We start from the raw sequence: 57,671 nt of genomic DNA, 5'->3' as shown, positions 1-57,671 counted from the left end.
GTCAAGCATTTTTGGATCATTTACTCAACCTGAAGCCATTATATTTAGCATATATCTTTGTGGAAATATAAAACTTGCTATTATTACTCCTTCAGATTTTTCTAATGTTTTGTAAGGAATACCTAAACCAATTAAATATACAGGTCCAAAATAATAAATATTACCAATTACGAAAGCTGTTTCCAATTTTTTTACACTCAGACCAATCGCAAAAGCCATAGCATTTGATAAGAATACCAATAAAAAGAATCCAACTAAAAATATTTCTCAATTAACATGTTTTATAATTTCTCTTTGATCTTCAAATGCCATAGCTATTAAAATAAGTGATCCTGTAACTATAATGTTAACTATTTGATTAAATAAAATCATAGTTGAAAATACTAAGGTTTTAGATATTCTCGTGCTAAATAATCTTTGAAAAAAATCATGTCTTTGAAAATCGTGTATTGTTTTAATAAAATTAAATAAACAGTTTCTTATTGTACCAATACCAATTGCACTAGCTAAAATAAATGAATCATACACAATATTTTCGCCAGCGTTTTTAAAAGCTAATCAAACTACCATTGTAATAATTGTAATAAACCATCCAGAAAAAATTATAAATATGTCACCCTTGTAATTAGATCATTGAATACCAAATATTATTTTAAAAACTTTTCTTCTATTATATTTCATATTCATGACCCCTCTATTTTCTTTTCTCTATACGTTTAATAATTCTATTTTCTTGTTTCATTAACCTAATTTCTTCTTGAATATATTTTTTCTTTAACATACTTAATTTACTTATTTCTTTTTCACTTAAGTTTGCATTTTTTTCATTTACATAAACAAGTATATTGTTAGACTTAAATATTTTAATTAAAGTATTATCAAGATAATAAATAAAAAAACTTATTTTATCAAGAAACACAAATATTGATTTTTTATAAATTATGTCGTTACTTATTTTGGACATTTTTTTTCTCAACTTTTTAACATATTTAATAAGTTGAATTATCATCGATTTTAAAGTATCTATATTTTTTTTGTTTAAAGCTGATGTTGATACATAAATTAATTTTTCGTTTAACTCATTAATATAATAATTTATATTTTTTATTTCAACTACTTCTTTTTCATTTTCATACTGTTCATTAATTTCTAAAAACTTATTATATTTTTCTTTAAATAAATTATAGTGTACATCAAAATTTTGCAAAATAGGTTTAAAAATCGGATCAGGTTTTACAGAAACTTCTTTATTTTGTATTGCTTCCATTACTTTAAGAGAGTAAGATTCGAAATTTAAATTTACATCTCACTCATCTGTATAATCATCTGACATAATTAAACCAGTATCAAGAACTATTACCCTATTACATAAATAATGGAAGGTTGAATCATCAGGTGAAATAATTACAAAGGTTGCATTATTATTTTCTTTATATTTTTTTAAAAAGTTTAGTATTCTAACTTTAAAGTCAATACCAATTGTTGATGAAACCTCATCAAGAACTATCAATTCTGGTTTATGCATTATAGCTAAAGCTATAGAAAATAATTGTAGTCATGATGTATTACAACTACTTAATAATTGATTTCATCTAGAAGATATATCAAAAGTATTTATAACTTCATCTAGTCATTCTTTATCATTAATGTTGTATATTTCTTTATATAAGTTAAATATTTCTCTAATTTTAAAACCATCAGGTCAAGTTGTTTGTCTAAATTGAAAACCAATTGAAGAAAGAGCATCTTCCTGTGTAAAATTATATTCTAGAATTCCTCCAGTTGGTTTTATTTGGCCAGCAATAAGTCTACCTAAAATACTTTTACCTGATTGATTAGGTCCAATAACGCTTAAACCTTCACCTTTATATATTTTTAAATTTACTTTTTTAATTGCTCAAATTTTTTTATTAAAAACTTTTGAGACATTTTCTAATGTTACAAGCCAATCGTTATGTTCCATCTTTTCTTCCTCTTACTTTTTTTTCTTTACAAAATCAAAAACCATATTAGTATACTCTTCATTGTGTTCAATATAAGTTCTAATATGTTCCCCCTTTTCAAATATTTTGATTCTATCATTTTTAACAAAAACATTTCTTAAATCATAAATCTTTTCTGAATCTTTATAACTTGTAATTACATCTTCCTTAGAATGAATAAAGAAAATTGGAAATGATTTTTTACAAATAGACGAAGATTCAATAATTGATTTTTCTAGTACATCAATTTTATGTTTTTTGTTATAAATTTCTAAAAGTTTTTTGACAATACCTTCAGACATTTTATTATTTAAGATTTTAGCATAACTTGACAATAAAGTTTTTAAAACTTCACTTAAATGTAAAAAAGTTGAGTCTGATATCCCTAATTTTACTTTGTGTTTTTTATATTGATTAGAAAGAGAATATCTATTTAATACATGAGCTCCCATACTATAACCAATTAAAACAACTTTTTTTATTTTAAAATTTTTATTCAAGAAATCTAATGCATAATTTAAATCATTTTGTTCATGAACACCTAAAGTGATAGGTGATGGGTCAGAACCACCATGATTACGAAAATCAAATGCAAAAACATTGTATCCAAGTTTACTTAAAAAGAAACTAGATATGAAAGAAGATTCTTTTGATGAAGAATAACCGTGTAAAGCAACAATTCATTTTTTAGAATTTTTATTTTTATAGTATACTCCTTTGAGTTGTTTATCATCAAAAGTTTTAAAAGAAACTTCTTCTATTCTATCGTAATCAATATTTAAATTAAATCCATTTCCTATTTCTGATTGGACTGCTTCATCATAGAGTTTAATCAAATCTTTTGATTTAAATTTACTCAAATACTCTCTTGAATCGTTATTTTTTTTATTAATAATGTTAAATAAATTTTCAACTAAAAAATCCATAATTACCCCTTTAAATATAATTATATAAAAAAAACACCCTTAAATTAGAAAGTTCTAATAAAAGAATGCTTTATTTTAAACAATTGTTGTTTTCATTACTATTTTTTCACTCTGGACCATATCTACATGAATTTCAATCTTTATTCACTTCTTCTAAAGCGCTATTATATTTTTTCATAAACTCTTCTATTTGAGAACGGTTTAATAATTTTTTATTTTGATAAGCTTTATAGAATTTATATTGACCAGTACCAAAAGATTCATAAGATCTTGAAAATGGTTGTATATAATTTACAGTGTAATTAATTGGCATAGCTTTTGTATAAAGAGTTAACATAAAGAAGTTTTTATAAAAGTATTCATACTCTTGTTTTGCATAACCTTCATATCTTTTTGTAATATCTACTTCTTGATTATTTGCATCGTTTTGTTCTCTGAATTCTAACATTTTTTTAAGAATGTCAAATGAATCTGTAGTTTTTACTGCTTTATTTATATAATAATCTGTATTTGGTATTTTTTCATACTTATTATCATTTGCTTTATTTTCTGCAAATAATCTACCAACACCAGTATAACCTCTATAAGCTCCGTCTAATAATAAAGTTTCTAAGTATGTAGAAGGATCTTTATAATCAGGAGATCAACCACTAATAAATAGATCTGTTCTTCCTTCTTGACCAACACCTCTATAATCATCTGTTGATGTTGGAGTTCAAGTTTTTATGTAAATTGGGTTATTTTCAATATTGTTAAATGCTTTAACCATGAAATTAACATAAGGATTTAAAGAGTTGCTTGTTGTAGGACTAAGAGCAAAACTTAATTCAATTTTTCCATCACTTCTTGAAGAAGTAATATTATTTGTTTTTATATATTCATTTATTGAATTTAATAGCTCATCTTTATCTTTTTGGATCTCTAAATCTTTACTTTTGTTAAGTAGTGGATCGTTACCATCTTTTAAAGCATCTTTTTCTTTATTTGATGTTTTAGAGTTGAAGTAGTCAGAAACAAACTCTGTGTAATCTTTATTCTCTTGATTTGGATCTTGAGCAACAGAAAGTCCGGTATAAACGTTTCTTATCATTTTTGATGGTTTATTTTCTTCATCAATAGTTTTAGAAAAGTATCTTACCATTCTTGATCTATCTAAATTCGTTGATAAAAATGCACGAACATCAAATGATTGTAATAACTTTGTAGCATTAAGAGCACGTTTTTGTTCTTTCTCACCTCTAGAGGCATCACTCAAGTTTCTATTAAAATAGTTAAAGAATAAAACAAATGTACCGGCCATTTCAACAGATTTTGTTGAATATACACCTTCAAATTTTGGGTTTTCATATTTATCCCCAACATAATCAGTTCAACCTTTTAAATCATCAGCATTTAGATTAAAACCAGATATAGAACCTGATTCAAATAATGTTCTATTTCTTGATGAAGATGCTCCATCTAAGTAGTCAAACTCGATTCTTTTGATATTTACACCATCATGTAAAACATAATTTGGATTTGCTTCAAGAATCATTTTACCATTTGCATTAATTTGTTTAGGTAAATAAGCACCATTATAGGCAGTATCGGTAAAATTTTTAATATCACTTTTTGTTTCATCAAATATTGGAGAAAATACAGAATATGTTAGTAAACTTTCAAAAAACGGTGCTTTTTGTTTTAATTTAAATTTAACAGTACCTTTTTTATCATCAACAATTATTCCAAATTTTCCTTCATTAACATATCTATCAAAAACAGCATTAATTTCATTTTGAGTTACATTTTCATTAGTATCTATGAGTTTTTTAATTTCACTAAAAATTTCATCAGCACCAATTATAAAACTTGTATATAAACTAGACACATCTGAAGCGTTACTAGGTATTAAAGCATACTTAGCAGCTTTTAAAATATCTGAAGGTAATACTTCTCTAACTTTTTTTCCATCTCATGAAGTTCAATAGTTTTCTTTCCTAAATTTATACTCTCATTCACTAAAATCATCATTATGAATTCCAACATAATTATAAATTGCATCCTTTTTAGTAGCATTTTCAGCACCGTATTCACTTTCGGCCAAAGCTCCATAGATTCTACCATATTGATCTGTAGATAAAATTGTTTCAAAAGTATTTGATAAAACTATTGCATCTGTCGCTTGCATTGTGTGCGCAGTATTTCAACTAGATATATTATAATTGTATGTATCTCTATATACTTCAGGGTCTATTTCTCTGTTCATTAAATAATCCAAAGACATACCACAAGAAACAACAGAAGAAGAAATAATTGTAGAAATTGCTGCAATACTAAAAAAAGATAAAGTTTTTTTTAAAAAATTTGCCATTTAACTCATCTCCTTTGATTTCAGAGTGTTTTTTATATTTCTTATTTCTCTTTTGTTAGCTCATATGAAGTGACCTTTTTTTACCTCTTTAAAATAAGGAAGATCAAACAAATAATCATGATGTTCTTTTTCTGGATTATAGATTTTAAGTTCTGTTTCTCGTGATAAATCTGGTTCAGGAACAGGTATTGCTGATAGCAATGCTTTTGTATATGGATGAAGTGGATTATTAAACAATTCTTCTGCATTTGCAAGTTCCACGATTTGACCTCTATATATTACAGCAATTCTATCTGCAATGTGTCTAACAACTGATAAATCATGTGCAACAAATATGTAAGTAAGATCTAATTCAGCTTGAAATTTTTTAAATAAATTTAATACTTGTGCACGAATTGATACATCTAATGCTGAAATAGGTTCATCTGCAACAATAATTTTAGGTTTCATAACCAAACTTCTAGCAATACCAACCCTTTGTCTTTGACCCCCAGAAAATTCATGTGGGTACCTTGATAAATGTTCTGGAATTAATCCCACTGAAGTAATTGCTTTTAAGATTATGTTTTTTTTAACATCTTTTCATTTAACTTCATCAATAGTTATTGGGTTATTTGGATTTTCCTTATTGTAATCATTTAAATAAGCAAGTTTTGCTTCTTCGTTTTTGTATAAATGCTTAAAATTATCAAGACCTTCAGCTACTATTTCCTCAATTGCCATTCTATCATTTAATGAAGAACCAGGATCCTGGAATATCATTTGAACATTTCTTCTATATTCTCTTTTTTCAAACTTAGTTCTTTTTTTAAATAGATATGAACTTCTAACAATTTCATCAATTGATGGCATATCTAAAAAATCGATCAATTCAATAAAAGATTCCTCTTCTTCTTTTGAATAAACTTTTTCTATATTTTTTCAATTATGATAGTTTTCAATTAATTCTTCATCTTTTACAATACTGTTTTTTACTACTTTTTTGATTTGAATAAATTCTTTTTCTAATTCGTTTAATTTTTTTTGATCTACTTTTTTGCTTTCAATCATTTTCTTTAAGTCTTGCTCAAAAATTGTTTGTTTTAGGTTTTTCAATAAACCTAAACATTTATCATTTATAGTATTGGTTTTTTTTATTTCATTAATAATTTTAGTACATGCATTTAAATTAATGTTTTTGTCAATTCAAAAATCTGTTATAAAAGATTGTAATTTAATGTACTCTTTGTCATTTGGGTTAACATTTCGTTCTTTAAGTAAATCAAGTTGTTTGTTACACTCTTTTCAAAAATCAGATCTATCAATATATACTTTATTGTTATAAAAGTCTTTATACTTACTTCTTTTTTTAATTGGTGAAGACAATGCCAATAATTGTTTTTGCATTTCTTCAAATCACTTAATTTCATTCAAAAAACTTTTATGATTATTTACAATTAATAATCAATTTTCCATTATCAATGAAAACTTCATTTTAAACTGGTCTATTTCATTAATTGATTTCATTTCATTATAAATAGCTTGAATACTCTTATACATTGTATCAACATATTTTTTTAGTTTTAAAATAGCTTTTTTTGTTTCTTCTAATTTTGTCAAAATTGATTTTTCAAGTTTTAATGGTATATTTTCTTGATAATAACTTATGTTAGTTACAAATTTTATCATTCTGTCTTCTGACATTACAATTTTATTTATTAAATTTAAATCAGATAGTACAACATCTTTAATGTAACTAATTCTATTTTCATTTTTTAATTTTTTAAAATCCAAATCACTATAATTATTGGATTTTATTTTATTATATATTTCTTTTAATAGGCTTAATCTATTATTAATTTCAGCTGTAGTCAAGTTCATTCTTGCTTTCATAATTGAAATTGATTTTCCAATTTTTTTGTTTAAAACTTTAAGACTTGTTGGTTTTCCAGTAAGAATTTCACTATTAATATAAACAGTTCCATCTTTTAAAGGTTGTACTCCAACTATTGCTCTACCAATTGTTGTTTTACCACTTCCAGATTCACCAACTAACCCGAATATTTCTCCTTTGTAGACATCAAAATTAGCACCTTTAACAGCAGTGTTTTTTTTACCTTTGCTTTTAAATTCAATAACTAAGTCGCGTATATTTAATAATGTTTCATTATTATCAAGCATAATTTAGCCTACCTTTTCTACTTCTTTAATTCTACTTTTTAGATTTTTTAATACTTCGGGTTTTTCAATTTTCGGAGATCTTTTATCTAATAATCATGTTTTTGCAAAGTGTGTATCACTTATTTTAAACATAGGTGGTTCTTTAATATAGTCAATTTCTAAAGCATATTTATTTCTTGGAGCAAAAGCATCTCCTTTAATTACATTAAAAAGCGATGGAGGTGTTCCTTCAATTGAGAATAACTCTTCACCCTTTTTACCTAACTGAGGTAAAGATGATAATAGAGCTCAAGTATAAGGATGTGCTGAATTATTAAAAATATCTTTAACAGTACCAACTTCAACTATTTGACCAGCATACATTACGGCTACTCTGTCTGCAATTTTTGCAACAACTCCAAGATCATGAGTTATAAATATAACAGTAAATTTATATAATTTTTGAAGCTCTTTTATAAGTTCTAAAATTTGGGCTTGAATAGTTACATCTAATGCAGTTGTAGGTTCATCACAAATTAACACTTTTGGTTTACATGCAAGAGCAATCGCTATTACAACACGTTGTCTCATTCCACCTGAATATTTTCCTGGTATGTCTTTGTAACGTTTATTTGCATCTGGAATACCAACTTGTTCTAAAAGATTAATCGCTTCTTTTTTAGCTTCTCTTTTTGATAGTCCTTGTTGTTTTCTCAAAACTTCTGAAATTTGAAATCCCACAGATAAAAGCGGATTCAAAGATGTCATTGGATCTTGAAAAATTGTTGCAATTGTTTTACCCCTTAAGTTTCTCACTTCTTTAATTGCTTTAATTTTGTTAATAATTGAAACATTTTTTATTTTATCTCAGTCAAATAAAATATTATCAAAATGATCTTTATCAATATTATTACCAGCAACTATTTCTTTGCATATATCACGGAATTCTTGTTGAATTCTGTTTAATGAAATGTTAGAAGTAAAATAACTTATTAAGAAATTTTTGTTTTCTTCTCCAATATCAGGATTTTCATTATAAAGTTTAATAATATTAATAATTTTTGATACATCTTTTTTTTGTAGAATACTCAAAGGTTTTATTTTATTAATATTTATTTCGTTTATAATAATTTCTTCATATAGTTCATTAATTTCATTTTTTATCAGCGAACTATTATTAACTTTATTTAATAAAGACTTTATATTTTCTAAATTGTTAGATATTTTAGTATTTTTATTTTTCTTAGTAAATAAATTTTGGTTTATATTTTCAGAACTTGAGTTTGCCTTAGTTAATGCGTTATTTAATTTATTAATAATATCTGTTTTTTTATTTGATTTAATTGATTCTAATTCTTCAAATGTTTTAAGTTCTAATTTTAATTCTTCAATTTTATTTTTTAAAACTTCTTTAAAATTTTGATTATTTTCAGAATTAAAAACTTTTTCTAATTGGATAATCTTTTTTTCAACTTCAAAAGCTTTTTTATTTGAAAATGTTGGCATTAAATCATATAACTTTGATATTTTTTTATAACAATTTCCAATGTTTTTTTTACCAATTTTAATTACAGATTTAATAACTTCTTTTGAAATCAATGGACTTTGTAAATTAACAACATCAACAGGTTTTTTAAAATGGCTTTTTTCATCGTCCAACCTAGGTCTATAAACAATTGAACCATTACTAATTCATCCATTTGATTCAATCATGCCAGTAAAGGTTTTTGTTACGACTGATTTACCACTTCCAGATTCACCAACGATTGCTAAAATTTCTTGATCATAAACATCTAAATCAACATTTCTTATAGCAGTTAAAAATCTACCTCTTACTTGAAATTTAACTTCCATATTTCTTACTGATAAAATTCTTTCTTTTTTATCCATAATTAAATCCTATCTATGAGTTTTTGGGTCAAGTGAATCAGCAAATACCTTACCTGCTAAGAAAAATAACAATGAAATACCACCAACAAACACTACAGGGATTATCAATAAATGTGGGTAGACTTCTCAGTCAGAACCTAACAATAATTCATTTAATATTGACCCTAAAGAAGCTTGATCTAATGTGTTTGTAACAAATCCAAAATTATAATAGGCAAGCAGAGAATCAAGACCAATTGCAGTTGGAATTGCAAATGTTGAAGTTTGAATTATTATTGGTAGTATTTTTGGTAAAATATTTTTCTTTATTATTTTGTGGTTAGGAGTTCCTAAAACTCTTGATGCAATGTTATATTCAGCATTTCTTATTATAAGAATCTGAACTCTTATAATACTTGCCAGTGTTATTCAACTTGTTAATGATATTGCAAAAATAATAATTGGTAATGTTGAAATGCCTCCAAAAAGAAAAATTATAATTAATCAAAGTATTAAAGAAGGTATTAAAGTTAGAAACCTAGTTGTTTCAATAAATACAATATCTAATTTTCTATAATAACCTCAAATTGAACCAATTATAATACCAATAGATATTTGTACAGCTGCAACAATAAATGTAAAAATAAGCGTTGTTCTAGTACCAATTCACATTTTTAATCACAAATCTTCACCAAATCGGCCTAAACCAAAAATATGTTCTGCACTTGGTGGTGCGATATTAAAAGAAGGCGGATCAACAGGGACTGGTTCTTTACCAATACCAATTGATGAAGCCATTATAATAATAATTACAAGTAAGATAATTGAAACTAAAAATGTTTTTGATTTTAACACTCTTGAAAAAACTGATTTTCAATAACTATATGGTTTATTATTTATTTTTTCAGCTTCTTCAGTTTTACTACCAACTATTTTGAATAAACTTTTATCAATTAGTTCAAATTCATCCTGGGAATATAAATTTTGTTCCATTATAAATACCTCCTTCTATTTAGTAAGTTTAATTCTTGGGTCCATAATTGCAAGCAATAAATCCCCAGCTAAACTTGAAAACACTCCAGCTGAAGCTGAAACAAATATATAACCAAGCACAACATAAGTATCTTTATTAGACACACCATTTAGTATAAATTTACTCATTCCATCAATTGATCAATGTCTCTCAACAAGAATACTTGAACCAAATAAAGTAATTATAAATACTTCAGGAATTGTTTTAACTAATCTAATACTTGCATTTCTAAAGATATGAACATAGAAAACGTATCTTGAGCTTAATCCTTTAGATATAGCAAATTTTGTATAATCTGAGGTCATCTCATCTATTACATATCTTCTTGTATTAACAATAATGAGAGGCATTATCAAAAGCATTACCCCAATGACTGGTCATATTTTAGTACCTAAACCTGAATTTGAATAAGTACCATTAGCTGAAAAACCATATATTGACATTTTATATAATAAAGAAATTAAAACCAATGCAGGTATTGCTGTAATAACTAAGCTAAAACCATTAATTGCACTATCGGTAGCTTTATCTTTATTTTTCGCAGCTAAAATTCCTAAAGGAACCCCTAACAAGTATGATAATGTAACAGCTATACCCCCAACAGTAAATGATACTGGTATAGATTTTTTGAAAGCATCAATAACTGAAGTACCAGGAACACCACCACTAGCTTTATTCATGAATGCCCCTAAATAAAATCAAACTGTCTCTTTATCTCCAACAACTTCAGTACCTACAATTGAAGGATTTTTAATTATTTCTTTTGGTATTATTGGAGTAATATTTCTCAAGTAAATGAACAACTGTTGAAAAACGCTTCCATATGCTCCATATAATTTTTTCTTATTATTTAACAATCTAAAATAATCATCACTACCATATTCAATTCCCAATTTGTCTAAATTAACATCAGAAAGGTATGCTGAATCAGTAGTAACCGCACTTAGCATAATGAATATAATTGAAATAGCTATGTATAAAGTAATAAAAGCATATATTACCCGCTTAATAGAATAACTCAATAGAGGAGATTTTCCCATGAACTCCTTTAAATTGGTTCCTCTTTTTTTGAAGAAGTACTTAAATTTATCAAATTTTCCTTTTTTTGAATCAGATGTTTGATCCATCAAGTCAAGTTCTTCAAAAATTTTATCAACTTTTTCTTCGTTAATGAGATCTTGTTGATCTAATTTCATAATACATTCCTTCCCTTAAAATAAATTAAATTCACATAATTCATGATATTTATTGTAATATAAAGTTAAAAATTGGTATTTAAACCGCAACATAAAAATGTCATTATACATAAATTATATATAAACGGCATTTAACTCCTTAATGATAATAGCAAAGTAGACGTCAAAAATCAACAATACAATAAATTAAAAAAATAAAACAATTTCTTGTTTTATTTTTATCATTTTTTTCTTAAAAATGTTGGGAAGTCACCATCATCATCATCTGTATCTTCAATTTTTTGAGCAACTTGTTTTTGTTCTTGACCATTATCAACTCTATTTTCTTTTCAACGTTCCATACGATTGTTGATTTTGTTTCTATCTTCTTCTGCACGTTTTACAAATTCTGGTCTTTTATCTCCTGAATTAATAAAACTGGTTCTTTGATCATAAACTGTTTCAAGTTCTTCTGCTGTATCATCAGCATATTCTTCTTCATATTTTTCTCTTACTGGTGGTCTTTGTTTTTGTTTTGAACTTACATTTGGAGAAGATTGTCTACTTGATGTTTTTGGAGCGCTTCTTGGAGCCTCAATAGGTTCATATCCTTCATCAAATCCAGTTGCAATAACTGTTACTATTAATTCATCACCTAAATGTTCATTTATTGCAATACCAAAAATAAAGTTTACATCTTCACCACTTGCTTGTTGAACAATATCAACAGCATCATACGCATCATTAAGTGATACATTTTTACCGCCAGTTACGTTTATTATTGCGTCTTTAGCACCTCTAATTGAAGTTTCTAACAATGAAGAAGTAATAGCTTTATTTGCGGCTTCAATAGCTTTATCTTCTCCTGAACCAATACCAATTCCAAACAATGAGTTTCCTTTGCCTTTCATTACAGTTCTAACATCTGCAAAGTCAAGGTTAATTACGGCAGGAACTGCTATTAAATCAGTAATAGTTTGTACACCCTGTTTTAATATGTTATCAGCTTCTCTGAAAGAGTCTTTAACTGGAATTCCACCAATTATATCTAACAATCTATCATTAGAAATTGTAATTATTGAATCAACATATTTTCTAAGTTCATCAATACCTTTAACTGCAAAAGAGTTTCTTAATTTTCCTTCAAATCTAAAAGGTTTAGTTACTATTGCAATAACTAATGCACCTGATTCCATTGCAATTTTTGCTATTTCGGGAGCAGCACCAGTTCCAGTTCCTCCACCCATTCCAGCAGCAATAAAAATCAAGTCTGCACCTGTTAACGCTTTTCTAATTTCTTCTGCTGACTCAATAGCGGCTTGCTTACCAACATCTGGGTTTGCTCCAGCTCCAAGCCCTTTCGAAATTTCTTTACCTAAAATGATTTTATTAGGAACTATACTTGCAGAAAGAACTTGTGCATCTGTATTTGCAATAAAAAAATCTACTCCTTGTACATTGTCTTCAACCATTCTGTTTACAGCGTTACAACCACCGCCACCAACTCCTATTACCTTTATCCTAGCAGTTTGTTTAAAATCCATATTTAAAGCCATATTTTTCACCTTTACTATCTATTTTTTTGTTCGTTTTCTAAGAAACCATTGCCTATTTGTCCATTGTTATTTTTAAATGACGAATCATTTTGATAATGATTGTAATTTTGTCAACTATGATTATTTTGCACTAAATTATTGTTATTTTGTTGAAAATTTAAATTATTTTGTAAATTTTTTTGCATATGAACTCCATTATTAAATGGTCTAGTATTCATGTTATTTATGTTTCTATTTACAATTGATCTTTGAGCTTGATTCAAAGCTCTTGGATCAAGTGTACCCCTATTTAATTGGTTATAATCATGGTAATTAGGGTTAAGACTTGGACTTGGATATTTTATTCCCATATGGTTTTGCTTTTTAATGCAATCATTACTTGTTAATATTTCGCTAGAATTTTTGTTATTAATTCTTGACAACTTTATCATACCACAAATAGATGTTAACCAAATTTCACTAGCTCCGGTTACTAAAGAATAATAAACACTTGATATCGACTTAAATTTACTTCTTTGCAAAATTTTTTCAAATCCTGCAATTTCGGTCATTTTTCCAACATGATGTATTTTAAAATTTTTAGATTCTTTAAATTCTTTTTCTATACAACTATCAGCTTTATCAATTATCCAATTAATTTCTTCTAAAACCGCATTTTTAATTTGTTCAGCTGTCAACTCACTTAATCTTTTTTCACTATTAACATATTTTCGATAAATGGTTGAATCACTATTATTATTTGTTGAGAAATCAAGAAGCTTAAATATATATTTATTTGCAACTTCAAATTTTGAGTTAATTCTTTTTGATAGGCTGTCAATTATATTTTTTATTCCTGAATTTATACTTTCTTTTTTAACCAGAGCTTCTTTGCAAAAATAACCTATATCTACAGTGTTTCATCCTCAGTTAATAGTTACAAAATTTTCTTTAAAAGAAATTTCACTATTAATTTGTCTTGCTATTGAATAAACATCTGTTGAAAATATTAATTTTTCAACTTCTAGGTTTTTTAATAATTCAACAAAAGAATTATGTACTTTTTTGCTAACCGTATATATTTTAGCCATCATAGTAATGCTACTTACATTCGTCGCATTTAATGGAACTACACCTGTTTGAATTTGATTATTTAAATAAAATAGATAAGGTTTAATATTAATAACAACATTTCTATCATCGAAATTAATCCTATTTGCATCCCTATATAAATTATTGATGTGCTCATGTCTGACAATGTTTTCAGGGTGGTTTAGAAAAACGTTTGAAGTTGAGTCTTTTATTTGTAATGTTTTAGAAGGAAAAATTACAGACACTCTCTTAATTTTATCTCTAAAACTAATGTTATATGAGTTAATTAATTTTTTAAGTCTTTGACTAACTCTATTTACGTCAATTATTTCATCGTCTTCAGTCAATCAATTACCTTTTATTCGTTCTTTAAATATAACTTTTAATCCTCTATTATCTCGAAAAACTCCAACTGCAAATTTAATTTCATTTTGAGTTATTTCAATAACACCATAAACTTCTTTATACATTTTTCTCACCTACCTTTTTAATTGCTCATAGCTTTGCACTGTGACTTCTTTTATTATTTTCTAATTCAGATAAACTGGGCTTTATTGGTTTTTTTGTAATAATTTGAAATTCTTTATTTAAACTTATATTAATCGGCAACTTACTGTAAAACTTTTCATTTTCATCAAAAGTTAAATTATTAAAAACTTTTTTAACTACAGTTTCTTCTAAAGAGTGAAAAGTAATAATTACTAATGTACCACCTTTATTTAAAATATTCGCAGCTTGCATTAAAGAGTCTTCTAAAATTTCAATTTCTTTGTTCACAAATATTCTTATTGCTTGGAAAGTTTTCTTTGCAGGGTGTTTTTTTTGTTTTAATATCTTTTGTGGTAATGCAGATTTTATTATATCTACTAGTTCAAAAGTTGTTTCAATAGTCTTGTTTTCCCTATAAGAACATATCTTTGAAACAATATTATGTGCAAATTTTTCTTCTCCGTATTTATAAAGTATTGTTTTCAATTCATTTGCTGATAAATTATTAACAACTTCTCTTGCTGTTAATCCATTTCCTTCCAAATCCATTCTCATATCAAGTTTTGAGTCAAACCTATAACTAAAACCTCTATTTGGATCATCTAAATGAGGACTCGAAACTCCTAAGTCATAAATTAATCCATCTACTTTTTCAACTTTATTTAAAAATAATAGACTTTTTAGATTTACAAAATTTCCCTTTATAATAGTAAAATTACTTGAAATTAATTCAAGTATTTTTTTAGAATATTCAATTGCTTCGCTATCTTGGTCAATACAATAAAGATAACCTTTTTTAATTTTTTTTAATATTTCAGCACTATGGCCGCCTCTACCTAAAGTGCAATCAACATATATTCCATTTTCATTTATGTTTAACAATTCAATTGATTCGTCAAGTAAAACAGATATATGTTTATTTTTCATGTTATTTAACTCCGCCCAGTTTTTCGGCAGCTTCGACAAGCTGATTTTTAACTTCCTTGTCATAAGCCATAAATTTTTCTTTGTCTCATACTTCGATTCATTCACCAGCCCCGGTGATTTGAACCATTTTTTTAATACCTACTTCTTCAAGTAAATTTCCAGGTAGTTTTATTCTACCCGAATTATCAATTTGTACCTCATCAGTTTTTGAAAAAATAGATCTTATTACAGTACGAGCAGAAGAAAGTAGTGAGTTTTGTGCTTGCAAGTTTTTGTAATATTCTTGAAAATTATCAGATGATCTTATTTCAAGACATTGCCCATCAATACTTCTTGTTACGTAAACAACCGCCCCCAGTTTATTACGCATTTTTGAAGGTATAGTAAGTCTAAGTTTACTATCTAAATTGTGTTCAAAACTTCCAAATAGCATATTTCCCCCACTTTCTCCCACACAATATATATTATATACCACTTTATTGTAATTTCAAGGGATTTAACTACTTTTTTAGTGTAGTATTTGTCAATAACATATGATATTTTCCTTATATATAACAAATTAAAATTTCCCAAACTATAATTATTTTATTGGGATGTTTAAAATGAGGAGATATTTAAAAATGAATGAAAAAAAGGGAACGGAAATTATCAAAGACGTTATACATTAAAAAATAACAAAAGAGTCAGCTTCTATAAAGTTATGTCAAACAATTAGAAATGTAAATATATTAATTAATAAATATAAAAAAATTGATTACATAGCTTTTATTCATAAGAATACTGGCAGATTGTCTTGCAAAAGAATTAGCGATGATATTAGTCAAAAAATAATTAAATTATATAAAGATGAATTTTGTGACTATAATTACAAACACTTTCAAGAAAAGTTGCTAGAAAATTATAATATAAAAGTTTCGTATACATATTTACTTAGTTTATTAAAGGAAAATAACATGTATTCTCCAAGAATACATAGAGTAACTAAAAAAATAATTAAACAAGAAATAGCTACAGTTTAAAAAATCAAAATATAAAAAATATAGAAAAAAAAGAGTATTTAAATACTTTATTAAGTATTGAAAATAGTCATCCGATGCAACATAGAAAAACTGAGTTTGGAGAAAGGTTGCAAACAGATGCTTCTGTACATTACTGAATTAAAGAAGAAAAATGATATCTACATGGTTTTATTGATGATGCTACTGGCAAAATATCGGCTTTATATTTTGACACTGAAGAAACTCTTATGGGTTATTACAATATCACAAAGAAAGTTTTGCTTAACTATGGAATTCCTAAAGAAATATTGACAGACAAAAGAACGGTATTTTGAAGTCCAAAAGAAAAGGAGTCAGATCTACATTCTGACTCCTTAACACAATACGGATTTTTGTGTCACAACTTAGGAATAAAATTAACAACATCTAGCGTTCCAAAAACCAAAGGTCGTATTGAAAGGTTGTGAAATACACTTCAAGATCGCCTGCCAAAGGAACTTAAAGAAAATAATATATCAACTATAAACCAAGCTAATTTGTTTTTAGATGAATATATAGATAAATATAATTCACAGTTTTCCCTTCAAATAGAGAATATCACTAATTCTTTTAGATTTTTTGAAGAAACTAAAAATATAGATTTTTATTTATCTAGAAGATTTGAAAGAACAGTAAATAAGGGTTCAACTATAAAATACCAAAATAAGTACTATATTCCGCATTCAAATGGAGGACCAGTATTTTATAAAAATAAAACAAAGATAATGGTTGTTGAGATATTTGATGGAAAACTATATTCAAACTCATATAGCAAATGAATGCCTTTATTAGAAGTGTTACAAAATTCTACTTATAAAGAGGTGTATGAAGATAAAAACCCGGCTGAGATAAATAAAATTTAAGCCAATAAAAACAAGCAGTCCTTGAAAGTATACTAATTGAATATTTTATAAAAACTCAAAAAATAAAGTTTTAGAAAAAATTAATTTGTTATTGACAGGGATTTAACTACTTTTTTAGTGTAGTATTTTGTTCTCAAACGTTGCTATATTCTGCTCCAACTCCTTTAAAATTTGTTTATGACTCAAAAAAAATATGTTTGAGTTTGGATCTTTTAATAAATACTCATTATCTTTTAAAAATAATCCTACAAACATTTTGTAATAAAATTTAAATGACCTAAGTAGATTTATTGCTGTGACCGGATGGGACTTGTTAAGTATATTTGAAAAAGAATTTATATTTATATCCTCGCGAGAATAATCTATATCAATATCTTTAAATGAAAATGTAATTGTAAGCGGTATAATTTGGTTTACCAACTCGTTATATAATGTAAATTTCATATAAACCTCCATTATATATATCGACAGTTTTTTTTTTTTTTTTAAAAAAAAAACTTGCTTATTAAAATGCAAGTTTTAGTCTACTTTTTTTACTTCTTTATTTTTGTAATGTCCACATTCACGACAAACTCTATGTGGTCTTATCATACTACCACAATTTGAACATGAAATAATTGCAGAACTAGCCAACGCTAAATGACTTCTACGCTTATTTTTTGCAGCTTTACTGGTTTTTCTAAATGGTACAGCCATATTTTTCACCTCCGAATTAAAATTTGTAATCTTTAAGTTTTTTTCATCTTTCATCAATTTGATTTTCAGATTCTTTTTCATATTCATCTTCTGTTAGATAAATATAATTACTGCCAACATAAGAGATTTTACCATAATTATTTGTTAAATTTATAGGAATATTTAAAAGTATTTGGTCAATTGCATATTCTTTTATACTAAAATCTTCTTCAATTATTATATTATATTGATCGCTATTCTTTAAATCAAATGTATATTCTTCGTCTCAAACATATATTTGATCATTTAATCAAAAATTAGTTCCATCTCTTGAATCAATTGCATATATATCAGTTTTTATTTTTGCTTTTATAGATAATACAGTACTTATATCATCGAAATTTGCTTCGCCCAATATTGACAAATTTTTTAAAGATATTATTAAATCTCTATTTATTTCTATCTCTTCTTTTCAATTTTCATTAAATTTTATATTTTTTTGTAAATAAAAGTCTTTTTTTAACATTATTTAACCTCTATATTTATCTTATTGAAATTTAATAGTATTTTCTCAAAACTGTCGTTTATCTCAGCATCCGTTAATTGTTTTTCATCTGAGTTAAATTTCAAGCTAATAGTTACTGAGATGCAGTTATTTTTATTAAGTTCATCATCAACATATAAATCAATAAGGCTACAATCTACTAGATTTTTAATTTCCTTAGTTACTTTTGATATAATATCTGAATAAAAACTGTCTTTTTTAAGTATAAATGTAATATCCCTTGTAGAAGATTGATATTTTGAAATTGGTTTTATTATAATATTACTATTTTTATTTTTTTCTAAAGCACTTATGTCCAATTCACACACATAGGTTGTACTAAGTTTCAAAGATTGTTCGTATCTAGGGTTTAATTTAAAAATCACTCCTAATATATCATTTTTGTATAAAACTTTAAAACTTATAAATGGATGTATTTCATTATTTGGTTTTTTTAGCTCCACATAACTCAATTCTTTAGTACTTATATTATAAATAGAAATAATTGATTCAAAAATTCCTTTTATATAGAAAAATGTTGATTTAATTTCAAGATTATTCGCTTTATCTTTAATTATATTTCCAGAAATCAAAATACCTAAATGTTTCATTCTTAGTCCATCAGAATTATAAATGTCCGCAAATTCATAAAGACTTAATTCCTTAGACCCTTTTGTTGCGTTTAAACTTGCTATTTCAATTATTGAGTTAGATAAGTTTGTTCGATAAAACTCTTTAAATTTACTTAAAGGGGACATTACTTTTATTGGATTTAATATATTGAATAAATTTCAGTTTTTTAGGTTTTTTTCAGATATTAAAGAATAAGTTTTAATGTTGTTAAAACCCTTACCATAAAGATATGAATCCACTTTATTTTTAATATTTAAATTTAATTCTTTTTTTATTGGGTTGGCAATTATTTTGGGTGGTACAGATTTTATGTTATCATACCCATAAAGTCTAGCAATTTCCTCACAAATATCTGATTGATTTTCTATGTCTGTTCTATTTGAGTCAATTTTAAAAATAAGCATATCTTCTTCATGAGTAACTTCAAAATCCAAAGTTTTAAATAAGTTTATTATTTCAACAAATGTTAAATTTGTACCAAGTAAAGTGTTAATGTAATTTAATGAAACCTTTATTTTTTTACTATTCAATTCTGGGGTTACTACACTCACTATTCCTGAAGTTTTACTAAAAATATTGTAGTTATATAGTAAGTATAAAAGTCTTTTAGATGCAGGTCCAATCAAATTTTTTGATAAAGGTTTTGTAAATCTTTGAATTGAAGTGTTGTTAGCATTGAATTTTTTTTGCTGATTTCTCATAAAAACATTATTAAAAGATCCAAATATTGCTAATACTTTTTTTGTATTATTAGTAACAAGAAAATCTTCATTTATTTTTATTCCAACTATTCCTACTTCGTTATTTTCAGATAAAATTTGTAAACACTCTTTATCATCTAAAACTGTTTTTTTAATGGTTATATTTTTTGCTTTATCAGCATCTATCAATATAGGTGGCAAACCAGTTTCAATTGACACCATGTTCTGAATATTTTCAAAGAAATTATTTGATTTTTTAACTGAGTTAAATTTTAATCAGATATCATCATTTGAAAATAACTGATTACTGTATTTACCGTTAAATGAAACCACTTCTTTTAAATCTATTACCAAATAAGATAATGAGTCAATAATTTTGTCTGTATTATTATCTACTTTTAGAGTTACGTCATTAACTTTTTCGTCAATTTTAAATTCAAAGTTTTTTGAGTAATCTACAATTTCTTTATCAAAATAATTTGCAATTTCTTTTAATAATTGAAATGCAGCTAAAGCATCACTTCTATTTAAAGTTAAATCAACTTCTCAAACAGAGTCTAAAAAACCAATTTTTTCGAGTGCATTTTCAAAACCAATAAGTTTATAAGTTTCTTCTTTTGTATAAATTTTATATATACCTTCTAACTCTTCATCTATTTGAGATGATTCGTTTAAACCAATTTCAGTTAAAGAACAAATCATTCCTTCTGAAATTTTTCCCATAATTTCTTTTTTTGCTAATTTTTGGCCAGTAGATATTGTTTTACCTGGTTCAGCTCATATAACATAATCACCTTCGGCAATATTCTTTGCACCACAAACAACTGGGGTAACCAAATCTTCACCACTATCTATAAAACAAAAGTTTAACTTGGTATTTTCAATTGGTGTGACACTACCGACGTGAACAATTTTTAATTTGTCGTTTAATTTAGAATAATTTTTATATGATTCGACTTCAAAACCTAATGAATTTAAAGCATTAGTAATTTCTACATCTTTTACCCCTGTAAGATCAATAAATTTACTTAGTCAATTTCTTGTAATATACATTTAATACCTCTCTAGTTTCCAAAAAATGTGAATTGATCTAAAAATCTGACATCATTTTCATATAAGTCTCTTATATTTTTTAAGTTATATTTCAACATTGCGATTCTCTCAATTCCAACTCCAAATGCAAGGCCGGTAATTTCGTTTGGATCTAAACCATTTTGTATTAAAACATTTGGGTCTATCATACCAGAACCCAATATTTCAATAAATCCAGTATTTTTGCAAATCGAACAACCTTTACCACTACAATTTATACATTCTACATCTACTTCTGCTGATGGTTCAGTAAAAGGAAAAAAACTTGGTCTCATTCTAATTTTTGTATTTTCTGAAAATAACCTTTTGCATAAATGCTCTAAAATTCATTTAAGATTTGCAAAACTTATATCTTTACCAATTGCAAAAACATCCATTTGCATAAATTGATGTGAGTGTGTCGCATCATCATCATCTCTTCTATATACATTACCAAAACTCAAAACAGCCATATCTTTCAAATTATTTTTTGCACAATAAGTAAGCATTCTTGCAGTTATGTTTGTAGCATGGGTTCTCAAAACTGTTTTATCATCAATATAAAAAGTATCTTGCATATCTCTTGCAGGATGACCAATTGGCATATTTAATTTTTGAAAACAATATTCATCAGTTTCTATTTCATTTCCATCTATTAATTGATATCCTAATTCTTTAAAAATTTCACACACTTCATTAATAGCAATATTTAAAGGATGTATAGAACCTTGTTTTAAATTAATTCCAGGAAATGTTTGATCAATTTTTTCAACTTCAAGTTGTTTCTTTAAATCTATTAGGTCAAATTTTTCTTGTTGTTCTGTAATTAAAGAAATAATTGAGTTTTTAACTTCATTAGATTTATTACCAACTTCTTTTCTTTCTTCGTTACCAACCTTTTTAATATCTTTTAAAATATTATTTAATTCTGAATCTTTACCTAAATATTTTTTTTTGATAGATTCTAAATTACTTTTGCTAGAAACTTCTGAAATCTCTTTGTTAAATTCTTTTAATATATTATCTATTTTTTTTATCATATACTCACCTTAATTAAAATAATAACATTTATATTAAATAAATAGTTATTTTTAAATATAACCAAATTATTTTTATCTTTGCATTTAAATAAAAAAACCTGCTAATGCAGGTTTTTTTATTTAAACTGGCAACTTCCTATTTTCGCATTATACTATCTTCGGCGTAACTGAGCTTAACTTCTGTGTTCGGTATGGGAACAGGTGTGACCTCAGCACCATAATCACCAGATCTTGTGCTTGAGAGAGAAGTTATTTTAAAAAAATAACTAAATCATTCTCTCAAAACTGAGTATTAGATGTTATATATATCTATAAAGCAATTGTTTATAAGATTCTTTCTTTGAAAGTCCTCGATCTATTAGTATTGGTAAGCTTAACACGTCACCGTGCTTACACACCCAACCTATCAACCATGTGGTCTACATGGGATCTTACTTCTTAAAGAATGGGAAAATTCATCTTAAAGGAGGCTTCTCGCTTAGATGCCTTCAGCGATTATCCTTTCCGCACATAGCTACCCTGCTATGCCACTGGCGTGACAACAGGAGCACCAGAGGTGCGTCCATTCCGGTCCTCTCGTACTAGGAACAGCTCTCTTCAATTTTCCTACGCCCACAACAGATAGGGACCAAACTGTCTCACGACGTTCTGAACCCAGCTCACGTACCGCTTTAATGGGCGAACAGCCCAACCCTTGGAACCGACTACAGCTCCAGGATGCGATGAGCCGACATCGAGGTGCCAAACCTCCCCGTCGATGTGAACTCTTGGGGGAGATTAGCCTGTTATCCCCGGGGTAACTTTTATCCGTTGAGCGACGGCCCTTCCACACGGGACCGCCGGATCACTAAGTCCTGCTTTCGCATCTGTTCGACTTGTAAGTCTCGCAGTTAAGCACCCTTATACCTTTGCGCTCTGCGTACGATTTCCAACCGTACTGAGGGTACCTTTGAGCGCCTCCGTTACTCTTTAGGAGGCGACCGCCCCAGTCAAACTACCCACCAAACACTGTCCCTGACCTGGATAACAGGTCTAGGTTAGAATCTCAATATAACAAGGGTGGTATTCCAAGGATGACTCCACAGCCACTAGCGTGACCGCTTCAAAGTCTCCCACCTATCCTCTACATGTTACACCAAAATTCAATATTAAGTTATAGTAAAGCTCCACGGGGTCTTTCCGTCTAGTTGCGGGTAACCAGCATCTTCACTGGTACTAAAATTTCACCGAGTCTATAGCCGAGACAGCGAAGGGATCATTACACCTTTCGTGCGGGTCAGAACTTACCTGACAAGGAATTTCGCTACCTTAGGACCGTTATAGTTACGGCCGCCGTTCACCGGGGCTTCAATTCAATGCTTCACCGAAGCTAACATCTCCTCTTAACCTTCCGGCACTGGGCAGGTGTCACCCCCTATACTTCGTCTTGCGACTTTGCAGAGAGCTGTGTTTTTGCTAAACAGTTGCCCCTCCCTTTTCACTGCGGCTCACTAAAAGTGAGCACCCCTTCTCGCGAACTTACGGGGTCATTTTGCAGAGTTCCTTAGCTATAGTTATCTCGCTTGCCTTAGGATTCTCTCCTTGACCACGTGTGTTCGTTATCGGTACAGGCACCTAATAAATTAACGCTAGAAGCTTTTCTTGGAAGCGTGGAGTCATGGACTTCGCTACTTGCCGAAGCGTTCACTCCCCATCATACTTCAAGGTTATAGCACGCGGATTTGCCAACGTACACCTCTTTGTATTTAGACCGGCATAACCATCAGCCGGCATCCACTATCCTTCTCCGTCACTCCATCACTTTATTAGGTGGTACAGGAATATCAACCTGTTGTCCATCGACTACGCCTTTCGGCCTCGCCTTAGGTCCTGACTAACCCTGGGTGGACGAACCTTGCCCAGGAAACCTTGGTCAAACGGCATGGGAGATTCTCACTCCCAAACGTTACTCATGCCGGCATAATCACTTCTAACCGTTCCACTAATCCTCACGGTTTAACTTCATTACAGTTAGAACGCTCCCCTACCACTTACATTGCTGTAAATCCAAAACTTCGGTACTATGCTTAAGCCCCGGTACATTTTCGGCGCAGGAGCACTCGACTAGTGAGCTGTTACGCACTCTTTAAATGATGGCTGCTTCTGAGCCAACATCCTAGCTGTCTATGCACTCCCACATCCTTACACACTTAGCATAAATTTAGGGACCTTAGTTGTTGATCTGGGCTGTTTCCCTCACGAGCATGGACCTTATCACCCATGTTCTGACTGCCGAGTATGAAATTATGGCATTCGTAGTTTAATTGTAATCAGTACCCCTAGGTGGGGCCATCATACATTCAGAGCTCTACCTCCATAATCCTAACCTCGACGCTAGCCTTAAAGCTATATCGGGGAGAACTAGCTATCTCCAGGTTCGATTGGAATTTCACCCCTAGCCACAAGTCATCCGCGGTCATTTCAACGAACGTCGGTTCGGTCCTCCATTAGGTTTTACCCTAACTTCAACCTGCTCATGGCTAGATCACCTGGTTTCGTGTCTACGACATCATACTGAACGCCCTATTAAGGCTCGCTTTCACTGCGGCTCCGTGTATTCCACTTAACCTTGCATGATATCGTAACTCGCCGGCTCTTTCTACAAAAAGCACGCCATCACCCATTAACGGGCTCTGACTTCTTGTAAGCATATGGTTTCAGGTACTATTTCACTCCCCTCACGGGGTACTTTTCACCTTTCCCTCACGGTACTGGTTCACTATCGGTAAAATGGTAGTATTTAGGCTTACCCAGTGGTCTGGGTAGATTCCGACAGGGTTTCACGTGCCCCGCCGTACTCAGGATACTCTCTCGAGATTAGTGCATTTCGCATACGTGGGTATCACACTCTATGCCACTGTTTCCCAACAGTTTCTGCTATACACTAATTTTGTAACTCTAACAAGAGTCCTACAACCCCGGCCCGTAGACCGGTTTGGCCTGTTCCGCTTTCGCTCGCCGCTACTGACAGAATCACATTCGTTTTCTTTTCCTCTAGGTACTAAGATGTTTCAGTTCCCTAGGTTCCCTTCAATAACCTATGTATTCAGTTAGAGATGTTATGAGATTAATCATAACGGGTTTCCCCATTCGGACATCGACGGATCAAAACTTACTTCCAGTTCCCCGTCGCTTTTCGCAGGTAGTCACGTCCTTCATCGGCTCCATTTTCCAAGGCATTCACCATATGCCCTTACTATACTTTCTAAAGAAAAACCTTATTGCAAATATAGATAATCTATATAAAATTGAAATTTTAGTTTTCTTAGTAAAACTTTTTAAGTTACTATTACGTTTATATTGAAACGTAAGAAAAATAAAATTGTCTAATTCATCTAATATTCAGTTTTCAAAGAACGATTTCTTTTCAGAAATTGTCAAGTTTGTAAAAAAACTAAAACAATCTCTGAAAACTAGATAGAACCAAGATACAAGCCAAAAGCTGTCTATTAATATTCACTCAGCTTATATATATCTATGTATTACTCCATAGAAAGGAGGTGATCCATCCGCACGTTCCCGTACGGATACCTTGTTACGACTTCACCCTAATCGCTAATCCTACCTTGGTACGCTCTCTCCTTACGGTTAAGATACGTGCTTCTGGTATTACCAACTCTCATGGTGTGACGGGCGGTGTGTACAAGACCCGAGAACGTATTCACCGCGACGTTGCTGATTCGCGATTACTAGTGATTCCGGCTTCATGAAGTCGAGTTGCAGACTTCAATCCGAACTGAGACTGACTTTTTGAGATTAGCTCCCCCTCACAGGATTGCGACTCTTTGTATCAGCCATTGTAGCACGTGTGTAGCCCAGGACATAAGGGGCATGATGATTTGACGTCATCCCCACCTTCCTCTAGCTTACACTAGCAGTCTCGTTAAAGTGCTCAACTTAATGTTAGTAACTAACGATAGGGGTTGCGCTCGTTGCGGGACTTAACCCAACACCTCACGGCACGAGCTGACGACAACCATGCACCACCTGTCTCAATGTTGGCCTCCACTACATCTCTGTAGTTTTGCACTGGATGTCAAGCCCTGGTAAGGTTCTTCGCGTTGCTTCGAATTAAACCACATGCTCCACCACTTGTGCGGGTCCCCGTCAATTCCTTTGAGTTTCACTCTTGCGAGCATACTACTCAGGCGGAGTACTTAATGCGTTAGCTGCAGCACCGACAAATTGCCGACACTTAGTACTCAACGTTTACGGCGTGGACTACTAGGGTATCTAATCCTATTTGCTCCCCACGCTTTCGTGCCTCAGTGTCAATCACAGGCCAGTAGACCGCCTTCGCCACTGGTGTTCCTCCATATATCTACGCATTCCACCGCTACACATGGAATTCCATCTACCTCTCCTGTATTCTAGTTAGCCAGTTTTCAAGGCGGACCAGGGTTGAGCCCTGGGATTTAACCTCAAACTTAACTAACCACCTACGCACCCTATACGCCCAATAAATCCGGATAACGCTTGCCACCTATGTATTACCGCGGCTGCTGGCACATAGTTAGCCGTGGCTTTCTGGTAAGGTACCGTCAAACTAAAAGCATTTCCTCTTCTAGCATTTCTTCCCTTACAACAGAGCTTTACAATCCGAAGACCTTCATCACTCACGCGGCATTGCTTCATCAGGCTTTCGCCCATTGTGAAAAATTCCCTACTGCTGCCTCCCGTAGGAGTCTGGGCCGTATCTCAGTCCCAATGTGGCCGATCAACCTCTCAGTTCGGCTACGTATCATCGCCTAGGTGAGCCATTACCTCACCTACTAGCTAATACGCCGCATCCTCATCTCCTAGCGGTCCAAACGGACCTTTTAACACCTTCTGATGCCATAATGGTGTCGTATGCGGTATTAGCAGTCGTTTCCAACTGTTATCCCCCACTAAGAGGTAGATTAGATACGTGTTACTCACCCGTTCGCCACTGGGTGCAAGCACCCCGTTCGACTTGCATGTATTAGGCATGCCGCCAGCGTTCATCCTGAGCCAGGATCAAACTCTCATTTAAAAAATGTGAAATTTTGATTCATGGCTTATATCTCTTTTTTTTGTTGTTTACTCAAATAATTGAACAATTAATTGTACAAATAATTGGTTGTTCTATCTAGTTTTCAAAGATCGTTTCGTCACTAAAACAATGACAATTAAGAGAATATCACCTTTAATTTCATTAATCAATAGTTTTTATAAAATATTTTTATTTTTTTTAAATTTATTTAATATTTTGCATATTTATATAAAATATACCCATATATGTTTATATTTTAGTCTTATTTCTTATTATATGCTTAAAAATACACAAATAGAGGTATTTTTTTAAAAAAACTTATCCACATATCCACATTGGCAAAACTAAAATTTAGAATAATTTTAGTTTTTTTAAATTTGTAATAAAAAAACTTGTATAAAACTAGTTATTATTTATAAACAAAATTATAAAGATAAATCTTTTTTTGTAAAAATAAAATATGAAGATACATACAACCCAATAGATAAAAACAGCATTATCATATATTGTCCTAAAAAACTAGAAAGTTTGTTAGGATCAATGTTTGAATAATCAAATAAAGTGTTTATAGATAAATATTTCATTCATTCTAATGTTTTATCAGTAGTTGCAACAATTGATAATACTAATGATATTATTACTATCACTCCTATTATTGATAGTGTATGAACGCTTCTATTAAAATAACAACTTGATATAAATCCTATAGAACTAAATAATAAAAGCATTAAAAATAACCCTAAAAACTTAATTCCAAGTTTTAATATATCAAAAAATTCCTGTGCATTTATTCCATATATTAAAATTATTGTAATTATTCACTCTGCAAAAACTGCTATTAATATTAAACTAACTAGGCAAGCTAGTTTTGTAATTAAAATACTTCTTCTTGTTAGATTTGTATTTATTATGTTTGACATAGTCCTTTTTTCTAATTCGCCAGAAATTACAGAACCAGAAGTTACCACAATAAAAACAATTGGTAATAAATACCCTAAATTACCAAAAAACATCATATTTAATATTCTATCGAATTTAATTTTCATTGATAATTTCTCTTTTATCAACTCTAAACCACTAAGATTTTGGTCATAATTAAAACTTCCATTAAATTTCAATGTAATAAAGAAAGTTATCAACATTAATATCGGAATTATAGTTAAAAAAAGTCACAATGTAGACATTCTTTTATATGTTCTTTTTACAAATTCTAATTTTGCTTAATGTTTTGATGCTGGCTTAATATTATGTTCGAATTTATCAATATTTTCTTTAACAAGTGTAGAAACCTCATTTTCATAATATGTCATAAAATACTTTTCTAAGTCTAATGGGTGTTCTTTTAAAAATTCTACTTTTTGTTTTGATATAAATTCTAAAAAATTATTTACATTTTTGTTTTTTACATTAAAAATAAAAATGTTATCTTTAAAAGAATCGATTTTTCATAAATTAGATTCTATAGTTTCAACTTTCATATCTTTTATAAATTTTACTTCATAAGTTTTTTCATTATTATACTTTATATCTTCTATATCTATTAATGATACTATTTTACCTTTTTTAATTATTGCCACAGTATCACATGTTTTTTCAATCTCCGAAAAGATGTGTGATGACATTATTATTACTTTACCTTCATTTTTAGATTTTTTAACAAGAGCAATAAATTTTTCCTGCATTAGTGGGTCTAAACCGGTTGTGGGTTCATCAAGAATGATAATATCTGGATTATGCATTCAAGCGATAACAAGTGCAAGTTTTTGTTTTATACCTTTTGACATTTTTTTTATTTTTAAATTTGGATCAAATTCTCAATATAAAATATTTTGCTTAACTATTTCTCAATTTGTCATATTTCTTAATTTGAACACCATTTTTAATAAATTTAATCCTGTCATATGTTGGGGAAATGCAATTTCTCCTGGTACATATCCTATTATTATTTTTTGTGTATGGTCTTTATCATTTCATGAATCATAAGATATTATGTTTTCAATCTCATTTTCATTTCTTTTTTTTATTATAGAACTTCCAGAGTTAGGTTTAATGAATCCCATTAAAGATCTAATTGTAGTTGATTTTCCCGCTCCGTTAGGGCCCAAATAACCAAATACTCTACCAGGTTTTACAATAAAATTAATATTTTCAATTCCGTAACCTGATTTAAATTTTTTTTCTAAATTTTCAATTTTATTTATATTATTTTTCATATTTCCTCCTTTTTTTTAAAATAATAATATAAATTTATTTTTTGACTTTATCACCATATACGAATTTTATAAAATATATTTTCTTAGTTTTTTTATAATTTATAACTAAATCATTAATTAAAAATCTAGCTTTAATTTTAAATAAAAATAATTTGTAAAGAAAATAAAGTGTAAAATTATAAATAGTTTTTATTGAGTCTAGAAATAGATTTTTGATTTTAAAAATGTGGTTATAAAAATTTCTGATCTTTAAAAAATAATATGATAAATTGTAAGAAATTATATAAAGAACAAAGGTTGCAAATAAAATCAAAAAAAGCGTTGAATTTCATATCAAAAATTTTAAAAAATCATTTCTTCATTGGTTGCTCAAAAATAATTCGTTATTAAAAAAGGCTTTTTGTAAATTTAAGAAATATTCTAAAATTATAATAATTAACAAAATAAGTAATTCAGATTTATTGACTATTCTATTTTTAGACTTTGTAAATTCTTTTTTTAAAGTTTTTTTCAAAAAATATAGTATGGATAAAAATGAAAAAAATCTAATTATTAAGAAAAAAAATTAGAGTTAATCAAGTAACTCATAAATATATTAAAAAATAAGAAAAAATAATTATTAAAAATTAAAAATCTAATAAAAACAAAAAATATAAATATAAGTTTTTTTCTTAAATATTTATTTGTAGAAACATTTAATATCATTATTATTCTCCATTTTATTTAATTTTATATAAAAAAAATAAAAACAAACTTATAAAATAAAAAAATTCTTCTTTATTTAAACTTATAAATGGAAATTTATAAAATAAAAAAACCTTATTGAAATTGTCAATTAAAATTGACATTAAAAAGATACTTTCTCCATACGAATTTCGTATGGAGTTTTTTTATGTTTTAATGAAGGTCTAACATAATTATAAAACTCTATATAGTCTGAGATAATTTTATAAATATTTGAATGATGTAGTTCTTTTACTTTATATGTATATATACATTCATTTTTAAAAGTTCCAAAAAAAGACTCACAGGCACCATTATCTGGTGAATTTCCTCTTCGTGACATAGAAATATTTATATTATTAGTTTTACATAATCTTTCTCAAGTTTCATTTGTATATGGTGATCCTTGATCTGAGTGGATTATATTTGGTGCACCTCTTTTTTTAATGGCGCTTATTAAATTTGTATGACATAATTTATTATTAGGACTAACCGATAACTTTCAATCAATAATTTCTGAATTAAACAAATCCTTTATAACAGATAGATATACGTTTCCATTAATAGTTTTTATATAAGTTACATCTGTTACTCATTTTTCATTTATATTTTTAGATTTAAAGTTTCTATTTAGTAGATTTTCAAATCTTAATGGACCTGATTTATCATAGTTTGGAACTTTCTTTTTCTTTGCTGCTTTTAAACTCATTATTTTCATATATCTATAAACAACTCAAGGGTTTAATCTTTCTTTAAAGTATTTGTTTAAAAATAAAGTTATCATATTATAACCATATCTTTTTTTAAACAAGTAAAAAAGGCATCTTATCTTAATTGCTAAAATTCTATTATAATTTTTATACTTTGGTTTTCCGTTTTTAAGTCATTTTAAATATCCATACCTTGAAACTTTTAAATATAAACAAGATAATTTCAAAGAAAACATTCTTTTAACATTAAAAATGGCGAAGTACTTTTCCTTAGTTGTCTTCGCCAAATGCTTTTTTAAAGCTCTTTCCAGTTTCAAAGCCTCTCTTAATTCTTCAATGCTCATATCATCAGGTTCTTTAAAAATTCAATCATGAGATTTAAATTTTTTGATATTTCCTTTTGCTTGTGTTCCGCTACCTCATTAAAGAGCGCTTTCACCTTTAACTTTCACCTCTGATTTTCATCTTTTAATTGTGCTAGTACTAATATCAAACTTTAATGCCGCATTTAAAATACCAATTTTTTTTGATTCATTAATTATATAAAGTTTTTCGTTTTTTGTTCATTGTTTTGCCATATAAAAAGAACACCTTTCAATAAAATTTTAACAATAAAAGTACTTTTTTACTGTCAATTTTATTTTAGATGTTCATATTTATGCAATAAGAGTTTTAGTTTATAAATAATTAATAAATACTAATCATCTCAATCGATTGTTGATGTTTGTTTAGTTTCTTCATTAATTTTATCTACGCTATTTATTGAATCTGAGAATAAAGTCTTTTTAGGTGAAACTTGTTGGTTTTGGTTTATATTTTCCTTAAATTCCGATACCAACTCAGGTTTATTAACACTTTTGTGATTATATACATCTGTTGCTTGTTTTTTAAGAGCATCTCAAATTCTGTCTGAATCCCCTAAAAATATTTTTCCTTGATAATTTTCATCATAAAGTGGTTTTCTTCTATTTCTATTATCATTAACTTTTTTTGCTATGTTACCTATTGGACCTTCATATTTTTCACCTTTTGAAGATGTGAATCTTCTAGGAACAATAGTTTGTTTATATGGGTCTATTGGACCACTATAAACAAACTCATTGCTTGTAACAAATGTAGTTGGATTTAACTCTTCTGTAATTGTAGGATCTTCTGTGTAATCTTCTAATTCTTCTTGTTTAAAGGGTTCGTCAAAATCAACGTTATCTTCGGTGACTATAGTTTCGGTAATTTCATCCTCTACTTTTGGTGCATAATTCTCAACATCGTCTGGTATAACATTATTATGAAGGTTGTGTTTTAGTTCAGATAACTTATCTGAAATATTGAAAGTTTCTTCATTTGGTGTTGAAGTAAAACTTTCTTCAACCAAATTATCTTTATCTTTGTTTTGTAAATTTACAAACGGTGTTCTTTGTTCAACAACTGGTTGGACTTCATCTGCTTTTGAAACTTGACTTTGTACACTTTTATTTTGAGTTTTTTGTGTTTTGTTTTGATTTGAATTAAATGAATATACCATATACATAATAAAACAAATAGAACTTATAAAAAGAGATATCCCTATTAAAGCATAGTTAAAATTCATATTAAATAAAAGTTTAAAAATAATAGAATAATTTTCATCTAAAAATGTATAAAGCATTAAACCGTTAGCTATTGCAAGTAAAAACATTGCAACTGATCTCACAAAATTGAAAGCTCCTTCAACTTTTGAAAACAAAGAAACCAATCATAAAATAATATTTAATAATATTGTAGTAATTAAAAGCCATTGGAAAATTGTTGGTGAACTTGTACCATATTCGCTACTTTTAAAAATTACAAAATCAATAGCTGACTCTAAACCAATAGTTTTTATAAACAAAAATGATCCTAATAAACCCGCTAATAAACCAATAGGTAAAATTATATTAGTTATTAATTTAATTTTTTTCATTATTCAACCCCATTTGTGTTAACCCACATTAATTAAGTCTATTTTATCATATTTCATTTTAAAATCAAAACTAAAAACAAAATGTAATCTTATATGCTAATAATTAATAACTATTCCAGAATATCTAGTCATACTTAACAATGATTCTCTAACTCCTTGGACACCTTGACCAGAATCTTTAATACCTAGAAAAGGAAAACAATCTGGCCCTCTTTGTGATTTTCCATTTATATTTACTGTTCCTGCTTTTATTTTTTTTGCTACATTAATTGCGTTTGAAATATCACTACAAAAAACACTTGCTTGTAATCCAAATTCAGAATCATTAGCAATTTTTATCATTTCATTTAAATCATCAATTCTAATAATTGGCAATACTGGACCGAAAGGTTCTTCTCAGGCAACTCTCATGTCTAAAGTAACATTGTCTATCAAAGTTGGGTAGACCAAATTATTTTCAAATTTATTTCCACATAAAACTTTTGCTTTTTTTGACACAGAGTCATCAATTAACCCTTTTATAAAATCAGCAGATTTTTGATCAATAACTGGTGTTATTGCTTTATTTTCATATGGAGAACCTACAGTTAGACTCTCAATTTGAGATTTTAGCATTGGCACAAGTTTATCAGCAATTTTATTTGTTGTAATAACTCTTTTTATTGCTGTGCATCTTTGCCCTGAGTAGCCAAATGCACCGTCAACAATTTGTTTAGATCAATTCTCTAATTTACTATCATCTAAAACTAATGCCGGGTCTTTACCACCTAGTTCAAGAACCAAATCCTTTGTACTTGCTTTTTCTTTTATATTTTTTCCAATTGGAACACTTCCTGTAAAAGATATCATATCAATTTCTTTATTTGAAGTAATTATATCTCCAATTTCTCGACCTCTTCCTGTAACAACATTAAATATTCCTTTTGGGAATTTTGCTTCAATAGATAATTTCCCAATATATGCACCAACTAAACTTCCTGCAGTAGCAGGTTTAAAAACTACGGTATTACCCATTACAAGAGCTGGTATGATTTTTGCAAGCGCTAAATTAAATGGATAATTAAATGGCGAAATCGCTAAAACAACACCTTTAGCAACTCTTGAAAAAATTCCTATTTTATTTTTTGCGCCAATTCCTTCACCAGTTAAGGCTAGTGGCTCCATTCTTTTTGCTTCTTCCAAAGTATATTCAATTAGTTCAATAGTTCTTTCAACTTCTGTTAAAGATTCTTTTAGATTTTTTGATATCTCACTTGTCATTATTTTTGCTATTTCATTTTTATTTTTTTCAATCAGATTCTTAAAATCATTCATTAATTTAATTCTTGTAATTAAATCAACATTTTCTCAATTTTCTTGTGCGTTTCTTGCAAACATAAATGCTTTCTCAATATCTTCAGGTTTTAAAGCTGTTACTTTACCTGCAACTTCGTTATTATATGGGTCATAAATTTCAAGCCAATTGCCATTATCTATAAATTCACCATTTATTAATGCTTTATAATTAATCATTTTATTTACCTCAAATCATTCTTTTGATAGTATAGTTCTTTCATAATAATCGAACCTGCTACCGCAACATTTAAACTTTCAACATCTTTTTCCATTTTAATTATAATATTTTTATCAAAATATTTAACTAAATTATCTTTTATGCCACTTCCTTCATTTCCAAGAACTAAGGCATATTTTTTATGGGAGTCATTTTTATTGTTATTTTTTTCATTATTATTGTTATTGTTATTTTTTAAATAACTACCAACAATAAAATATCCTTTATTTTTTAAATTTATTATATCTTTTTCAATATCATTTGAAGAAATTAGATTTAATTGAAAATGGTTAGATTGTGTAGCCCTTAATACTTTTTCATTATAAAAAGATACTGAATTATCCGAAGAAATAATATTTTTAAAACCAAAAGCAGAAGCTGACCTTAATATTGTCCCCATGTTACCAGGATTCTGTACATCATCTAATACTAAGCAATCAAAGTTGGATTCCAAATTAGAATTTTCTATACCGCAAACTGCAAATACCCCTTGATGATTAATTAATGATGTAATTTTTTTAGCAATATTATCATTTATTAATATTAATTCTTTAAAATTTTTATATTTATCTAAATATTTTTTATCTGAAATTAATATTAATTCGGCTTTTTTCAAATAAACTGCTAAATCAATCATTTTTTCACCTTCAATTAAATATTGACTATTTTTTTTAATATTTACAGATTTTTTTAATAGTACAATTTTTTTAATTAACTCATTAGTAGTAGAGTCGATTTTCTTCATTTACTCTGTATATGAAAAACCAATTTCATATAATTTATTTTCGGGTTTTTCATACTCCTTTCCTTTATATTTTGGATTTTTTGTTGGATAACCGTATATATTCACAGCTTTTCTAGGTTTATCAATCATTTTTGCTTGCAACGCAATAAGCGGGGACACCCTTTCACCTTTTGCTCTTTTTTGTTTTGCTTCATCCATTAAATCTTCATAATCTTTTTTATTTTGATTTTTTACACAAATTCTAACTTTATTTTTACTATATCAATCAACAATTTTTTTATATTCTTCATATGTAAATTTTTTTGGCTCATCAGAAGTTACAAACCTATTTTTATCTTTTATTCAATCTACCACAAAATCTCTTCAATAAATGTTTCCGGTTCTTCCAGAAGTTGCTAAATTTTTTGCTTTTGAAATCGCATCTTCAATATAATCATATCCATAGCCAATGAAAGCACCACCAACTCAAAGATTTGTAAACCTTACCTTTGAAGGGTCAAATAATTCATCAAAGCAAACTGTGACTACTCAAAATCTTTTATCAATATTATTTTTATAAATTTCAAAACCAAATTTAGATTCTTTTAAAACAACTCCTGTTTTTGAAGATTTAATAACCTTTTCTTTAAATTCAGATTTAATTATTTTTATTTCATTCTCAGTTAGATTTAAGCGATGATCTTCTCTTAAGGTACGCATTTTAGTTCTTGTATCTTGATGTAATAATTTATTGCTTACAGACCCTCTATTTCTAAGATGATTTACAATATTTAATTCTGAGTTTGGATCAGGCATTACAACCTTCGATTTGTTATCATCACTGTCCGTTTTCTCTTCAAGAGCCTTATTTGCTTTTTGTTTTAAACTATTTATTAAACTTTTTGCAGATGAAATATTTTTAAATAAATCTGCATTGTCTTTATCGTTTAAGTCAATATCTTTTTCTACTACATTAATTTTTGAATCGTTTTTTAATTCATCACTACCAATTTTAGTAGTTTCATATGACATAGAGCCAGTTAATTCAATTGTTTGCAAATTATTGTCATAATTAAAGTCATCTTTATTAAGTGAAGGCATTTTTGGATCACTTGGGTCCTTAGGCTTATATTTATATATTTCTTTTTTTGATGTATCCATAAATACCTCCTTATTTTCTAGTAATTGTTGTCTTGTCTTTTAAAGTTTGTTTCATTTTTTTTATTATATGAATTCAAAACATCATCAGATGAAAAATCTAATATATTCATACAATTCATAAAAGTATTTAATAATGAAGAATAGTTTTTATGACTTCTAAAACCTTGAAAACTCATAATTGATTTATACATTTCTATGCTTCAATAATTAATATCTTTTTTATCTCAAGCATTATATTTGTAATTTGAAAAGTTAAAAACAATGTCATTTCCAATACTTATAATAAAATGTAAAGAGTCAACAAATTCTTCTAAAACAATACTTTTATCACTTGATGGTTTATTAGATCAATATTTAAAAGCTCTACACTCATTAATAAATTCTGAAATTTCTACAATAAGTGCAATAATCTTGTTATTATCAATTTCTTCATTCAATGATAGTTTTTTTGAAGTCATAATGTATTCATCTAATTCTTCTTGTTTTTTACTTAAATATAATAAATCTTTTATTTCTAACATAATTACCTCTTAATATGATTTTAAATAAAAAAAGCAATAATAATTGCTTTTTTTAAAATCCTGGTTTTTTTAATAACTTAAACATGTTTTTTTTATAAACTTCTACTCCGGGTTGATCAAATGGATTTATATCTAAAAGATAACCACTAATTGCACAAGATCTCATAAACCAATAAATTGAATAACCGAACATCTCAGCATCCATCTTATCAAATTCTAAAATTATATTTGGAACTTGACCTGTATTAACGTGAGCTTCAATAACCCCCTTTAAAGCGGTTTGGTTAATTTCATGAAAAGATTTGCTTGTAAGATAATTTAATCCATCTAAATCTTCATCATCTTTTGGAACGTTTAAATCATAACTTGGTTTTTTAACATCAATAATTGTTTCAAACAAAACATTTTTTGTTCCATCTTGAATGAATTGGCCTAAAGAGTGTAAGTCTGTTGAAAATATACAACTTGAAGGAAGTAAACCTTTATTATCTTTACCTTCTGATTCCCCAAATAGTTGTTTTCATCATTCTGTGTACATTTGCATTTGCATTTCATAACTTACTAAAACTTCAGTTTTATAATCATATTTTGTATTTAACAAATATCTTGCAACAGCATATTTATATGCTTCATTATTAATATCTTTCAAATCCTTAAAAGCTTTTTGAGAACCTTTCATTAGTAAGTCTGTGTCAACACCTGCTACCATTAAAGGAAATAAACCTACCGGTGTAAAAACTGAAAATCTACCACCAATATCATCTGGTATTACAAATGTTTCATATCCTTCATTTAATGACAATTTCTTCAATGCACCTTTAGATTTATCTGTAACTGCAACTATTCTTTTTTTAGCAATTTCCTTACCTTTTTTTTCAATTAGTTTTTTTTGAAAAACTCTAAATGAAATTCCAGGTTCAGTAGTTGTACCTGATTTTGATGCATTAACAATTGCAAACTCTTTGTTTTCTACATAGTCAAGAACTTGCTTAATATAACTTGAAGAAATTGTATTACCAACATATATTAATTGGACTTTATCATTTGGTAATAATCCTCTTATCATATTATCTGCAGCTCTTGTTCCAAGATAACTTCCACCAATTCCTACAACAAGCAATACATCAATATCTTTTCTAAGTCGAGAAGCAATTTGTTTCATTTTTGAATATTCTTCTTTATCGTAGTCATTTGGTCAATTAATTCAACCTAAAAAATCTGAACCTAATCCTTTTTTATCTATAAGTTTATTTTCTAAATCTTTTAAAATGCTTTTATCAAAGTCTAAAATTTCTTTTTCAAATCCAAGAAAAGTTAAGTTAGTTTTTATCATTTATTTCTCCTATATTTTTAATTTATATAACTATTTTACGCTCTTTTTAAGATTATCAAACCCATTTGTTGTCTCTTTTATTTTTGAATTTTCAATTTTTAATAATTCTGGTCTTATTGATTTGTAACTTAGCTTCACCTGATTTTTATCCTTTGAAAAGTCAATTACTTCTACTTCGTATTCTTTTCCAGTTTCTAAAAACTCAGAAATACTTTTTACATAAAAATCTGATATTTCTGAAATATGAATCAATCCTTTAATTGTTTCATCATTATCAATTATTTCGCAAAATGCTCCATAATTAACAATTGCTGTTACTTTAGCAATAATTTTTTGTCCTTTTTCTACCATTTTGTTGCTCTCCTAACAATAAAATTATAAACTTAAATTATATTAATTTTACTTACAAATAATATTTTTTTTAAAAATTGGGGGTTGCATTGGAAAATAATATAGAAAAAAAACTTATAGAAGTACTAGATCAACTTAAAGTATATATAAATCAAGATGGTGGAGACATGGAGTTTGTTGCATTAAAGGACAAAATTGTATATATTAGATTAAAAGGTAACTGCGTTGGTTGTGGACTAACTGATATTACCTTTAAAGAAGGAGTAGAATCGATATTAATTGAAGAATTCCCTTATGATATTGAGGGAGTAGAAATTGTATTATAATTTTTATAAGAGAAAGGATTTAAAATATGGATACATCTACAAAAATAGCTCTTGCGTCTTGTATATTTATAGGATCAAATACAATAATCACATTTTTAACACTTGTAATTCTTCCTGTATTTGTAAAAAAATATAATGACAAAAAACAAAGAACGGATGCTGGTGAAAGAGAATTAATTGATGCTTTTGATAAATACTTTTCAGATGAATATTCAAAAAATAATCTTGAATGATATATAGCCGAGGTTAGATCAATAATATTAAAATTTCAAGTATCTCACATAAAATGTCTAAATTGTAAAAGAAGTTATAAAACTGATGAATATATGGATTATTTTGTCAGTGCAAAGAAAAAACTACCTGAAGTTAATAACTTCTCATTAAAATCTTCAAAATTAATGTGAAAAAACGAAATGTCAGTTATATATTGTAAAAAATGTGATGGCGCTAAAAAAGTTGTTGAAAATTTATAAAATAGAAATTTATATAAAAAATTTAATATATAAAAAAACCATACATTTTTTGTATGGTTTTTTAACCCACAGATCCCTCCATATCCATTTTAATTAATTGGTTTAGTTCAACTGCATATTCAAGTGGTAATTCCTTTGTAAAAGGTTCTAAGAAGCCCATAACTATGATTTCTAATGCTTGTTGCTCACTCAAACCTCTAGACATTAAATAAAACAATTGTTCTTCACTAACTTTAGATACTGTTGCTTCATGCTCAATTTGAGATTTATTATTATGAACCTTATTTTGTGGAATTGTGTCTGAATGAGATTGATTATCTAAAATTAGAGTATCACACTCAACTCTAGCTTTTGAATTTATCGCATTTGGTCCAATATAAGCAAGCCCTCTATAATTTGCAGTACCTCCTTGGAACGTTATTGATTTAGAGATTATTTTAGATTTTGTTTCCTTACCTAAATGTATCATTTTACTTCCCGCATCTTGATAGACACCTTTTTTTGCAACAGCAATAGATATAGTATCGCCTTGAGATCTATCACCCTTTAATATACATGAAGGATATTTCATATTTATTTTAGAACCAATGTTTCCATCAATCCATTCCATTCTTCCATCTTCTTCAACTAAACTTCTTTTTGTAACAAGATTTAGTACGTTGTCGCTTCAATTTTGTACGGTTGTGTATCTAACTTTAGACCTTTTACCAATGAATATTTCAACAATGGCAGCATGTAAATTGTTTTTTGAATAAATTGGTGCTGTACAACCTTCTATGTAATGTAATTCAGCATCATCTTCAACAACTATCAAAGTTCTTTCAAACTGTCCTGATAATTGATAGTTAATTCTAAAATATGCTTGCAATGGTTTTGAAAGTTTTATTCCACTTGGAACATAAATAAAAGTTCCTCCGCTTCATACTGCAGAATTAAGAGCAGCATACTTATTATCATTATTTTTAACAATCATTCCAAAATATTTTTTAAAAATTTCCGGATATTTTCTAAGTGCTGTATCACAGTCAGTAAAAATAACTCCTTGTTTTTCTAATTCTTTATTTAAATTTTCATAAACTGGTTTTGCATCTCATTGTGCATTTATACCTAATAAAAATTCTTTTTCGGCTTCTGGTATTCCTAATCTTTCAAAAGTTTTTTTAATATTTGTCGGGACATCATCTCAATCATTTGAAATTTTATTGTCCCCTTCTGTGTAGTAATAATAATCATCAAAATTTATAAAATTTAGGTCGGGACCAAAATTAGGTTGAGGAAAGTCATTAAATATTTTTAAACTTTTAAGTCTATAATCAAGCATCCATTCTGGCTCATTTTTATGTCTTGAAATTTGTTTGATTATTTCTTCGTTTATACCCTTTTCCACTTTAAAAGAAGAAACTTCTCCTTCGTTAAAACCGTATTTATAATTTGAAATTTCTTTAATTTCTTTTTCTTGTTTCAATTTTTTCATACTTAAACCTCATTTAATATAATTTTTTTAAATCCATCAGCTGCCAATAAAGCGCAATTAATTCTATTTCCTTGCTTATAAATATCTGAAAATACAATTAATTCATCTAGAATGTTTTCATCACATTCTCCTGTTGTTATTAATTTGTGATAATTTTCTAAATATTTTAATGCTTCTTTTTTATTTTTATTTTTTAAACCATTACATAAAATATCTGAAGCTGCTGTTGCAATAGCACAAGCATTACCATCAAACCTTGAATCTTCAATACAATCTAAATCAAATAACAATTGAACATTAATTTCATCACTACAAGTAGGTGAATCTTGTAATTTTATTATTGCTTCTTTATTATTTAATAAGTTTTTATTTTCAGGTGCTGTATAATGTTCCATAATTATTTGTCTTAACATAATTTTATCGTTTTTATCAATCATATATCTCCTTATATAATTTCATCAATTCAACTATCTGAATCATTTAAAGCTAAAACAAAATTATCAATATCTTCTTTTGTGTTATAAATTGAGAAACTTGCTCTAATAGTAGAATTTGTATTCAGTAATTTGTTTACAAGCCTTGAACAATGCTTTCCAACCCTTACTGATATGTTGTACTTCTTATTTAAAAATGAACCAAAGTCTTGAGCATTTACATTTTTTAAATTGAAAACTAGTATGGGTTCATCATTATCAATATTATAAAAATCAAACTTTTTATATAAATTAGCATTCACTTTACTTCTCAAATATCTTTTCAATTCTTTTGAATGATTAATAATATTATCAATGCCAATTTTATTAATTATGTCCAAACATTTATTAAAAGCATAGATTGCACTTAGATTAAGTGTACCACTTTCAAATTTATCTGGAATATTCGCTAATCTATAATCATTTCTGGTTATATCAATATTATTACCCCCACCATAAACAATTGGGTTCATTAAATTCAATATTTCTTCTTTTGCTCATAAAACTCCTAAACCAAAAGGACCAAACATTTTATGAGTCGAAAAAGCAACACAGTCAACTCCTCATTTAGATACATCAATTTTATTATGAATTACTGATTGAGCTAAATCTAAAATAACAATTATATTTTTATTAAAGCTTTTTATTATTTTAATAATATTTTCAACGTTATTTCTAATTCCGATGGTATTTGAATTTAATGCAAAACTAACTACTTTTACGTTTTTGTTAAGTGTTTTGATTAATTCAGATTCGTCTATTGAAAAATCTTCATTTAATTTTAAATAATTTATTTTAAGATTAAGTTCTTTAGAAAGAACTATTCATGGCAAAAGATTAGAAGCATGCTCAAGTTCAGTTAATAATATTTCATCTGCAGAATTGAATACATTTTTAATTCCAAAAACAATTTGATTTAAAGAATATGTCGTACCACTTGTAAAAATAATTTCTTTTTCACTTGGTGCATTAATAAAATTTTTTATTTTTAATCTTGTTTCTTTTAACATTTCATTTGATAAATACGCATTTTTAAATAAGTTATTATGTGTATTAGCAGCATAAATTAAATCATATTCTGATTGTGCTTTTATTACTTCATCGAATTTAATTGAAGTAGCGGCAGAGTCAAAATAAATTTCCTTTTGGTTATTTTTAAAATAAGTAAAATAACTTTTGTAGTTCATTAAATCATTTCCTTTAAAATACTTGATAGCATATTTTTCTGATCATCACTAATCATAGTATTAATTATTGGTTCAAAATAACCATTAATAATTAATTGGTGCGCGGTTTTTTCATCTAGACCTCTTGATTTTAAATAAAATATTTGATCTGGGTCTAACATACCAATTGCATTTGCATGACTTGCTATTATATCATTTTCATCTATTAGTAAAACTGGGTCTGAATTTGCACTGGCTTTTTCATCTAATAAAAGCAATCTTAACTCTTGATGCGCTTCTGATCCTGATGATCCCTTTATAATATTGCTTGAACACCTTATGAAACCCTTAGAAGTGTCTTTTAAAACATAATAAACTTTTACATTAGAATAAGTATTTCTATATTTATGTTCAATATTTAATACAGAAATTTTATTAAGGTTTTTATTAGCTATTGTTGAACTATAATATTCAACACCAGAGTTTTCTCCATTTAAGTTAACCACGATATTTTCATCAGAATTATAATTAGTTACATTTGCAATATAAAGATCGATGAATGAATTATTATTTAAATTAAAAATAATTTTATATTTTGAATTTTCTTCATTATCTGAATTATAAAAAATAATAGTAACATTAGTTTTCACAGCATCATTTATGTTAAAAGTAATATCGCTATTTAAGTTTTTTATGAAAAGTAAATAATTTGTGTCTTCATTTAATTCTATGTTACTAGGTATATCATCATTTAAATTAATAATTTTTGTATTTTCTATATTATTTAGAACTTTCATTATTTAATTCCTTAATTCAAGAATAACCCTGACTATTTACTTTCTCCACTAATTCATCATTTCCACTTATTACAATTTTGCCATTAATAATCACATGAGCATGGGTTGGTATAACTTTTTTAAAAAATCTGTCGTAATGAGATACCAACACTAAAGCGCTTTCACTTAAATCTATTGAGTTTAAGTTTTTTGCAACCACTTCTAAAGCATCAACATCAAGACCAGAATCAATTTCATCAATTAAACTAAAAATTGGTTTCAATAGTTTTAACTGAAGTATTTCATTTTTCTTTTTCTCTCCTCCACTGAAACCATCATTAACAAATCTTTTCAACAAATGCAGGTCAAAATCAAGTTCTTCAGCTTGACTTTTAATGTCTTTGTATATTTCTTGAAGTTTCATTTTTTTCTCGCTGTGAGCATTTACAATATACTTTAAAAACTCTAAGTTAGTAACTCCTGGAATAACTTGTGGGTTTTGCATAGCTAAAAATAAGCCTAATTTACTTCTTTCATCAACTGACAAATCTAAGATAGATTCACCATCTACTAAAATATCTCCTGATGTAATTTCGTATTTTGGATGCCCCATGATTGACATTAATAATGTAGATTTACCATTACCATTTGGCCCCATTAAAGCATGGATTTCTCCTGATTTTACTGTTAAATTTATTCCTTTAAGAATTTCTTTATCTTCTATTTTTACAAATAAATTTTTTACTTCTAATTTATGCATATTTACTTCCTTTGTATTATTAATTATATTTAAATAGTAAAAAAAATAAACAATTATATTTAAATAATTAAATTTAAATAATATAATATTTAGTCATTTTTTTTATTATAATAATCTTGATAAAAAATTCAAGGAGTGAATAATTTGAAAAAATTACTGACACTGTTAACAAGTGTTTCGTTAGTAGCAACTACTTCACAAATAGTAGTTGCATGTACTTCTAAATATGACCAAAGTGATGCCGATGGTAATTCAATTTTGGTCCATTTTTTAGAAAAATTAGATGGTAAAGCAGAAATTGGTGCTAATGATATTTTAGATAAACTAATTAATGTTTCATCAGGAGTAAAAAATAGAGAAAAATTCTCTATAGATTTACTTAAAATGATTAATTTGTCTTTATTAGCAAATGCAGAATCAAATTATAGTGAAGGTTCAGATAAAAAAGCTGAGTATAACTTAAACAAAGAACACCCTTACTATATAAATGGTTTAGAAAAAATATTAGTAGATAGATGAAAAACTTTATCAGCTGATGTTGACAGACAAATTCAAAATGAAAAAGACAAATATAAAAATGATTATGCTGGAAAATGAGAAAACGAATGAAATAGTATGCTTGTAAATAAATTTAGTGTTTATCAAAAAGACACTAAAGATATGGATAGAGACTTTTTAGAAAAAAAATACAAAGCAGACATATTAATGAATGATTCAAGTAACAATGTTTCAAAAATATTAATAGATATTTTATTAAACACAGATCAACAAGGTGTTACTTGAGTTTCTAGAACAACAGTTCAAGAAAAATATCGTAACTTAAAAGCTGCTGGGGATGATGAAAATAAAGTTAACTCAATATTGGCTTCTGATCAAAAAATGTTGAATCAAATATACAACTCAAGTAGAAAATCAAGCGATGAATGAACTGCTTCAAAATATGGATTTGAATTTAAAGATTGAAAAGAAGTTCAAAATGAAGTTAAAAAAGTTGAAGACATTAAAACAGATGTGCCTTTAGATTTAACTAACTTCACAGTTACCGATGCTGCTTCAAGAAAAGGCTTTATAAGTAATTCACAAAGATTTTTCATGGATAAATGATACACAAATCAAGCTCCCCTTGCTTTAAGCGAGATAACTATCCCTTTTGCAGATGAACATAAATTTGAAGACGGAATTTCATTAAAAAGTTTTGAAAGTACAACATATGATAAATATCAAAAAGATATTATAAAGTTATTAAAATCTTTACAAAATAGTAATCAAGAAACTATTGAATTAAAGGCTGATAACGATACTTCTAATTCAACTTGAAGAAAAATAATGTCTGAAGGTTCTCTTTCAAATACAATTAATGGGAAAGCTACTGTTAAAAAATATGATAAATTATTAACACTTTCAAATAGTTCTGATTTTACACAAGATATTAGAACAGCTGTTTACGATTATGTTCTTAACAAAAATGCAAAAGAGAAAAACTTTGCAGAGTTAAAAGCATTGAAACTTGACGAAAATGACGTAAAAACTTTAGGTACTGCAATTGAGAATATATCAAGAAAAAGTGGTTCAGACTCTAGCAAATTTTATGGTGAATTAAATGATGGACGTCTATTATTAATTGACACATCAGGATTACATATTATAAATATTGACGGGTATAACTATTTATCAAATGATACAGAACCAAAAGATTTAGAAACAAATAAAGGAATCGAAAGCGGAACAATAAATAACAATACTCGTAAAGAGTTGGAAGCATTTAAAGATTTTCATAAACTAACAAATAATGAAAAAATTGCATATATCCAATCTGGAATTGATGATACAAAATACTATGATAAATTAAATACACATATTAATAACAATTATTTAAAATATCTTGCAAATACTTCTTTAATAAAAGGTATTGATGGAGCCGCTACTTCATTTGATTTAATGGAAGAAGTAAAAGAATGAGTTAAAGTAGAATCTTCAACTGATATTTCAAAATATAGTTGATCATCTTCTATCTTTGATTATTTCAAAATTATCAGCACTAATAATCCAAAACAAGAAGATTTCGTTAAACAATTTGTTGTATTTAACTCAGAAGATGAAGTTGGAAAATCATTAGAGAATAGATTTAATACTATGTTAAATACTTTACAATCTATAATCGATTCAGCTCCACCAAACGCTTTTATTAATGAATTCAATAAAAGAAATGAAGAAATCTTGAAGCAATCAGATAAATCAGATTACCCAAAAAAAACAATAAAAAACGATCAAGTTTTTAATGATAATTTGAAATCAATTGCTAATAAAGTATTTTGAAAACCTGGTGATAAAAAAGCAGAAAAGGTCAAAATGGTTAGTTTTTCACTAAAAAATGATTTTGTGAATAATTATTTTAATAACATGGGTAAAGTGATTAGAGGTGATGAATAATGAAAAAATTAATAGGTTTATTAGCAACTTTTAGTATTATCGCTTCTTCATCATCTATAGTTGTTTCTTGTGATAAAGATAATTCTTGGGATGTTAGACCAGATAAAGCTAGATTAAATCCTGACCTTGCTAAAAAACTTCTTGCAAGTATCTCAGGCGATGCTGCTATTGCGAATATGGATTTTGGGGCATTCTTTAGCTCAGATCAAGTTACAAAAATTGTTGTAAATATGATAAATGAATTAATATCAGTTCAATATTCATTTGATTCATCAAATAAAATGATTAGTGATCTTGGTTGACAACAAAAATGAGAAAAAGATGATAAAGGCGGTTTAGAAGAAAGTTTTAAAAATTCTTACGAATCTAACACTCGTTCTATTGCTCAAGATAATTTATTCTTAGAATATACAAAAGCTTTAAGTAATAATGAAAATTTTGATTTTAATACTCAAGCAAAATATTTATATGATTTAAACATTGTAAATGAAACAACTGTTGAGTTAATAGATGGTTCAACTGTAAAAATTAATCCAATCGATAAGGAAAATAAATACGAAAATGTAGTTTTCTTTAAAAGTCAAAATCGTGAAAATAAAGACGAAAAATTTAAAGTTTGAAAATATTCAGGTGAAAAAATAAAAAATTATGATGATCAAGATCAAGTATCACATATGCCAAATATTATTGACTTAACTGACGAGTATTCAGCAGAAAGTTCAGGTACAAAAACTGAATTTGCTTTAGATAAAGATGGTAAGGAAAAAATTAGTGCAAAAACTGCATTATATTTAAGATTCCAACAATACTTTGAATCAAAATTACTTGAAGATATTAATGAAAATCTTTTAACAAAATCATTTTTAGATGCAAATATGTTTAAAGTTAAGCAAAACGATAGTGAAAAAGGAATTTATTTAAATACTGCATCACCTATTTTTTCAAAAACTCAATCTTGAAGTAATAATACTAATGAAAAGTTGAAAACAAATGTTAAAATGGTTTGATCTGTTAAGTATGATAATACAAAAAAAGATCTAAACTTGGAAACTGAATTAAAAAGTAAGTTAAAAGATTTAATTGATTTAGCAACAGGTGAATTAAAGTCTGATAAAAGTATTAAAGATATTATAAAAGAACTTAACAATCTTAATGCAGGTCCATCTTCAAAAGCAGATTACACTCCATATAAAGACGATAAGACTTCATATGATCCATATTTCGGTCAAGGTGGATTTAAAGGGTTTACAATATATAACAATGGTACTTCAATTGGTGATTCACCAATTTCTGGGGCAAATTTTGAAACTGCAATTAAAGATTGAAATCATGGACCTGGTGTAGTATTTAAAAGTCCGGAAAAATATTCATTTACTGATAAAGATAATGGTAACTTAGAAGAAATAGTAATTGTTTTACCAGTTTATATGGTAGAGTTACTAGGTGGTTCAAGTAATGACACTAAGGACATTTATAAATATAAAGGTAAAGGTTCAGAAGACGAAAAAACAATTAGTCTTGGTAAATCATCAAGTAATAATGATGAGTTTAAAGAAATATGAAATAGAGATATTAATAAATCATTGCACTCAAAAGATATCCAGGAACTAATTAATTCTGAAAATGATAAATCAGGTGTTAAAAGAAATTCAATATTAAATCAATTAAAATATTTAGTATCTAAAGATTCAGTCTCAACTGAATTAGCTAAAACTTCACTTTATTCATTATATCTTGATAAAGATTTAGTTTATTATGCAGGTCTATATAATGAAATTGGTAAATATATTAAAACAGAAGATGATAAGGACGACTAAAAAAAACCTATTTATTTGAACATCTAAAATAAAATCGACAGTAAAAAAGTACTTTTATTGTTAAAATTTTATTGAAAGGTGTTCTTTTTATATGGCAAAACAATGAACAAAAAATGAAAAACTTAATATAATTAATGAATCAAAAAAAAATGGTATTTTAAATGCGGCATTAAAGTTTGATATTAGTACTAGCACAATTAAAAGATGAAAATCAGAGGTAAAAGTTAAAGGTGAAGGCGCTCTTGAATGAGGTAGCGGAAACCAGGCAAAAGGAAATATTAAAAAATTTAAATCTCATGATTGAATTTTTAAAGAACCTGATGATATGTGCATTGAAGATTTAAGAGAAACTTTGAAACTGGAGAGCTTTAAAAAAGCATTTACTGAAGACAACTAAGGAAAAGTACTTCGCCATTTTTAATGTTAAAAAAATGTTTTCTTTGAAATTATCTTGTTTATATTTAAAAATTTCAAGGTATGAATATTTAAAATGACTCAAAAATGGAAAACCAAAATATAAAAATTATAATAAAATTTTAGCAATTAAGATAAGATGTCTTTTTTACTTGTTTAAAAAAAGATATGGCTATAATATGATAACTTTGTTTTTAAACAAATACTTTAAAAAAAGTTTAAAACCTTGAGTTGTTTATAGATATATGAAAATAATGAGTTTAAAAGCAGTGAAGAAAAAGAAAGTTCCAAACTATGATAAATCAGGTCCATTAAGATTTGAAAATTTACTAAATAGAAACTTTAAATCTAAAAACATAAATGAAAAATGAGTAACAGATGTAACTTACATAAAAAGTATTAATGGAAATGTATATTTATCTGTTATAAAGGATTTGTTCAATTCAGAAATTATTGATTGAAAGTTATCAGTTAGTTCTAATAATATATTATGTCATACAAATTTAATTAGCGCTATTAAAAAAAGAGGTGCACCAAAGATAATCCACTCAGATCAAGGATCACCATATACAAATGAAACTTGAGAAAGATTATGTAAAAATAATAATATAAATATTTCTATGTCAAGAAGAGGAAACTCCCCAGATAATGGTGCGTGTGAGTCTTTTTTTGGGACTTTTAAAAATGAATGTATATATACATATAAAGTAAAAGAACTACATTATTCAAATATTTATAAAATTATCTCACACTATATAGAGTTTTATAATTATGTTAGACCTTCTCTAAAGCATAAAAAAACTCCATACGAAATTTGTATGGAGAAAGTATCTTTTTAATGTTAATTTTAATTGACAATTTCAATTAGTTTTTTTTATTATAAAATAAATCTTGAGGTGAACAAATATGGATCAAAGCTGTATATTTTGTAAGATTGCAAATAAAGAAATTAACTCTAACATAATTTATGAAAATGAATACACAGTATGTTTTTTAGACTTATCTCCAAACTCAGAAGGTCATTGTTTAGTTATTCCTAAAAAACACTATGACGATTTCGAAAGTACAGATATTAGTTTAATATATGAAGTTATGAAGACAAAAAAAGAGGCTATAAAAATATTAAATAAATCTTTAAAACCAAAAGGATATAATTATGTATCAAATCAAGGCGTAGAAGCATTTCAAACTGTATTTCATTACCATGAGCACATAATTCCAAAATATGTTAAATCTGATGGATATACATTTAAAATTAATAAAAACACAGATGATTTACCTGTATCTGAAATATATAAAAAAATATCTGAATTTAAGGAAAATTAGTTTTTTTTAGGTTTTTCAAAATGCCTTAAAAAACTTCTTCCATCTTCAGATAATATTCTTGGTGTTCAATTACTATTGGACACTTTTTTTAACTCTTCATTAACTCTATATAACCGAGCATCTAAACTATCTAATGTTGATATAATTATGCTTTCTATCAGTAACGGCTCAATCGGTGATCCAAATTCATTTTTTCCATGACTTGATAATATAACATGTTGCAACTTAATTGTGTCTTCAGATTCAATTTTCAAACTTTTTGCTTTATCAAATACAAAATTACTTCCTATTGATATATGTCCTAGTAATTTTCCTTTTGAAGTATACTCACTCGCATTTTTTCCCTCTAGTTCAATTACTTTACCAATATCATGCAAAATAGCCCCACAATAAACTAAATCTCAATCAATTTCAATAAATGAATATACTTTTTTTAGAGCCATTGCAGCTTCTAAAATTGAACTACTGTGTCAAAATAATCCACCAACGACGTTATGATGAATACTTACGGCTGCTGGATAGTTTTTAAAATCTTCTTCATACTCTTTTAATAAACTTATTGTAATATTTTTATAGTTATCATTTTTTAAAGACTCTATAAAATTTAATAATTCTTTAAATTTTTGGTCTATATTTAAAGGAGCATTAATTGAGAACATATCGTGAGAGATTTTATAATCATCAAATTCTTCTTCTTGAATAATAACATAGTTATTTATTTTTAATTGTAATTGGTGTCTATAACTATTTATATTCGCTTCTATTTTAACAATAGAACCAGCTTTCAAATTTAATATATCATCATCAGAGACATTTCATAATCTGGCTTCTATTCTACCTGTTTTATCAATTAGGTGAACTATTAAGTAATTGAGACCATTGTTTCCAGTTGATAAAACAACTCTTTCAATTCTTGCTGTTAAATTTACACTTTTTGCTTCTAAATTTAAATCACTTATCATAAATGCTCCTTATTTTAATTAAATTAAATAACCTGGGTTTTCTATTAAATTTGTTAAAACATCAATAAACTTTAAAGTTTTATCTATACTTACGAACTTGTTGTTATATGAAATATTTAAATTTAAATTATTATACATAGTTCCATCATTATTAATAAGTTGATTAATATTATTTAATGAGATTGAAAAAATAGATTCATCATATATATTAAAACTTGATATAACATTTCTATATTCTATAAAATCGTATATAACAAAATCGGTTTTTTTATAGCTTAAATTAGAGTTATTAAATATATTTTGAATATCAAAAATATTTAAATTGTAATTAATATGACTAAATGTTTTTTTAAAAAAATCTGTATTTGTTTTTTTGATTATTGTTATATTTTTTTCATCTTTATTTTCATAAAAATTTAAACTATCCAATGACATTGCTAACGCTTTTATTAGAAGAGTTGAAGTTTTAATTTCTATGTTTTTTTCAAATGAAGGTTTATAAAGAATGTCTTGAAGATTCAATAATTGATTTATATTTAAAGATAGATTAATTGATGAATTTGTATTTAAAAATTCTACTTTTTCTGATTGCAAATTGTCTTTTTTAATATTTATTTCTTTTTCTTTATATAATGACCCATTAATTTCAGAGTTTGTTTTTTTGTCTTGATTAAAATCATTTAAAGTGCTAAGGTCTTTTTCGACTTTAGTATCAATTATATCTTTTTTTTCAAAGTAATTATTTTTTTCATTTATAGAATTACTTAAACGTTTGCTATCCAATAAATCATTAAATTTTTCTTTTTCTTTTTCTAAATCTTTTTTGATTTCTTCTTTAATAATATTTTCTTGATTAAATTTTGGAATAAATGTTTTTGTTTCTTCCTTAAAAACATTATTTTCCATTTCCAATGAAGTATTATTTGTAAAAAAACTTAATTCCTGAGTGATTGAGTCGTTTATCTGAACTAGATTTTTATTAAGTAGATCATGTTCTTTTTTACTTACGTTTATTTCTGTTCTTGGTAATGTATGATTATTAAAAATTATTTTATCATTTAAGTTATTAGGAGCGATTTGAGTTTCTTGATCTAGTTTTTTTTCTAATGAATCAACTATTGGGTCTGACTCAACATTATCAAAATTATCAAAATAATTAAATTCATCAAGACCTTCTCTTAAAGTATCGTTTATATTATTAGGTTCTTTAGTAAGTTCTAAAAGTTCATTGTGTGTAACAACTTCAAAAAGTGTATCATTACAAGATACAATAAGCGAATCAATTATATATACATTTTTGATAACTCCATCAATTGGTGATATTACATTAACTTTTTCTAATTGAGTTGAAATTGTTGTTAAAACATCACCAACTTTAACTGGCTGCCCTTCTTTAACAAAAACTTCATCAACTATGCCTTTTAAATTTTTGTTATTATTAAAAAATATACGTTCCATTATTATTTCGCCCCTTTTATTAATACTTCATATAAGTATTTTACACTATTATTATAGAGTTTTAAAACAAAAAACCTATTTAAGTATTAATAAAAAGAATATTCATGAGTATTTATTTTTTAATTAAATTATTTATTGTTTCTTTATTAATCGGTTGTTCTCAGGAGTTATTTTTTCTAGCAAGTCTACCAATGTGTACAAAACCTGATATTTTTTTTATGCTACTAAAGTTATCCTTCGTTACTCCTCCACCTACTAAAATTATGGTTTTTAAATCTAGTTTTTTTAACTTATTTAAAATATCAATACCATTTGCAAGATCTAAACCTCCCGATGTTAAAACTGATGTGACATTTAATTTATTTAATATTTTATAACTTTTGACAAAATTATTAACTTCATCAAAAGCTTTATGAAAAGTTATTTCTTTATTACCTTTTGCTTTAATAACTTTTTTTAAAAATTTAATATCAATTTTATTTTTTTTAGTTAATGCACCAAAAACAATACCGTTTGCTTTTGTTTGTTTTATAAAACTAATGTCTTCTAATATTTGTTTTTTTTCTTGTTTAGAATAAACAAAATTTTCATGCGTTCTTCTAACAATTACATTTATAGGTAATTTAGATAATTCAGTTGCTTGTTTTATTAAATCAAAATCTGGCGTTAAGCCTCCAACTAATAAGTCTTTACAAAGTTCAATTCTATTTGCACTAGTATTATTAATATCTTTAACGTCTTCTAAATCTTTTGCAATTACTTCTAGATACATTATAAATATCTTTCTAAAATTCTAACTTTATCTAATCTTTCTCAACTAAATTCTTTTTTACCAAAATGTCCATATTTACTTGTTCTAAAGTAAACCGGTTTTTTTAAATCTAATGAGTCAATAATTGATTGAACTCTAAAATCAAAAGTTTCTTCAATTGCTTTGTAAATTATTGCATACGGAACTTTATTTGTTCCAAAAGCTTCGACAAAAATTGATATTGGCTTAGATACTCCGATTGCATAACTTAATTGGATTTCTAATTGGTCCGCCAGACCTGCAGCTACAACATTTTTAGCTACATATCTCGCCATATAAGCAGCACTTCTGTCAACTTTTGATGGATCCTTCCCCGAAAATGCTCCACCACCATGTCTAGAATAACCACCATATGTATCAACAATTATTTTACGTCCTGTTAGTCCTGTGTCGCTTTTAGGACCACCAATAACAAATCTACCAGTTGGGTTAATCAAAACTTTAAAATCTGTATTTAGATTATGTTTTTTTGCAATAACATTCATTATATTTTCTTTGATAAAATTTTTAAATTCTTTTTCATCATAGTTTTCATCATGCTGAATAGACATCAATATTGTATCAATTCTTGGGTTTTTTAAATTTTCATAATCCATTGTAACTTGTGATTTCATATCAGGCTGAGCAAATTTAAATTCATTCAACTTTCTTAGTTTTGAAGCAAGATGAACTAAATCGTGAGCTAATTGAATTGCACAAGGCATATAATTTGAAGTTTCATTTGTTGCATAACCAAACATAATTCCTTGGTCTCCTGCACCCATATCTTCTTTATCAACACCAATTGAAATATCTTTTGATTGTTGATTAATTTTAATAACTATTTCACAATTTTCAGGATCAATACCTGTTTCACCATTTTTGTAACCTACTCTTTTTAATACAAATTTGGCAATTTCTTTGTAATCTACTTTAGCAGATGAAGATATTTCTCCTCCTATAACTAAATAATTATCTGTAACAAAAACTTCACATGCAACTTTTGAATTAGAGTCTTGTTCAAGACAAGCATCTAATATTGCATCTGATATTTGATCGCACAGTTTATCTGGATGTCCTTCTGAAACTGATTCACTAGTAAAAAATTTTTTCATATTATCTCCTTATTTTATAAATAGCATAATAATAATATCAAAAACTATATATTATTTATTATTGTTTTGAAAATTTCTATATTATTTTTTTCATAAAAAACATAATGTTTTTTAGAACTCAATTTATCAATTTTTAGGTCTTTTAACTTTTCATCATTAAATATATTAATAAATGTATTTTTTTTAACAAAAATATCAATACCCGGTAGTAAAAATACGTATTTTTTAACATTTTTTACTATGTTTTTTTTAATTTTTGAATTAATTTTTCTTATTTGTAATAAGTTTTTCATTTTTTTATGTGATACAAAATCGATATCAATAATATTATTATCATCAATTTTTGAAACACAATCTTCAATATATATTTTTTGTTTTATTTGTATATTAGTAGAAATTAATGAGGCCATTAAAATCTTAAATATAACTTTGAAACTTTTATGTATTATCTGATTTAAATGCATTGAAACAAAAATAATTTTTTTTATTCTTTTGTTATCACTAAAATAAGACGCTAAGTTTGACCCAAAACCTTCCCCTACTAAAAATATTTCCTTATCTGAATATTTTGTAGATATATAAACTATAATTTCTTCTAAATCTAATAAATGACTTCCCATATTTAAGTTTTTATAAAACTTATTTTCGCCACTTCCTCTTTGATCATATGAAATTACAGAAACATCACTATTATTTTTTCTTACATATTCTTCAAAATTTTTAAAACTTTTTCTGGAAAGTCCATAATCATGAACACATATTAATATTTTTTTTGAAACAGGTAATATTTCACCTAGCCATCTCAATTCATAGTTATCACTTGTTATAAAAAACTTTTTCTTAATTAGTTCATTTTTAACAATTCTTTTATGCTTTTTTGTTAGTTTTTTAGATATTAAGTATCTAATAATAATTAAAAGTAAAATAAATAAAACAATTCCAATAATTATTCATATTAAGAATTTATTCATATTAATAACAAAAATCCTCTCATAAAATTAAAATAATAGTTACAATAATAACTATTATTTAGGTTATCCCCCTCTTGAAAGGTCTAAGGCGTAGACATCAAATTGTCCCATGAATCAAAATGCAAATATTACATTTTGTCTTCTTATAATAAATTCATCATTCCCCATTACGTTAATTGCTTCATAAATTAAATTACCGGCATCTTGTTCTAAATTGATTCTCATTCTTTCAAAATCATAAATAGTTGATCTACCATACATTTCATTTTTTCTTTCGAATTCGACCTCAGTAAGAACTCTTTGATAAGTATCAAGATACTTGTGATTGTTTCTAAGTCTTTGCTCAATACCTTTACAAATATTTTTGATTTCTTTATCTAATGCGAATAGAGCTTCATGTAAATTTCTTAATTTATCATGTCTTTTCATTGTATGTCCTCCATTCAATCTAATTGAATTAATTATACCAAATTACTACTTATTTACAATTGAAAGACTTAATTATATTTTTAATTATTTTTACTTAAAAATATAATTAATATTCATTAATCCTTGATATATTAATAACTTTATTGTTTGTATCATCTATTTTAATTATAACAGCTGATATTTTTGCAGGTTTAGTTGAAGGCACAAATTTAGTTTGAAGACCTAGTTTTTCTTTAATAATCACTTCTTCTGGATTTACACCAATTACAGAATCAAAAGATCCAGTCATACCAACATCAGTTATGTAAGCAGTTCCATTAGGCATTATTCTTTCATCTGCAGTTTGAATATGAGTGTGAGTTCCTAATATTGCTGTAACTTTACCATCATAATTAAATGCAAACGCTAATTTTTCAGCAGATGCTTCTGCATGAAAATCTACAATATGTATGTTTGAAGTATCTTTAAAAATTATTTCATCAAAAGCTTCATACGGATTATTTACATTATCCATAAAAACTTGTCCCATTAAATTTGTTACTCTTATTTCTTTATCTTTAAATTTAAAAATGTTAGTGCCCAAACCTGGAAGGCTTTTATTCATATTCAGAGGTCTTAGAAGGTCTTTTGAGTTAGAAATATATTCTAATGTTTCTTTTTGTTTAAAAATGTGATTTCCACTTGTAATAACATTTATTTTTAACTGTTTTAAAAAATTATAATGATTTTTATTAATCCCTTTTCCGTGGCTAATATTTTCGCCATTTGCAATTATAAAATCAATTTGATGCTTTTTAACTATAATATTTAATTTGTTTGATAATACATCACGTCCAGGTGAACTAAAAATGTCACCAATAAATAAAATGTTCATTATATTTCTTTTTCAATACTTTCTATAAAGTCATCTTTTGATATTTTTTCCTTTTTAAATTTTTCAATTTCATTTTTAATATATTTAGTTTTATTTACAAATTTAAGTTTTTCTTCTAAATCTTTTAAATAAGAAATCGTTTTGCTTATGCTATCATGAATTGCACTCTTTGAAACGCCTATTTCTTCAGCTATTTCTTGCAATGAATAATTTTCAAAAAAGTACAGCTCAAAATACTGTCTTTGTTTTTCTGTTAACAAGTTTTTATAATAATCATAAAATTCAGATATTAATAAATTTTTTTCAAAATCCATATTACTCATCTTCATCATCTTCCATAAAATCAGCAGTTAGATCATATATGTAATCATCCACACTAAATTTTTTCAAATCATCAACCTTTTCTCCAACACCAATTAATTTAACAGGTATATTAAGTATATCCTTAATAGCCAACGCTATTCCACCTTTACTAGTACCATCCATTTTAGTTAATACAATTCCAGATACATCGGTTGCTTCTGAAAATGATTTTGCTTGATTTACACCATTTTGACCAGTTTGCGCATCAATAACCAATAACCTTTCGTGGGGACCATCTTTAATTGACTTTTGAATAATTTTTGTAATTTTTTCTAACTCCCTCATAAGATGTTCTTTATTTTGAAGTCTACCCGCTGTGTCAACTAGTAATAAATCATAATTTTTATCTACTGCAATTTTAATTGAGTCAAAAACAACACTTGCAGGATCTTTTGAGTTATTGGGTGGTTTAACTAAATCAACGTTCTCAAGTCTATTTTTACATCATTGCTCTAATTGCTCAACAGCACCAGCTCTAAATGTATCTCCTGCTGCAATTAATACTTTTTTTCCTTGCTTACTATAATAATTTGCAATTTTAGCAATGCTAGTTGTTTTACCAACACCATTTACTCCAACAATTAAAAAAATATTTAATCTATTATCTTGAAAATTTAATTCTGATTTAACTTTTCCAGATCCAATATAAGCTTTATATATTTCTTCGGCTAAAATTTCTTTTATATCATTAAAATTATGTTTAGGTTTTACTTTTCTTTGCACATTATTTGATATCTCTAAAACCATTTTCATGCCCATATCAGTTTTTATTAAAATATTTTCAAGTTCATCATAAAAATCACTATTTACAACTTTATATTTTTTGGTTAATTTTTTGATATCAGTTGAAAATGTAAGTGTATTTTTATGCTCTTTTTTATGTTTTTTTTCTTGTTTCTTTAAAGATCTTCGC

At 27.0% G+C, this 57,671-nt stretch carries 49 protein-coding genes, 3 rRNA genes and 1 pseudogene (2 of these 53 running past the window's edge); 8 read left to right on the top strand and 45 right to left on the bottom strand.

Annotated elements, in window-relative coordinates; translation table 4 throughout:
- The 12 genes from SLITO_RS01430 to mraZ all read right to left on the bottom strand — a co-directional run.
- On the bottom strand, positions 1-681 hold the 5' portion of the coding sequence (locus tag SLITO_RS01430; RefSeq protein ID WP_075058012.1) for an ABC transporter permease. Its footprint begins 300 nt before the window's first position; only the first 681 of its 981 coding nucleotides appear in the window; its start codon is at positions 679-681; the stop codon falls past the left edge of the window.
- Positions 682-694: 13 nt separating this feature from the next.
- The gene (locus tag SLITO_RS01425) at positions 695-1,963 is read right to left on the bottom strand and encodes an ATP-binding cassette domain-containing protein (RefSeq protein ID WP_075058011.1); all 1,269 of its coding nucleotides are present in this window, start codon (positions 1,961-1,963) and stop codon (positions 695-697) included.
- A gap of 12 nt (positions 1,964-1,975) precedes the next feature.
- Complete coding sequence (locus SLITO_RS01420) at positions 1,976-2,908, bottom strand: alpha/beta hydrolase (RefSeq protein WP_075058010.1); 933 nt, start codon at positions 2,906-2,908, stop codon at positions 1,976-1,978.
- A 70-nt stretch (positions 2,909-2,978) separates the two neighbouring features.
- On the bottom strand, positions 2,979-5,258 hold the full coding sequence (locus SLITO_RS01415; protein WP_075058009.1) for an ABC transporter substrate-binding protein: 2,280 nt from the start codon (positions 5,256-5,258) through the stop codon (positions 2,979-2,981).
- Positions 5,259-7,418, bottom strand: a complete 2,160-nt coding sequence (oppF, locus tag SLITO_RS01410; RefSeq protein ID WP_075058008.1) for an oligopeptide ABC transporter ATP-binding protein OppF — start codon at positions 7,416-7,418, stop codon at positions 5,259-5,261.
- A 3-nt stretch (positions 7,419-7,421) separates the two neighbouring features.
- Positions 7,422-9,287 (bottom strand): oligopeptide/dipeptide ABC transporter ATP-binding protein, encoded by a 1,866-nt coding sequence (locus SLITO_RS06205; RefSeq protein WP_075058007.1) that lies wholly within the window; start codon positions 9,285-9,287, stop codon positions 7,422-7,424.
- Positions 9,288-9,296: 9 nt separating this feature from the next.
- Complete coding sequence (gene oppC, locus SLITO_RS01400; protein WP_075058006.1) at positions 9,297-10,259, bottom strand: oligopeptide ABC transporter permease OppC; 963 nt, start codon at positions 10,257-10,259, stop codon at positions 9,297-9,299.
- Positions 10,260-10,274: 15 nt separating this feature from the next.
- Positions 10,275-11,495 (bottom strand): oligopeptide ABC transporter permease OppB, encoded by a 1,221-nt coding sequence (gene oppB / locus SLITO_RS01395; RefSeq protein WP_075058005.1) that lies wholly within the window; start codon positions 11,493-11,495, stop codon positions 10,275-10,277.
- Positions 11,496-11,713: 218 nt separating this feature from the next.
- A complete protein-coding gene (gene ftsZ, locus SLITO_RS01390) occupies positions 11,714-13,030 on the bottom strand; it encodes a cell division protein FtsZ (protein WP_235443371.1) in 1,317 nt (438 codons plus the stop codon).
- Between the two features lie 14 nt (positions 13,031-13,044).
- On the bottom strand, positions 13,045-14,571 hold the full coding sequence (locus SLITO_RS01385; protein ID WP_075058004.1) for a hypothetical protein: 1,527 nt from the start codon (positions 14,569-14,571) through the stop codon (positions 13,045-13,047).
- Positions 14,564-15,517, bottom strand: coding sequence for a 16S rRNA (cytosine(1402)-N(4))-methyltransferase RsmH (gene rsmH / locus SLITO_RS01380; RefSeq protein ID WP_075058003.1), 954 nt, complete (start codon positions 15,515-15,517; stop codon positions 14,564-14,566). Before rsmH ends, SLITO_RS01385 begins: the two co-directional genes overlap by 8 nt.
- Before the next feature lies 1 nt (position 15,518).
- Positions 15,519-15,950, bottom strand: a complete 432-nt coding sequence (mraZ, locus tag SLITO_RS01375; RefSeq protein WP_075058002.1) for a division/cell wall cluster transcriptional repressor MraZ — start codon at positions 15,948-15,950, stop codon at positions 15,519-15,521.
- Between the two features lie 238 nt (positions 15,951-16,188).
- Between mraZ and SLITO_RS06300 the strand changes: the two are divergent.
- Positions 16,189-17,523: pseudogene (locus tag SLITO_RS06300) on the top strand (ISNCY family transposase).
- An 8-nt stretch (positions 17,524-17,531) separates the two neighbouring features.
- Here the strand turns inward: SLITO_RS06300 and SLITO_RS01360 are convergent.
- From SLITO_RS01360 to SLITO_RS01270, 19 genes are all read right to left on the bottom strand, one after another.
- Positions 17,532-17,861 (bottom strand): hypothetical protein, encoded by a 330-nt coding sequence (locus SLITO_RS01360; RefSeq protein WP_075057999.1) that lies wholly within the window; start codon positions 17,859-17,861, stop codon positions 17,532-17,534.
- Positions 17,862-17,936: 75 nt separating this feature from the next.
- The gene (rpmF, locus tag SLITO_RS01355; RefSeq protein WP_075058816.1) at positions 17,937-18,113 is read right to left on the bottom strand and encodes a 50S ribosomal protein L32; all 177 of its coding nucleotides are present in this window, start codon (positions 18,111-18,113) and stop codon (positions 17,937-17,939) included.
- Positions 18,114-18,129: 16 nt separating this feature from the next.
- The gene (locus SLITO_RS01350; protein WP_075057998.1) at positions 18,130-18,618 is read right to left on the bottom strand and encodes a DUF177 domain-containing protein; all 489 of its coding nucleotides are present in this window, start codon (positions 18,616-18,618) and stop codon (positions 18,130-18,132) included.
- Positions 18,618-21,023, bottom strand: coding sequence for a phenylalanine--tRNA ligase subunit beta (gene pheT, locus SLITO_RS01345; protein ID WP_075057997.1), 2,406 nt, complete (start codon positions 21,021-21,023; stop codon positions 18,618-18,620). The genes SLITO_RS01350 and pheT overlap by 1 nt, the downstream gene beginning before the upstream one ends.
- Positions 21,024-21,034: 11 nt before the next feature.
- Entirely contained in the window at positions 21,035-22,081 is a 1,047-nt protein-coding gene (pheS, locus tag SLITO_RS01340) for a phenylalanine--tRNA ligase subunit alpha (protein ID WP_075057996.1), read from the bottom strand.
- 123 nt (positions 22,082-22,204) lie between these two features.
- Positions 22,205-22,310: ribosomal RNA gene (rrf, locus tag SLITO_RS01335) — 5S ribosomal RNA — on the bottom strand.
- A 108-nt stretch (positions 22,311-22,418) separates the two neighbouring features.
- A 23S ribosomal RNA gene (locus tag SLITO_RS01330) occupies positions 22,419-25,329 on the bottom strand.
- Positions 25,330-25,613: 284 nt separating this feature from the next.
- A 16S ribosomal RNA gene (locus SLITO_RS01325) occupies positions 25,614-27,134 on the bottom strand.
- Together the 16S, 23S and 5S rRNA genes form the textbook arrangement of a ribosomal RNA operon.
- Positions 27,135-27,559: 425 nt before the next feature.
- Entirely contained in the window at positions 27,560-28,318 is a 759-nt protein-coding gene (locus tag SLITO_RS01320; protein ID WP_144416392.1) for an ABC transporter permease subunit, read from the bottom strand.
- A 36-nt stretch (positions 28,319-28,354) separates the two neighbouring features.
- On the bottom strand, positions 28,355-29,347 hold the full coding sequence (locus SLITO_RS01315) for an ABC transporter ATP-binding protein (RefSeq protein WP_075057994.1): 993 nt from the start codon (positions 29,345-29,347) through the stop codon (positions 28,355-28,357).
- 847 nt (positions 29,348-30,194) lie between these two features.
- The gene (locus SLITO_RS01305) at positions 30,195-31,124 is read right to left on the bottom strand and encodes an IS3 family transposase (protein ID WP_075057992.1); all 930 of its coding nucleotides are present in this window, start codon (positions 31,122-31,124) and stop codon (positions 30,195-30,197) included.
- Between the two features lie 78 nt (positions 31,125-31,202).
- Positions 31,203-31,358 carry a hypothetical protein gene (locus SLITO_RS05955; RefSeq protein ID WP_158500615.1) on the bottom strand — a complete coding sequence of 52 codons (156 nt, stop codon included), beginning with the start codon at positions 31,356-31,358 and terminating at the stop codon, positions 31,203-31,205.
- Positions 31,359-31,477: 119 nt separating this feature from the next.
- Positions 31,478-32,719, bottom strand: a complete 1,242-nt coding sequence (locus tag SLITO_RS01300) for a hypothetical protein (RefSeq protein WP_075057991.1) — start codon at positions 32,717-32,719, stop codon at positions 31,478-31,480.
- A 96-nt stretch (positions 32,720-32,815) separates the two neighbouring features.
- Positions 32,816-34,231, bottom strand: coding sequence for an NADP-dependent glyceraldehyde-3-phosphate dehydrogenase (locus SLITO_RS01295; RefSeq protein WP_075057990.1), 1,416 nt, complete (start codon positions 34,229-34,231; stop codon positions 32,816-32,818).
- Positions 34,232-34,236: 5 nt separating this feature from the next.
- Positions 34,237-35,016, bottom strand: coding sequence for a TrmH family RNA methyltransferase (locus SLITO_RS01290; protein ID WP_075057989.1), 780 nt, complete (start codon positions 35,014-35,016; stop codon positions 34,237-34,239).
- Positions 35,017-36,156, bottom strand: coding sequence for a hypothetical protein (locus SLITO_RS01285; protein ID WP_075057988.1), 1,140 nt, complete (start codon positions 36,154-36,156; stop codon positions 35,017-35,019).
- A 17-nt stretch (positions 36,157-36,173) separates the two neighbouring features.
- Positions 36,174-36,677 carry a dUTP diphosphatase gene (locus tag SLITO_RS01280; RefSeq protein WP_075057987.1) on the bottom strand — a complete coding sequence of 168 codons (504 nt, stop codon included), beginning with the start codon at positions 36,675-36,677 and terminating at the stop codon, positions 36,174-36,176.
- A 52-nt stretch (positions 36,678-36,729) separates the two neighbouring features.
- A complete protein-coding gene (locus tag SLITO_RS01275; RefSeq protein ID WP_075057986.1) occupies positions 36,730-38,010 on the bottom strand; it encodes a glucose-6-phosphate isomerase in 1,281 nt (426 codons plus the stop codon).
- A 30-nt stretch (positions 38,011-38,040) separates the two neighbouring features.
- Positions 38,041-38,361 (bottom strand): S1 RNA-binding domain-containing protein, encoded by a 321-nt coding sequence (locus tag SLITO_RS01270; protein ID WP_075057985.1) that lies wholly within the window; start codon positions 38,359-38,361, stop codon positions 38,041-38,043.
- An 89-nt stretch (positions 38,362-38,450) separates the two neighbouring features.
- On the opposite strand from SLITO_RS01270, the gene SLITO_RS01265 reads away from it, so the two are divergent.
- Positions 38,451-38,687, top strand: a complete 237-nt coding sequence (locus SLITO_RS01265) for a NifU family protein (protein ID WP_075057984.1) — start codon at positions 38,451-38,453, stop codon at positions 38,685-38,687.
- Between the two features lie 26 nt (positions 38,688-38,713).
- Positions 38,714-39,160, top strand: a complete 447-nt coding sequence (locus SLITO_RS01260; RefSeq protein ID WP_075057983.1) for a hypothetical protein — start codon at positions 38,714-38,716, stop codon at positions 39,158-39,160.
- A 61-nt stretch (positions 39,161-39,221) separates the two neighbouring features.
- On the opposite strand, the gene sufB is transcribed toward SLITO_RS01260, so the two are convergent.
- Genes sufB through sufC form a run of 5 tightly spaced genes read right to left on the bottom strand, consistent with a single transcriptional unit; the run spans position 39,222 to position 43,809 of the window.
- The gene (sufB, locus tag SLITO_RS01255) at positions 39,222-40,634 is read right to left on the bottom strand and encodes a Fe-S cluster assembly protein SufB (protein WP_075057982.1); all 1,413 of its coding nucleotides are present in this window, start codon (positions 40,632-40,634) and stop codon (positions 39,222-39,224) included.
- Positions 40,635-40,636: 2 nt separating this feature from the next.
- A complete protein-coding gene (locus tag SLITO_RS01250) occupies positions 40,637-41,071 on the bottom strand; it encodes an iron-sulfur cluster assembly scaffold protein (RefSeq protein WP_075057981.1) in 435 nt (144 codons plus the stop codon).
- Between the two features lie 8 nt (positions 41,072-41,079).
- Positions 41,080-42,294, bottom strand: a complete 1,215-nt coding sequence (locus SLITO_RS01245) for a cysteine desulfurase (RefSeq protein WP_075057980.1) — start codon at positions 42,292-42,294, stop codon at positions 41,080-41,082.
- Positions 42,294-43,070 (bottom strand): SufB/SufD family protein, encoded by a 777-nt coding sequence (locus SLITO_RS01240; protein WP_075057979.1) that lies wholly within the window; start codon positions 43,068-43,070, stop codon positions 42,294-42,296. Before SLITO_RS01240 ends, SLITO_RS01245 begins: the two co-directional genes overlap by 1 nt.
- Positions 43,054-43,809 carry a Fe-S cluster assembly ATPase SufC gene (sufC, locus tag SLITO_RS01235; RefSeq protein ID WP_075057978.1) on the bottom strand — a complete coding sequence of 252 codons (756 nt, stop codon included), beginning with the start codon at positions 43,807-43,809 and terminating at the stop codon, positions 43,054-43,056. Before sufC ends, SLITO_RS01240 begins: the two co-directional genes overlap by 17 nt.
- A gap of 144 nt (positions 43,810-43,953) precedes the next feature.
- Between sufC and SLITO_RS01230 the strand changes: the two genes are divergently transcribed.
- From SLITO_RS01230 to SLITO_RS01215, 5 genes are all read left to right on the top strand, one after another.
- On the top strand, positions 43,954-46,239 hold the full coding sequence (locus SLITO_RS01230) for a lipoprotein (protein ID WP_075057977.1): 2,286 nt from the start codon (positions 43,954-43,956) through the stop codon (positions 46,237-46,239).
- Entirely contained in the window at positions 46,239-48,056 is a 1,818-nt protein-coding gene (locus tag SLITO_RS01225; RefSeq protein WP_075057976.1) for a lipoprotein, read from the top strand. The genes SLITO_RS01230 and SLITO_RS01225 overlap by 1 nt, the downstream gene beginning before the upstream one ends.
- A 91-nt stretch (positions 48,057-48,147) precedes the next feature.
- Positions 48,148-48,453: a hypothetical protein gene (locus SLITO_RS05800; RefSeq protein WP_083433330.1), complete on the top strand. Its 306-nt coding sequence runs from the start codon at positions 48,148-48,150 to the stop codon at positions 48,451-48,453.
- 34 nt (positions 48,454-48,487) lie between these two features.
- The gene (locus tag SLITO_RS01220; RefSeq protein ID WP_083433329.1) at positions 48,488-49,309 is read left to right on the top strand and encodes an IS3 family transposase; all 822 of its coding nucleotides are present in this window, start codon (positions 48,488-48,490) and stop codon (positions 49,307-49,309) included.
- A gap of 67 nt (positions 49,310-49,376) precedes the next feature.
- The gene (locus SLITO_RS01215) at positions 49,377-49,796 is read left to right on the top strand and encodes an HIT family protein (protein ID WP_075057975.1); all 420 of its coding nucleotides are present in this window, start codon (positions 49,377-49,379) and stop codon (positions 49,794-49,796) included.
- Here SLITO_RS01215 and SLITO_RS01210 read toward each other — a convergent pair.
- The 9 genes from SLITO_RS01210 to ftsY form a co-directional block, all read right to left on the bottom strand.
- Positions 49,793-50,758 (bottom strand): 3'-5' exoribonuclease YhaM family protein, encoded by a 966-nt coding sequence (locus SLITO_RS01210; RefSeq protein WP_075057974.1) that lies wholly within the window; start codon positions 50,756-50,758, stop codon positions 49,793-49,795. The two genes, SLITO_RS01215 and SLITO_RS01210, sit on opposite strands and share 4 nt — an antisense overlap.
- Positions 50,759-50,776: 18 nt before the next feature.
- Complete coding sequence (locus tag SLITO_RS01205) at positions 50,777-52,216, bottom strand: biotin/lipoyl-containing protein (protein ID WP_075057973.1); 1,440 nt, start codon at positions 52,214-52,216, stop codon at positions 50,777-50,779.
- 112 nt (positions 52,217-52,328) lie between these two features.
- Positions 52,329-52,988 carry a copper homeostasis protein CutC gene (locus SLITO_RS01200; RefSeq protein ID WP_075057972.1) on the bottom strand — a complete coding sequence of 220 codons (660 nt, stop codon included), beginning with the start codon at positions 52,986-52,988 and terminating at the stop codon, positions 52,329-52,331.
- The gene (gene metK / locus SLITO_RS01195) at positions 52,988-54,121 is read right to left on the bottom strand and encodes a methionine adenosyltransferase (protein WP_075057971.1); all 1,134 of its coding nucleotides are present in this window, start codon (positions 54,119-54,121) and stop codon (positions 52,988-52,990) included. Before metK ends, SLITO_RS01200 begins: the two co-directional genes overlap by 1 nt.
- Positions 54,122-54,165: 44 nt before the next feature.
- Positions 54,166-55,092: an alpha/beta fold hydrolase gene (locus SLITO_RS01190; RefSeq protein ID WP_075057970.1), complete on the bottom strand. Its 927-nt coding sequence runs from the start codon at positions 55,090-55,092 to the stop codon at positions 54,166-54,168.
- Positions 55,093-55,155: 63 nt separating this feature from the next.
- Positions 55,156-55,521, bottom strand: coding sequence for a hypothetical protein (locus SLITO_RS01185; RefSeq protein ID WP_075057969.1), 366 nt, complete (start codon positions 55,519-55,521; stop codon positions 55,156-55,158).
- Between the two features lie 106 nt (positions 55,522-55,627).
- The gene (locus tag SLITO_RS01180) at positions 55,628-56,395 is read right to left on the bottom strand and encodes a TIGR00282 family metallophosphoesterase (RefSeq protein ID WP_075057968.1); all 768 of its coding nucleotides are present in this window, start codon (positions 56,393-56,395) and stop codon (positions 55,628-55,630) included.
- Positions 56,395-56,709, bottom strand: coding sequence for a YlxM family DNA-binding protein (gene ylxM / locus SLITO_RS01175; protein ID WP_158500614.1), 315 nt, complete (start codon positions 56,707-56,709; stop codon positions 56,395-56,397). Before ylxM ends, SLITO_RS01180 begins: the two co-directional genes overlap by 1 nt.
- Before the next feature lies 1 nt (position 56,710).
- Positions 56,711-57,671, bottom strand: partial view of a signal recognition particle-docking protein FtsY gene (gene ftsY, locus SLITO_RS01170; protein ID WP_075057966.1) — the 3' portion only. It continues 26 nt past the right edge of the window; 961 of the gene's 987 nt are visible here — the last part of the coding sequence; its start codon lies off the right edge, out of view — the gene reads right to left on this strand; the stop codon is at positions 56,711-56,713.

The organism is Spiroplasma litorale (assembly GCF_001267155.1).
Taxonomy (GTDB): domain Bacteria; phylum Bacillota_I; class Bacilli_A; order Mycoplasmatales; family Mycoplasmataceae; genus Spiroplasma_A; species Spiroplasma_A litorale.
Note: the sequence above shows the minus strand (reverse complement) of the source record. Positions and strands in the feature narration are given on the sequence as shown.